The sequence below is a fragment of the Paraburkholderia sp. BL6669N2 genome (genome assembly GCF_003387275.1).
Classification (GTDB): domain Bacteria; phylum Pseudomonadota; class Gammaproteobacteria; order Burkholderiales; family Burkholderiaceae; genus Paraburkholderia.
Genome location: NZ_QUNA01000001.1, coordinates 4,588,832 through 4,646,502, shown reverse-complemented (window position 1 = coordinate 4,646,502; position 57,671 = coordinate 4,588,832). Strand labels below are relative to the sequence as shown.

The following is a 57,671-nucleotide window of genomic DNA, read 5'->3' as shown; positions in this document are numbered from 1 at the left end:
CAGATGCCCCACCTGGATCCGCTCGAGCAAGGACAGAAACAGACGGCCTGACGCGGGGGCGGTTTGGTGCCCGCTCAGGGTTCTTGAAAGCGCCATGACTGAATCTCCTCAATCGGACGAAACGGGGCGCGCGGCGGCGGATGGTTTGGCGGCTGCGGCGTGGTCGCTGGACGCGTCGTCGGTGCGGGCCAGCGCGGAATTTTTGCCGTGGAACGGCGTTTTCTTGAGAGCAAGGCGCGCGGCCTGCCAGTGGATTCTGGCGACGACGCCCACGGTGAGGAGCGGCTGACGCAGCAGCGCGGCGAACGCGGCCGCGCGCGTGAGCGGCGTCAGGCGGCCGCCGAGTGCGGTGCGGATCAGCAGACCGTCGGCGTCGTGATAGTCGATGGAGACCGACACGCTACCGGGCGCTTCAGTGACGCGAAAGGTGTAGCCGCCTTCCACACGGCAAAACGGCGACACGTGCAGCACTTTGCGGCACATGAGCCGCGTGCTTGCCGTGATCGGCGCGTTGCCGTCTGCGCTGAGCAGATAGCTGTGGCGCTCGCCGAATGTATTGCGCACTTCGGCCAGTAGGGCGCGCAACCGGCCGTCGCGGTCGTGGCAGTACCAGAAACTGATCGGGTTGAACACATAGCCGAACACGCGTGGAAAAGCCTGTAGCCAGATACGGCCGTTCGCTTCTTCAATGCCCGCGGCTGATAGTTGCTCGCGCATCCATGTGGCGAGATCGCTGCCGTCGCGCGGACCGTGGTCGCGTCGATACAGACTGAGCGGCCGCCAGCGGTCGATGCCGAACCAGCCGCTATCGAGCGAGGCCAGCCGATCCAGATCGCATCGCACGTAAAACACGGGATACGTGAAGCGATGATGGTTCGGGCGCAGACGTTCGTGCATCACCTTGCCGGTCAGCAGCCAGCCTGCTGGATCAGCGCCGGCATTGTCGCTCGACGGATTCATAGCCTGGCCCATGCCGGCGATGCATTGAAATCGGCGGCGACCCGTAGCGCCGATTTCAGACCATCTTCATGAAAACCGTAGCCTGTCCACGCGCCCGCGAACCATGTGCGGCGCTTGCCTTGCAGTGAAGGCAGACGGTGCTGCGCGTCGATGGCGGCCAGATCGAACAGCGGATGGTCGTAGACGAAGCGGCGCAGTTCGGTGCCCGGCGCCGGCTGGGTGACCGGGTTGAGCGTGACGACGAGCGGCGTCCTGAACGGCAACGGCTGCAACTGATTGACCAGATAACTGACGCACACTGGATGCGTGCCGTCGACACTGCGGCTGCCCAGATAATTCCACGCCGACCACACGCGCTGACGACGCGGCAGCAGATTCGTATCCGTGTGCAGCACCGCGACGTTCGGTTGATAGCGCACGGCGGCCAGCACGCCGCGTTCGTCATGATCGGCGTCTTCCAGCAGGCGCAGCGTGGTCGGCGCGTGAGTGGCGAGCACCAGCGCGTCGAAGCGCTCGGTGCCGTGGTCGGTGAACACGTCGACACCGTCGGCGTCGCGCCGCACGCCGCACACTGCCGTGCCGATGCGGACATCGTCGAGCGTGCTGGTTAGACGCTTCACATACTCGCGGCCGCCGCCGACCACGGTCCGCCACTGCGGCCGGCGATTCACTTGCAGCAGTGCGTGGTTCAGGCAGAAGCGCAGGAAAGTCGTGGCCGGGAACGCGAGGATGTCGGCGGTAGCGCTCGACCAGATCGCGGCGGCCATCGGCAGCAAATATTGTCGCTGGAACGCGCCGCCGTAGCCGCCTTCCGTCAGCAGTTCGCCCATCGACGCGCGCGTTTCAATCGCCAGTTCGAGGTTGCGTTGCGCGCTGCCGTTAAACCGCATGATGTCGCGCAGCATGCCGATGAAGGTCGGTGAAAACAGGTTGCGGCGCTGCGCGAACACCGTGTTCAGACTGGTGCCGGCCCATTCGAGACGGCCTTCGTCGAGCGAGACCGAGAAGGTCATGTCGCTCGGATGCGACTGCACGCCGAGTTCGGCGAACAGCGCGATCAGGTTCGGATAGGTGCGGTCGTTGAACACCAGGAAGCCGGTGTCGACGGGATGCGTGTGGCCGTCGAGCGTGACATCCACTGTGTTGGTGTGGCCGCCCAGATAGCCGGCCGATTCGAACAGCGTGACCCGATGATTGCGCGCCAGCAGATACGCGCTGGCCAAACCCGAAATGCCGGCGCCGATGACCGCGACCCGCGAGCCGCGCGGTAGTGGTGAGGTCGGTGCGGAATGGGGCATGGGCGCGTCTCCTCGAGCTGGGGACACGCGGTGAATTCAAGAGGTGTGCGGGGGTTGCGGTCCTTGAGGGGATTTACGCAGCGCGGATCTCTTTGGATGCAGCAAGCGGGAATTGTGCTGAGGCTGGCAGGTGACTGCTTTGAGGTGACTGCTTTGTTCGACGACGAGTCCGAAGTCGCGTTGCTTCAAAGCAAAAACCCCACAGAACGTTCGCTCTGCGGGGTTTTTAAATTTGGCGGAAAGGGTGGGATTCGAACCCACGGTACGGGAAAACCGTACGCCTGATTTCGAGTCAGGTACATTCGACCACTCTGCCACCTTTCCGGGTCTACTGAATCACGTTGACTACCGCCTCATCAGTACCAAGCGGGTCGATTGCTTGGGAGAAAAAGATTATAAAACAGCCTATTTCGGTTTGCCAAGCCCCTTGACCCAAAAAAACTTCAGAAGCGCCCGGCACGCCGTACATGTCTCGATGCAACATCAGCACAGTATCGACGCGATTACGATCCCGTCGCTCAGGGAGCCGCTCAACCAGCCGCCACTTCCAGTCGTTCAATGCCGCCCAGATACGGACGCAACGCAACCGGCACGGTGACCGACCCATCGGCGTTCTGGAAGTTCTCGAGCACCGCCACGAGCGTGCGGCCGACGGCCAGGCCCGAGCCGTTCAGCGTGTGCACCAGCTCCGGCTTGCCCTGCGCATTGCGATAACGCGCGTGCATGCGACGCGCCTGGAACGACTCCGTGTTCGAGCAACTCGAGATTTCGCGATAGGTATTCTGCGCCGGCACCCACACTTCCAGGTCGTACGTCTTGGCCGCCGAGAAGCCCATGTCGCCCGTGCACAGCGTGATCACGCGATATGGCAATTCCAGCTTCTGCAGGATCGTCTCAGCGTGGCCGACCATCTCCTCCAGCGCGGCGTACGACGTTTCCGGCGCGACGATCTGCACCATCTCGACCTTGTCGAACTGATGCTGGCGAATCAGACCGCGCGTGTCGCGGCCATATGAGCCCGCTTCCGAGCGGAAGCACGGCGAATGCGCGGTCAGCTTGACCGGCAGCGCATCCGCTTCGAGGATGCTGTCGCGCACCGTGTTCGTCAGCGAAATCTCCGACGTGGAGATCAGATACTGCGTGACCGTGTTTTCGTCGCCGCCCTTTTCGACGCGGAACATGTCGTCGGCAAATTTGGGCAACTGGCCGGTGCCGTACAGGATTTCCGGATTCACGATGTAGGGCGTGTAAACCTCCGTATAGCCGTGCTGCTGCGTGTGCGTGTCGATCATGAACTGCGCGAGCGCGCGATGCAGCCGCGCAATCTGGCCGCGCAACATCGTAAAGCGAGCGCCCGAGAGCTTCGCGCCGGTCTCGAAGTCGAGCCCGAGCGGTGTGCCGACATCGACGTGATCCTTCACCTCGAAATCGAACTGGCGCGGCGTGCCCCAGCGCCGCACTTCGACGTTGCCGGTTTCGTCCTCGCCCACCGGCACGCTTTCATGCGGCAGATTCGGCACGCCCTGGAGCAGTTCCGACAGACGCTTCTGGATGTCGTCGAGCTTCGCCGCCGATGCCTTCATCTCGTCGCCGATACCGCCCACTTCGGCCATCACCGCCGAGGTGTCCTCGCCCTTGCCTTTCATCGCGCCGATCTGCTTCGACAGGCTGTTGCGGCGCGCCTGCATCTCTTCGGTACGGGTCTGGGTATCGCGGCGTTCCGCTTCGAGCGCGGCGAAGGCCGCCACGTCGAGGGTATAGCCGCGGTCGGCGAGGCGCTTGGCGACGCCGTCGAGGTCTTTGCGCAGCAGCTGAGTGTCGAGCATGGGATGGGGCGGGTATTCGTTGTATGAAGGTGGGATTTTAGCGCACCGGCGCGGGCGGCCGGTGCGTTAGATCGTCGGCGTGTGCGGAATGCCGACACGGCGCGCGCTACGGCACAGAACGAGGCGAACGGCGAGGCATGAAACAACGCGTACATCGAAGCACAAAGCGAGGCGCGAAACCGCGCGCAAAGCGAGCCGGAGCGCAAGAGGCGCTCGAAAACATCAGCCCTTCTTCGGCTTGTTCTCGCTTCGCCACTGCGCATCGAGTTCGGCCAGACGAGCCATCTTGTCGCCGATTTTGCCTTCGAGACCGCGCGGCGTCGGCTCGTACCAGTGTGGATCGCGCATGTTGTCCGGCAGGTAGGTTTCACCGGCCGCGTAGGCATCGGGTTCGTCGTGCGCGTAGCGGTACTCGTGACCGTAGCCGAGTTCCTTCATCAGCTTGGTCGGCGCGTTGCGCAGATGCACCGGCACGCCGCGCGACTGGTCCTTGCTCACGAAACGCCGCGCCTCGTTATACGCGTTGTATCCGGCATTCGACTTCGGCGCGACCGCCAGATAGATGATTGCCTGCGCCAACGCCAGTTCACCCTCGGGTGTGCCCAGGCGCTCATAGGTTTCGGCGGCGTCGAGCGCGATGCGCGCGGCGCGCGGATCGGCGAGGCCGATGTCTTCCCACGCCATGCGCACGATGCGGCGCGCCAGATAACGCGGGTCCGCGCCGCCGTCGAGCATGCGGCAGAACCAGTACAACGCGCCGTCCGGGCTGCTGCCGCGCACCGATTTATGCAGCGCGCTGATCTGGTCGTAAAATGCGTCGCCGCCTTTGTCGAAGCGGCGCAGATTTTCGGCGAGCGCGCTGCCCAGCAGCGCACCGTCGATTTCGGTGGTCTTTTGCTGCGCCGCCGCCCGCGCGACGATTTCGAGGTTGTTCAAGAGCTTGCGGCCGTCGCCGTCGGCGGAGCCGATCAGCGCGTCGCGGGCTTCGTCGGTGAACGTGAGGCCGCCGAGTTCCTGCTGCGCGCGTTCGAGCAACTCGCGCTGCTCATCGTCGGTCAGGCTTTTCAGCACGTAGACGGCGGCACGCGAGAGCAATGCGCTATTCACCTCGAACGACGGATTCTCGGTCGTCGCGCCGACGAACACGAACAACCCAGACTCGACGTGCGGCAAGAACGCGTCTTGCTGGCTCTTGTTGAAGCGATGCACTTCGTCGACGAACACGAGCGTCTGATGCCCGTTCGCGCGATGAATCTGCGCGGTCTCGACCGCCTCGCGGATATCCTTCACACCCGAGAGCACGGCGGACAGCGCGATAAACTCCGCGTGAAACGCATCGGCCATGAGCCGGGCGAGCGTGGTTTTGCCGACGCCGGGCGGGCCCCAGAGGATCATCGAATGGGCTTCGCCGGATTCGAACGCGACCCGCAGCGGCTTGTTCGGGCCGAGCAGATGCTTCTGGCCGATCACTTCGTCGATATTGCGGGGCCGCAGGCGTTCGGCGAGCGGAACATTGGCACGGGTTTCTTCAAACATGACGTTTTGGGGATAATCTCGGCTTTTCCGGACGCGGTCCGTGTGAAGGCGGCGTACTGCCGGTGAGCCACGCCAGCACGCGAAAGTGCGGGCAACGTCCTGCATTATGACAGTGACGGCGCCCGGGCAAGAATCGCCCGGCTCCCGAACGAACACACGCGGCGCGCCGGGAACGACTCGCGCGGTCGCAATCCGGCAACGGTTGAAGCAATTGGAAGATCGAGCGGACAGGGCAGGCAACGCATGACCTGACCGCGGACATAACAGCAGACACAAGCGTCGACACAACTTCGCAGCTAGATTGGCAACTGAGTCGGCAAAAAGGTTGCAAATAAGTCGGCAAGCACTATCAACAGGGACAAGACCAGATGGCACAAGATCCACTCACCGGCGACGCCGGTTCCACCTACGCACCGCTCACGCCGGTGCCCGACGCGCGCCGCGCGTTCCGCACCGGCGACGCCTTCGCGCTCTGGTTCTCGCTCGGCATCGGCCTGCTGGTCGCGCAGGCGGGCGCGCTGCTGGTGCCGGGACTGTCGCTGCCGCATGCGTTGCTGGCTATCGTGATCGGCAGCGTAATCGGCGTGGTGCTGCTGGCGCTGGCCGGCGTGATCGGCACGGATACGGGGCTCGCGGCCATGTCGTCGCTGCGGCCGACGCTCGGCGTGCGCGGCGCGTCGGTGCCGGCCGTGCTGAACGCGGTGCAACTGGTCGGCTGGGGCTCGTTCGAGGTGATCGTGATGCGCGATTCCGCCGACGCGCTCGCCAGGCAGGCCTTCGGCCTTTCCATGCCGCTCATCTGGACGGTGATCTTCGGCTTGCTCGCGACGCTGCTGGCGATCAGCGGCCCGCTCTCGTTCGTACGGCGCTTTCTGCGCACGTGGGGCATCTGGCTGCTGCTCGCGGGCGCGGCGTGGCTCACGTGGAATCTGCTCGCCAAGCACGATCTGGCCGCGCTGATGCGCCGCCCCGGCACCGGTGAGATGTCGTTCGGCGGCGCGATCGATCTGGTGGTGGCCATGCCGCTCTCATGGCTGCCGCTGATCGCCGACTACACGCGTTTCGGCCGGAAGCCCGGCGAAACCTTCCGCGGCACGCTGATTGGTTACGGCATCGCCAACATCTGGTTTTACGCACTCGGTGCGATCTACGGCCTCGCGGCGGGCGGCGGCGACACGCTGTTGACCGGCGCGCTGGCGCAAGCGGGCGGCGGCCTCGCGCTGCTGCTGATCCTGATCGATGAAGTCGACAACGCTTTCGCTGACATCCACTCGGCGGCGGTGTCGACCGGCACGTTCTGGACGCGCGGCAGCGTACCCATGTTGTCGGCGGCGTTCGGCGCGCTGTGCACGCTGATCGCCCTTGCCGTGCCAATGGCGAAGTATCAGAACTTCCTGCTGCTGATCGGCTCGGTGTTCGCGCCGCTGTTCGGCGTGGTGCTGGTGGATCACTTCATCGTGCGCAAGCGCCGTATCGAAGTTGCCGCGCTCGCCGACGTGCGCGGCCGCTATGGCTTCTCGGGCGGCTGGCATCTGAGCGCGTTCCTCGCGTGGGCGATCGGCATCGTCGCGTATCAGGTGATCAATCAATGGCTGCCAAATCTTGGCGCGACCTTGCCGGCGCTGGTGATCGGCGCGGTGTGCTATCTGGTGTTCGTGTCGGCGCGCAAGACGGCGTATGCGTGAGGCTCATATGAGCTAGCGTCTGCGTCAGATAAAACGCAAAAAGGCCTGCAAATGCAGGCCTTTTCTTATCGCTCGAATCGTTTTAGCGTGTGGACGCCCGATACTCGACGCCCGGCAGCACGCACAGCAACTCGAACGCGAGGTTCGCGCCGAGCAGCGCGGTCGTGCCGAACGGATCGTAAGGCGGCGCGACCTCGACCAGATCGCAGCCGACGATATTCAGCCCACGCGAGCCGCGAATGATTTCCAGCGCCTGCGGCACCGTCAAACCGGCGATTTCCGGCGTGCCCGTGCCCGGCGCGAAAGCCGGATCGATCCCGTCGATGTCGAACGTGATGTACACCGGACCGTCGCCCATGCGCTCGCGAATGCGCGCCATCAACGGCACGAGCGACTGGTTCCAGCACGCCTCGGCCTGCACCACTTCAAAACCCTGATCGCGGCACCAGTCGAAGTCTTCCGCCGCGTAACCCGTGCCGCGCAAGCCGATCTGCACGACACGGTCGCAATCGAGCAAGCCCTCTTCCACCGCGCGGCGGAACGGCGTGCCGTGCGCGATCTTCTCGCCCATCATGGTGTCGTTGACGTCGGCGTGCGCGTCGACGTGAATCAGGCCGACCTTGCCGTGCTTGCGATGAATCGCGCGCAGGATCGGCAACGCGATGGTGTGATCGCCGCCCAGCGTGATCGGCTTGCAATCGTGCTGAAGAATTTCGTCGTAGGCGGTTTCGATGCGCTTGATCGAATCGTGCAGGTTATACGGATTGATCGCGACGTCGCCGAGGTCGGCCACGCGCAGCGAATCGAACGGCGCGGCGCGCGTCGCCATGTTGTACGGACGCAGCAGCACGGATTCGCTGCGGATCTGGCGCGGCCCGAAGCGCGCGCCGGTGCGGTTCGAGGTGCCGAGATCGAACGGCACGCCGACGAAGCAGGCGTCGAAGCCTTCGGCCGAGCCGACGTTTGGCAGCCGCATCATCGTCGCGATGCCGCCGCAGCGGGGCATCGCGTTGCCGGACAGCGGCTGCGGCCGTTCGCCGGCTTCTGGGGAAATGAAGGAAGAGGGATTCATCGTGTCTCGGCAATGAAAAGGGGGCAGCAAGCAAAAACATGCGGACCGGCCGGGGAGAAGCAACAGAACCGCACCTTGCCGGGCGAATCTCGATTCTTGAGCAGTTTTCCAGAAGTTAAAATACCGACGGAATAAACTTCACATTGATCTTCAGCGATGTATCCTGACGTATGTTCTCCCAACTCACCGATCTCGACCTGCGGCTGATCCGCGTTTTTCTTGCCATTGTCGATGCGGGCGGCGTTTCCCCGGCCCAGGCGACGCTCAACGTCGGCCAGTCGACCATCAGCACGCAACTCGCCACGCTGGAAACCCGCCTTGGCTACCGGCTGTGCGAGCGCGGTCGCGGCGGCTTCAGCCTGACCGCGCGCGGCGAGCAGTTCATCGACGCGGCGCGCGCCCTGCTGTCAGCCGTCGATACCTTCGGCATGCAGGCGCGCAACGTCGGCCGCAAGCTGGTCGGCACGCTCGATATAGGCATGATAGGCCACACGCCGGTGTCGGCGAGCGCGCGCATCAGCGACGCGATCGGCCGGTTCCGGGCGCGCGATCAGTCCGTGCGATTTTCGATTCTGGTGCGCTCGCCGGGCGAACTCGAAGAACTGCTGCTCAATGGGCGGATTCAGATCGGCATCGGCTATTTCTGGCATCGCGTGCCGTCGCTCGAATACACCGAGGTGTTCGCGGAAGATCAGTTCGCCTACTGCGCGAAAGGGCATCCGTTGTTCGCTCAGGCCGGTGACGTGCCGCCCGCGGAGGCCGCGCAGCATGAATGGGCGTGGCGCAGCTATCCGCTGCCCGAAGCCGAGAGTTCGACCACGCCACAGAACGTCACCGCAGTCGCGGACAACATGGAAGCGGTCGCGATGCTGGTGCTCTCCGGGCATCATCTCGGCTATCTGCCGGGGCATTTCGCCGCGTCGTTCGTCAAGCAAGGGTTGCTCGCCGCGCTGAACCCGGCGCAGATGCGTTATCGCGTCGCGTTTCACATGGTCACACGTGCGCGGCAGCATCGCACGGATATCGTCGAAGCGTTTATCGACGATATGAAGGCCGCGCATCCGGCGCAGGTTCTGGAAGTGGACGAATAACCCGCGCGATAAAAAAGCCACGGCATGCCATGGCTTTTTAACGATCGCACGCCAACTGCGTATCGGCTTATCCGTTGATCACGTCCGCGCCCTTCGGCACCGTGAACTTGAACGCGTCGGCCGGCAGCGGCGGATTCTTCTGAATGTTCGAGAAAGTCAGCAGCGTCACGTTGCCGAACACGTCGTGCAATTCCATCGCTTCGAGATTGCCGTCCTTGAAGCCGATACCGACGCGCTGAAACTGCGTGTCTTTCGCTTTCGGCGTGAGTTCGAGCCAGTCGATGCCGGCCTTCACGCCCGCATCGCGCAGCGTGAAGTTCTTGTCGAGATCATTGCTGCCGAACAGGATCGCCGCCGGGCTCGCGCCGAGCGCACCGCCGAGGCTGCGCACCGTCACCTGATTCAGATCCTTGTCGTAGACGTAGAGCTTGTCGCCGTCTGCCTGCAACAGTTGCGCATAGGGCTTCTCGTATTGCCAGATGAACTTGCCCGGGCGCGCGAACGTGAAGGTGCCGCTCGACGTGCCGGTTTTGCCCGCGCCTTGGGTCGACAATGTGCCGCTTGCGCTTTGCGCTTTGCTCGGCGCCCGCACTTCCTGCTGGACAAAAGTGCCGCGCGCCGAATGCACTTGCGCGACGAACGCCTTCAGTTGCTCGGTCCCGCTCGCGAACGCCTGCGACGCGAACAGCACCGACGCGCCGATCGCCACGCTGCCGACGCCGCGCACCAAGCTGCGGGCGAACTGGCCAAATCGGTTGGATTGAGCATTCTCTCGTGCGTGCTGCTGCGCGAATAGCTGCATGTGGTTTTCTCCCTTGATTGAATTCGTTGAGCGGTCGTGACCGCTTGCTTGCGCATTGGGCAATGCCTTGCGTGCCCATATTGGCCAGGGGCTGCCGCGATGCCGGCGAGCCTGTTTCCCATCGGCGCCGTACTCAGACGTGTCATGGCAGCTTAGCCACCCCGCCTTAAACGAGCCTTAGGGTAACGACCGGCGCTTTGATGCCGCAAAGCTCGGCTCGCCAAACGAGCCGTCGAAGTGGTGGCGACGCCTCGACGCGGCAAAGCATGGCTTGCCTTGCTTTCGGTTGCGATAAAGAGGCGCCCGCGTCTCGCAGCCGACGGCGCATTCGCCGCCTCACTGCGAACTCGCTGCCCGCGGTTTATTCCGCTTCCCGCGCCGGCGCGAGAATCTCGCGATTGCCGTTCGACGACATCGCCGACACCACGCCCGAGTTTTCCATCTGCTCAAGCAGCCGGGCCGCACGGTTATAGCCGATGCGCAAATGCCGCTGCACCAGCGAGATCGACGCACGGCGGTTCTTCAGCACGACGTCGACCGCCTGGTCGTATAACGGGTCCGACTCGCCGTCGCCCGATCCGGTTCCTCCGGCGCCCGCGGAGCCTTCGTCGCCCTCGCCCGTCACGCCGCCTTCGAGAATGCCCTCGATGTAGTTCGGCTCGCCCTGCTCCTTGAGTTTGTCGACCACGCGATGCACTTCCTCGTCCGACACGAACGCGCCGTGCACGCGCACCGGCAAGCCGCTGCCCGGCGGCAGATACAGCATGTCGCCCATGCCGAGCAGCGATTCCGCGCCCTGCTGGTCGAGAATGGTGCGCGAGTCGATCTTCGACGACACCTGGAAAGCCATCCGCGTCGGCACGTTAGCCTTGATGAGGCCGGTGATCACATCCACCGACGGACGCTGAGTAGCCAGAATCAGGTGAATGCCGGCCGCGCGCGCCTTCTGCGCGATCCGCGCGATCAGTTCTTCGACCTTTTTGCCGACCACCATCATCAGGTCGGCCAGTTCGTCGATCACCACGACGATGTTCGGCAGACGCGTGAGCGGCTCCGGATCGTCCGGCGTGAGGCTGAACGGATTCGGCAGTTTTTCTTCGCGTTTGGCGGCCTCGTCGATCTTGTTGTTGTAGCCGGCGAGGTTACGCACGCCGAGCTTGCTCATCAACTTGTAGCGGCGCTCCATCTCAGCCACGGCCCAGTTGAGCGCGTGACCGGCCTGACGCATGTCCGTCACCACCGGACACAGCAGATGCGGAATGCCTTCATACACGCTCATTTCGAGCATCTTCGGATCGATCAGGATCATGCGGACCTGATCGGCGCTCGCCTTGTAGAGCAGCGACAGGATCATCGCGTTGATACCGACCGACTTGCCCGAACCCGTCGTACCCGCCACCAGCAAGTGCGGCATCTTCGCGAGGTCGGCGCACACCGGCTTGCCGCCGATGTCTTTGCCGAGCCCCATGGTCAGCGGCGACGCGGCATCCGCATAAACCGCCGAGCCGAGAATCTCCGAGAGGCTCACGGTCTGACGACGCTGGTTCGGCAACTCCAACGCCATGAAATTCTTGCCAGGAATGGTTTCAACCACGCGAATCGACACGAGCGACAGCGAACGCGCGAGATCCTTGGCAAGACCGACGATCTGGCTGCCCTTCACGCCCGTTGCCGGTTCGATTTCATAGCGCGTGACCACCGGGCCGGGATACGCCGCGACCACGCTTACTTCGACACCGAAGTCCTTAAGCTTTTTCTCGATCAGGCGCGAGGTGAATTCCAGCGTATCCGCGGAAATGGTTTCCTGCGCGACGGGCGCGGCATCGAGCAGCGAAATGGGTGGCAAGGTGGAATCGCCCGGCAGGTCGGTGAAGAGCGGCACTTGCCGTTCTTTCTCGACACGCTCCGACTTGGCCGGCGTGACGACCGGCGGCACGATCATGACCGGCTCGTGCTCCTCGATCCGCACGCGGCCCTTCTCGACCTTGCCTTCGCGCTTGACCGCAGCCGCTTCACCGAGCTTGCGGTCGCGGCCGGCCTCGCGGCGCAGCTTGGCGAAAGTCACCGCGGATATGATCGATTCGCCGACCTTCTCCGACACGGACAGCCACGAAAAACGGAAATACAGCGACAAACCGATGCCGAGCACGATCAGGAGCGCCAGCGTGCCGCCTGTGAAGCCGAGCGCATGCGACACGCCACGCGCGACGGCCTCGCCGATCACGCCACCCGGCGCGCGCGGCAACTGCACCTTCAGCGACCACATGCGCAGCGCCTCGATGCCGTCGCAGGCCAGCAGGACCAGCATGAAAGCGAACGCGTCGGCAAGCCAGCTCTCGCGCGGCACGTCTTCCTGCTCTTCCTCGTGATGGGTGATGCGCTTGTAGTTCGCGGAGATATGGCGGCCGAGCAGCACGATCCACCAGTAGGCGGACAGACCGAACAGCAGCAGCAGGATGTCCGACGTCCACGCGCCGACGCGGCCCGCCCAGTTGGCGATATGGTCGACCTGCGCGGCATGGGTCCAGCTCGGATCGCGCCGGCTATAGCTGACGAGCGCCATGAGCAGGAAAACGCCGAGCGCCACCTGCAGGATCCAGCGGATTTCGGTGAAAAGGCGCGACATGCGGTGCGGCAATGCCTGCGCGCTCGCGGAATAGGGAGCTTTTGCCATTGATCCTGTTGCGTGTGTGCCCGGTGTGTGCCCGGCTCCGGCCTGAGTCGTGGTTAAGCCTCGCCCAGCGCGGCTTCGGGCCCGATCCCGGCTTCCGGGAACTTCGATCCGGCCTATTGTAAACGCAGTGTCGCGCGCGAGGCTGTAAATGACGGTAACTTGGCCGTTTGGCCACAGAAAGGCGTGGCGAGGCCCGCCGCCGACGCTATCGGCGTGATCGGAAAGCTTCATGGAGCAGGCCGGCGCCCCGCCCTTTATAATGTCGCGCTGATACCCATCTATAGTTTCAGCTCAAGTCGCGCGGCCTCGCATGGGCGAGCCGGGCGCCGTAAAAGGATTCGATCATGCCTGCAACTTCCACGAAACACGCCAAGGTTCTGATTCTCGGTTCCGGTCCCGCCGGCTACACGGCGGCGGTCTACGCGGCGCGCGCCAACCTCGCGCCGGTGCTTGTCACGGGCCTGGCTCAAGGCGGCCAGCTCATGACCACGACCGACGTCGAAAACTGGCCTGCGGACCCCAACGGCGTGCAAGGCCCGGAACTGATGGGGCGCTTCCTGGAGCACGCCGAGCGCTTCAACACCGAAATCATTTTCGACCACATTCATACGGCCAAGCTGGATGAAAAGCCGATCCGCCTGATCGGCGACTCGGGCGAATACACCTGCGACTCGCTGATCATCTCGACCGGCGCATCGGCGCAGTATCTCGGCCTGCCGTCGGAAGAAGCGTTCATGGGCAAAGGCGTGTCGGCTTGCGCCACCTGCGACGGCTTCTTCTACAAGCAACAACATGTGGCGGTGATCGGCGGCGGCAATACCGCGGTCGAGGAAGCGCTCTATCTGTCCGGGATCGCCAGGAAGGTGACCGTGATTCATCGCCGCGACAAGTTCCGCGCCGAGCCGATTCTGATCGACCGTTTGCTGGCAAAGGAAAAGGAAGGCCTGGTCGAGATCAAGTGGGACAGCACGCTCGACGAAGTCACCGGCGACCAGTCCGGCGTGACCGGCCTGCGCATCAAGAACACAAAAACGGGTGCCACCGAAGACATCGCGCTGCAAGGTCTGTTCGTCGCGATTGGCCACAAGCCGAACACGGACATTTTCGCCGGCCAACTGGAGATGAAGAACGGCTACATCATCACCAAAGGCGGCCTGAACGGTTTTGCGACCGCCACCAGCGTGCCGGGCGTGTTCGCCGCGGGCGACGTGCAGGACCACGTGTACCGTCAGGCTATCACCAGCGCCGGCACGGGTTGTATGGCTGCACTCGACGCGCAACGCTACCTGGAAACCATCGACGAGATGGTCGGCGAGCACGCGATGAGCCAGGAAGCCGAGCGTTAATCGACGGCGGCGGCCGCGCCAGTCTGCGAACCGCGTCGGCAGACTGAGCGCAACGGTAAAATGGCGGCTGGGCATCGCCCGGCCGCCCGCTTGAAAGAAGGCCGCGGCTGCAAAGCCGGCGGCCTTTTCGCATTCAGGTCTTCCGGTCGTCGGTAAACGTCGCGCGACCGATCTACTTTCTCTGCCTGTTACTAGCGATATGCCGAAGAATCAGCCTCACCCGAGCGAACCGAAGCGCGCGCGAGCCGTCGCGCGGCCCGCGCCCGCACCGGCTGCGCCTGCCGTCAAACCGAAGCTCGATCCGACGGCCGGTCTTGCCGGCCTCGGCGCATTGCGCGACGCGCTCAAAGTCGACACGCAACGGCGCGAGCGCGAAAGGGTAGCCGCTGCTGCCGCGCAGCGTGAAGCCTCGGCGGACGCCGATCTGTTCCGCCGCGAGATCGGCTCCGTCGCGCCGCTCGCCGTGCCGCCGCGCGCCACGCTGCCGCGTAATCCCCCGCCGCCGCTGCCGGTACAGACCAAACTCGACGAAGAAGCCGTGCTGCACGAAGCAATCTCGGACGAGTTCGATCCCGAGATTCTGCTCGAAACGGATGAGACGCTGTACTACTGCCGTCCCGGCGTGAGCCAGGAAGTCGTGCGCAAACTGCGGCGCGGCGACTGGATCGTGCAAGCGCAAATCGATCTGCATGGCATGCGGCGCGAGGAAGCGCGCGAGGCGCTGGCCGAGTTCATCCGCGAATCGGTGAAGCGCGGCTTGCGGTGTTTGCGCGTGATTCACGGTAAGGGCTTGGGGTCGATCGGCAAGGAGCCGGTGTTGAAAGGCAAAGTGCGCGCGTGGCTCGTGCAGAAGTCCGAAGTGATCGCATTCTGCCAGGCGCGTCCGCATGACGGCGGCGCCGGCGCGGTGGTCGTGCTGTTGCAGCCGGGCGCTGCGCCTGCTCACGCCAAAGCCTGACGGAGCCACGGTGATCCATCCAAGGCTGACGCTCGCGCTGACCATCATGGAGGCGCTGGCGATTTTCGCGTACGCCATTTCCGGTTTCATCGAAGCCAAAACCCGCCGGCTCGATGCCGTCGGGACATTTCTGGTGGCGATCGCCACCGCTTTCGGCGGCGGTACGTTGCGCGATGTGCTGCTGGAGAGGCGGCCTTTTTACTGGGTCGAACATCAAGGCTATCTGATCGCGATCTTCGTTATGTCGCTGTTCGCGCCGACGCTGTTGAAGATGACCTCGCGGCTGTTTTCAGAGCGGGTTCTGCTGGTAGCCGATGCGATCGGGCTGGGACTGTTCAGCATAGGCGGCACGTCGATCGCGCACGACGCGCAGATGCCGTGGTTCACCTCGGTGATGATGGGCGTGCTGACGGGCGTTTTCGGCGGCGTGATACGCGACGTGCTGTGCAACGAAGTGCCGCTGATTCTGCGCGACTCGCGGCCGTACGCCACGTGTGCGTTCGTGGGCTGCTGGCTGTACGTGCTGCTGGATTACATCGATTTCGACACGGTGTATAGCGTGTTGATTGCCACCGCTTTTATCCTGCTTGCGAGGTTGGTGACGTTCAGGTTCAATGTGCGTTTGCCGCATTGACTGACGCGGCGTGGCTCGCAAGGACGCACGGCGCATTGCCCGCAAACTGCAACGCGCCGCGCTTCAAACTCACTTGTTGGTCGCCAACGCCCCCGCGCTCTTCGAGCCGCCGAACAGCGCCGTCAGATAGGCCGAATTGTTGTTCATGGTCGCCATCAAGGTGTTCAACGCGGTGAACTGACTCTGATACTGCTTCGTCAATTGCGTGGAGTAATCGCTGAGCCTGGTCTGTTGCGCGTTGACACTCTTCAGGTCGGCATTCAACGCGGTATTGCGCGTGTCGATGATGCCGCCCGTCCGCGTGAACTCGTTGACGCTCTTGTTCAACTTCGCGCCGAGACCATCGGTCGAGTTGAATAACGCGGCAACCTGCGCCGGGCTGGTATTGAGCGCAGTAGTGAGTTTCGCGTTGTCGACCACCAGCGTGCCGTCCGCCGGATCGCCCTTCAACGTGATGCCGATGTGCCCAAGGCTCACCACCGACGTGCCCGTACCCACCCCGCCGCTCACGATCGACGCCAGCGCGTTCTTGACCGTCAACAGCGTGGAATCGCCGAGCAACGCGCCGGCCTGCTTCGACGATTTGTCGTACGAGGACAGCTTGCTGATCGTGGTGACGACGGTGTTGTACAGGTTGGCGAAATTCGTGATGGCCGTGTTCTGCGCGGTGGTGTCCGGCGCGATGGTCAGCGTCTGCGGATTGTTGACCGAAGCGCTCGACAGATTCAGCGTGACGCCGGCGATGGCATCGGTGACGGCGTTGTTGGCGCTGCGCGCCGCGATTCCGCCGATGGTGAGCAGCGCGTCCTGCGCCACTTCGCTCTGATGCCACGCATTGCCGGCATCCGACGACACGATCGTGGACGCCCCGCCGTTCGCGCCGGGCGTCGACGTCACGCCGAGGCTCGACAGGCCCGCGTCGTTCTGAACGTTGCTAGTGGTCACATTGATCGTATTGCCTGAACCGGTGGCCGCCGAGCGCAGCACGAGGTGAGCGCCGCCGGTGCCGGTCACGATCGTAGCCGTGACGCCGGGATTGCTGGACGCTTTGTTGATCGCGGCGGCGATGCCGCTCAGCGTGTTGTTGGTGTTGTCGATCCAGACATCCATCGACTTGCCGCCGACCGAGATGCTCAACGTGCCTGTGCCGAGTTGCGTGGTCGCGCCGAACGCCGCCGAAGACAGGCTTTGCGACGAAGCGATCTGCGTCACGTCGATCGTATAGCTGCCGGCCACCGCGCCGGGGCCCGCTTTCGGATCGAGGCCCTTGGCGCTCGCGGTGGCCGCGAAGGTGGACAACGTCGTTCCGTCCGACAGGTTCTTGATCGCCGCCTGCAAGGCGGACAACGCCGAACTGAGCGCGCCGTAGGCGGATAAGGTGGTGTTGTCGCTGGTCTGCCTGGCTTGCAACGCCGCCGCCTGCCCCGCCGTTTTGGCGTTGACGAGTGCCGAGACCAGGGTCGAGACATCCATCGACGAATTGCCAGTCGAACCGCTGATGATGGATTGCGCTGCCTGCTGAACCTGGCTCTGCGCGTTGGCCGTCGCGCTGTTCACCGAGGACGTGATGCTGGACATGTGAAGCTCCCCGTGCGTCGAATTATTCGTTTTTGATTGAGTGACGCCCCGGGCTCGTCGCTGCTGCGCCGTCTAGCCGGTCACGTCGCGGTCTCTTACAAAGTTTTCAAATGTTACACCATCTTTCTTGATGGCTTTGTGACGTTTTAACGTAGCGAATGTTGATGCCAAGGGTCGTGGCTGTCGATTTGCGTGGCTCCCACTCGTCGTGAGATAAAACGGTCGCTCCGGCCGTTTTCGTGCCACAGCAACTCACCAACCGTCCAAGGTGACCACGATGACCCTGAAGCTCTACGCCCATCCCTTCTCCTCGTACTGCCAGAAGGTCCTGACCGCGCTCTACGAAAACGGCACGCCGTTCGAACTGCGCCTGCTGGCGCACGACGACCCGCAAGTCATGGCCGAATTCGCCGCGCTCTGGCCGATCAAGCGCTTTCCGGTGCTGGTGGACGGCAGCCGGACGGTGATGGAGGCGAGCATCATCATCGAGTATCTGGGCCTTTATCACGCCGGGCCGGTTCAACTCCTGCCGGCCGATCCTCGCGCGGCGCTGGAAGTGCGCAGCATGGATCGCTTCTTCGACAACTACATCTCGACGCCGCAGCAAAAGATCGTCTACGACAGCATGCGCCCCGAGCCGGAGCGCGACCCGCAAGCCGTCGCCGATGCGCGCGCCATGCTCGATACCGCGTACGGCTGGCTGAACAAGGTGATGGCGGAGCGCGAATGGGCGGCCGGCGACACCTTCAGCCTCGCCGATTGCGGCGCCGCGCCGTTCCTGTTTTACGCCGACTGGACGCACGCGATCGGCCCGGCGTTTCCGCACGTGCTGGCCTACCGCAAGCGCCTGCTGGCGCGGCCGTCGTTCGCTCGCGCGGTGGACGAAGCGCGGCCCTACCGTTCGTATTTCCCGCTCGGCGCGCCGGACCGGGATTGAGGGCTACGGCATGGCCGTGTCGCGCAAAAGACGAGCGTCTGCGCCACGTCGACCCTAACGGTTTGCGACAACAAATTTCCCAACCTATACACTTCACTTCGAAACCTACTTCCGCCAATCAACCTTAAGGCAAAACATGGACCGTTTCGAAGCGATGGAGATATTTACGCGTGTGGTCGAGGCGAACAGCTTCACCAAAGTATCCGAGTCGCTCGACCTGCCCCGCGCCAAAGTCAGCCGCACCATCCAGGCGCTGGAGGAACACGTCGGCGTGCGTCTGTTGAATCGTTCGACGCGCCAGGTCAGCGTCACCGAAGACGGCGCGCTGTTCTACGAGCGCTGCGTGCGCATCCTCGCCGAAGTCACCGACGCCGAGTCGTCGCTGTCGAACAAGCGCGAAAATCCGGCCGGCACGATCCGCGTGGATACGTCCGGCACGCTGGCGCGCGCACTGCTGCTGCCCGCGCTCGACGATTTCTACCGGCAATACCCCGAGATCGACGTGCGGCTCGGCCTCGCCGACCGCAACATCGATCTGATTCAGGACGGCGTGGATTGCGTGATCCGTATGGGCACGCCGGAAGAGTCGAGTCTCGTCGCGCGGCGCATCGGCCAGGCGCGCATTGTCACGTGCGCGTCGCCGGCATATCTGGAGAAACACGGCGAGCCGACCACGCTCGAAGAATTGAGCGAGCACCGCGCGGTCAACTACGTGTCCGCGCGCACCGGCAGGACGTTTCCATTCGAATACGAGGTGGACGGCGATATTGCCAAGGTGTCGTTAAAGAGCGTGCTCGCTGTCAACGACGGCAGCGTCTATATCGGCGCGGCGGCGCTCGGTCACGGCATCATCCAGCCGTCACGCTTCATGGTCGCCGATCTGATTGCGCAAGGCGCGCTGAAGGAAATCCTCACCGGCTATACGAGCCCCGGCACGCCGCTTTCGGTGCTGTATGCGCATCGCCGCAATCTGAGTTCGCGGCTGCGTGCTTTCATCGAGTGGGTGACGGAACTGGCGCGCAACAATCCGGATCTGCGTATTCCGGAGCAGTAAGCCAAGGTCGCCGCAATGAAAAGCCCCATGCGTCTTGCAACGCATGGGGCTTTTCTCTTCTCATGCAATCGGACTTTCGCGATCAGGCAATCCGCTCTTCGTTCGACGGATCGAACAGCACCGCCTTAGACGTATCGAACAGCAGCGTCGTATTCGCCAGCGGCTGCGGGTTCGACGCCGGGTGCACGCGGCTCACGATACGCTTGCCGTTGACCTGTGCGAACACCAGCGTGTCCGGACCGGTCGGCTCGATCACGTCGACCTTCACTTCGATCGGCTGTAGCTTCGCGTTGTCGCCGTGCGCGCCGCGCGCGTCGGTGATGCGCTCCGGACGCAGGCCGAGAATCACCTCACGGCCCACGTGCGACTTCACCTTCGCCGAGTCGAACGGCAGGTTCAGCGCCGTGCGCGCAACACCCGTATCCAGCTCGACCGCCACGCCCGCGCCCTGCTCCACCAGCTTGCCCTGAATGAAGTTCATCGGCGGCGCACCGATGAAGCCGGCCACGAACAGGTTCGACGGCGAGTCGTAGATGTCCTGCGGTGCGCCGAACTGTTGCACAACGCCGTCTTTCATCACCGCGATGCGGTCGCCGAGCGTCATCGCTTCGATCTGATCGTGCGTCACGTAGACGATCGTCGTGCCGAGGCGTTGATGCAGCAGCTTGATTTCCGAGCGCATCTCGATACGCAGCTTCGCGTCGAGGTTCGACAGCGGCTCGTCGAACAGGAACATGACCGGATCGCGCGCCAAGGCACGGCCCATGGCCACGCGCTGACGCTGGCCGCCGGACAGTTGACCCGGCTTGCGGTCCAGCAGGTGGGTGATCTGCAGCGTATTCGACACGCGGTCGACAATCTGCGTCTGCTCGTTCTTCGGCACCTTGCGGATGTTCAGACCGAACGAGATGTTCTCGCGCACCGTCATGGACGGATACAGAGCGTACGACTGGAACACCATCGCAATGTCGCGATCTTTCGGCGACAGGTTGTTCACCGTCTTGCCGTCGATCTGGATCTCGCCCTTGGTCACCGTCTCGAGGCCGGCAATCATGTTGAGCAGCGTCGACTTCCCGCAGCCCGAACCGCCGACCAGAATCAGGAACTGGCCGTCTTCGATGTCGATATTGACACCCTTCAGAACCGGCACCCCGTTCGGGTAAGTCTTGTACACGTCACGGATGGAAAGGCTTGCCATGCTGTGAATCCTCTTGTCTCTGGTACTGCTTGAAAACTTTATCGGGTGACGACGGCTTCGAATCGAACAGAAGCCGCCGCGCTCGGATGATTTAGCCCGGCCTTTAGCCCTTCACCGCGCCGGCCGTCAGGCCGCGCACGAAATAGCGTCCGGCGATGATATAGACCAGCAGCGTGGGCAACGCGGCGATGATCGCGCCGGCCATGTCCACGTTGTATTCCTTCACGCCGGTCGAGGTGTTCACGAGGTTGTTCAGCGCCACCGTGATCGGCATGGAATCGACGCCGGAGAACACGATACCGAACAGGAAGTCGTTCCAGATCTGCGTGAATTGCCAGATCAGGCACACCATGAAAATCGGCAGCGAAACCGGCAGCAGAATCTTCGTGAAGATCGTGAAGAAACCCGCGCCGTCGATACGCGCCGCTTTCACGAGTTCAGCCGGAATGCTGACGTAGAAGTTGCGGAAGAACATCGTGGTAAAGGCGATACCGTAGATCACGTGCACCACCACCAGACCGGTGGTCGTGTTCGACAGGCCGAGAAAGCCTTCGAAACGCGCCATCGGCAGCAGGATCGCCTGGAACGGAATGAAGCAGCCGACCAGGATCATCGTGAAGATCGGATCCGCGCCACGAAAACGCCAGTGCGTGAGCACATAGCCGTTGAACGCGCCGATGATCGACGAGATCAGCACGGCAGGAATCACCATGCGCACCGAGTTCATGAAGAACGGCTGCATGCCATCGCAACGCACACCCGTGCAGGCGCCGCTCCAGGCCTTGATCCACGGATCGACGGTCCAGTGCGTGGGCGGCGTGAGCAGATTGCCGGTGCGCAGTTGGTCGATGTCCTTGAACGACGTGGACAGCATCACGTACAGCGGGAACAGGAAATACAGGGCGAACAGGAACAAGGCCGCATAAATGACGGCACGGCTGATCGTCATCTTAGGCTGCATTGCGGGTGCTCCTCGATTCCAGATACATGAGCGGCACGAGCACGGCCACGACAGTGGCGAGCATCATCATCGACGATGCCGCGCCGACGCCCAGCTGCCCGCGATTGAACGAAAACGTGTACATGAAAATAGCCGGCAGCGACGAAGACGTGCCCGGACCGCCCGCGGTCAACGCAACCACCAGGTCGAAGGTCTTGATCGTGATGTGGCAGAGAATCAGCAGCACGGAGAAGAACACCGGGCGCATGCTCGGAATCACGATCTTGCGGTAGATGGTGGGCAAGCCCGCGCCGTCCATCTGCGCGGCTTTGAAGATTTCACCGTCGACACCACGCAAGCCCGCAAGGAACAGCGCCATCACGAAGCCGGTGGACTGCCACACGGCCGCGATCACGACGCAGAAAATCGCCTTGTCCGGATCGCCCAGCCAGCTGAACGAAAAGCTCGTCCAGCCCCAGTCGTGGAACACTTTTTCGAGGCCGATGCTCGGCGTCATGATCCATTGCCACGCCGTACCCGTCACGATGAACGACAGCGCCATTGGGTACAGGAACACGGCGCGCAGCGCGCCTTCGTTGCGGATCTGCTGATCGAGCAGGATCGCGAGAAACAGACCGAGACCGATACAGATACCGATGAACGGGATGCCGAACCAGCCGAGGTTCGCAGCCGACGTCCAGAACACATCGTTATCGAACAGTTCGCGATAACGATCGAGACCGACAAATTCATAACGGGGCATCAATCGCGAATTGGACAGCGACAGATAGCCGGTAATTGCAATGAAGCCATAGACGAAGATCAGGCTGATCACGACGCTGGGTGCGAGCACCAGCTTCGGAATCCAGCGATCGGCAAGGGCCGCCATGGGCGACGCGCGGCGGGCGGCGCTAGCCGTTTTCCCGTTTCCGCTGATAGAAGCAGTCACTACTCGACTCCTGCTGAAACTGTACCGCCGGGAGATTCACGCCTGACAGACGCGAGGCCGCAACGGCATAGGTGTGACTCTATGAAACCAGGGGTGAAGCCGCTTGTGACCAGTGCAACCAGTGCAATCAGCGACGTGAAGGGCGCGCCCGTCGCCCGTTGCTGAACCGCCGGGCGCGCCGCTTCGCTTACTTCACTTACTTGGTCTTCGCTGCCTTCGCGAGCGCGGCAACTGCGCTCTTCGAATCCTGCTGCGAGTTCATGAACTTCGTGACCACGTCCGAGATCGCGCCGGCTGCTGCATCCGGTTGCGCCATGCCGTGCGCCAGCGAAGGCACATAGCCGCCCGACTTGATCGCCACTTGTTCATCCGCGTACGACTTCTTCGCGCAGTCGTCGAACTTGGCCATCGACACGCCCAGACGAACCGGGATGGAACCCTTGTTCAGGCTGAACTGTTCCTGGAAGTCCGGCGACATGATCGTCTTGGCCAGCGCGAGCTGACCCGGCGTGGCCGCCTTCGCGCCCTTCTGCTGGAAGAACACGAACGAGTCGACGTTGAACGTGTACGACTTTTCCGTGCCCGGCACCGCGGCGCAGATGTAGTCCGAGCCCGACTTCTTGCCGGCGTTGGCGAATTCGCCCTTCGCCCAGTCGCCCATGAACTGCATGCCGGCCTTGCCGTTGATGACCATGGCCGTTGCCAGGTTCCAGTCACGGCCCGTGCGGCCCGCGTCGAAGTAACCCTGGATCTTGCGGACCGTATCGAACACGCCGACCATCTGATCCGACGTCAGCGTCTTCTCGTCGAGGTCGACCAGCGCCTTCTTGTAGAAGCCCGCGCCTTGCGACAGCACGACGTCTTCCCACAGCGTCAGGTCTTGCCACGGCTGGCCGCCCATCGCGATCGGCTGGATGCCCGCGGCTTTCATCTTGTCGGCCACCGCGAAGAACTCAGGCCACGTGGTCGGCGCCTTGCCGCCTGCCTTGTCCAGCGCTGCCTTGTTGATGTACAGCCAGTTCACGCGGTGCACCGAGAACGGCGCTGCCACGTAGTGACCGTCCGCGTGCATGATCTTGTCGATTTCCGGCGGCAGATTCTTCTTCCAGTCGCCCGCGACGGAGTCGATCGGCACCAGCACGCCTTGCGACGCCCAGTCCTGGATCAGCGGACCCTTGATCTGCGCAGCGCTCGGTGCGTTGCCCGAGATCACCTGCGTCTTGAGTGCCGTCATGGCAGCCGCGCCGGCGCCACCCGCAACCGCGAAGTCCTTCCACGTGTAACCCTGCTTCGTCATGTCGTCCTTGAGGACGCCGACGGCTTTCGATTCACCGCCCGAAGTCCACCAGTGCAACACTTCGACCGACTCGGCGGCTTGCACGGCCGAGACGCCACACATCAGACCTGCGGCGCACAAAGCGCCCATGATCGCGCGAAATTTCATTGCTTATCTCCTCCAGACACCTGAACAAAAAACAAATGGCCCCTGATGTCGCCAGGGTGCTGTGGTTGGTTCAAACAGGCAAAACACTGGGCGATCGAGCACGGTCGGGCGCATGCGCGAGGCATGTGCCGGCGGACCAATGTCCGGCCGCTGGAAGCTCAAGAGATGAGTGGTTCGGGATGCAACTGACTGTCTCCTCTTTTGATTTTTGCCTGCCCGCGTTTCGCGCGGCAGACTCGAGGTGCCTTGCATGTCAACCTGGTGCCGACCATTACGGAAAGCCGCTCAACTCCCCGGCTTTCCGTAAGGCCGCCGGGGCATGCTGGCGCGTGCCGACACGCAATGTCCGTTAACATGCAGGGGACGCCTGCCGATTCGGGAAAACGCGCATCTTGACTCACAGCGCACGCTTTTTTCATCGAATTAGCGCTACCTCTTGATTTGGATTGTAGTTAAACTACAATTCAGTGTCAAAAAATATTTTATCGGACTACGGTCGCGCTTTCGCTCATCTTCCGCGGCCCCAGGACATCGACGGAGACTCATGCAAACCGATTCAAGCTTCACCTTCGTTCTCTTCGGCGGAACCGGCGATCTGTCGATGCGCAAGATCCTCCCCGCACTGTTTGAAGCGCACCGTGCAGGCGGCATGTTGGCCGACAGCGGCAAGATCGTTGCGGTGGCGCGGCATGCAACGGATCGCGGCGAGTACATCCACTGGGTGAACGAGCACGTCAAGCCGCATGTGTCGAAGAACGGTGTGGACGAAGCGGCATGGTCGAGCTTTCTGGAGCGCATCGAGTTCGTGAACATCGACCTCGGCAAAGCGGAAGACTTCGTGCACTTGCGCGACGCCATCCAGAACCTGCCTGGCATTCGCGTGTTCTATCTGGCTACGGGGCCGTCGCTGTTCGTGCCGATCTGCCATGCGCTGGCATCGGTTGGGCTGAACGAGAATTCGCGCATCGTGCTGGAAAAGCCGCTCGGCTACGACCTCAAGTCGTCGAATGCCATCAATGATGCGGTCGGCGAAATCTTCGCTGAAGAACAGATCTACCGGATCGACCACTACCTCGGTAAAGAACCGGTGCAGAACCTGTTGGCGCTGCGCTTCGGGAATGCGCTGTTCGAACCGCTGTGGCGTCGCGAGTGGGTCGAGAGCATTCAGATCACGATTGCCGAAGAACTCGGCGTGGAAGCGCGCGGCGACTTCTACGACAACACCGGCGCGTTGCGCGACATGGTGCAGAACCATTTGCTGCAACTGCTTTCCATCGTCGCGATGGAACCGCCGCACTCCATGGATTCGGATTCGGTACGCGACGAAAAGCTGCGCGTGCTGCGCGCTTTGAAGCCTATCGATCCGCGCGATATCGGCAAGGTCGCCGTGCGCGGCCAATATCATTCCGGCGTGATCCGCGGCACCGCGGTGCCCGCGTACGCAACCGAGCCCGGCGTGCGGCCGGACAGCACGACCGAGACTTTCGTTGCGCTGAAGGTCGAGATCGAGAACTGGCGTTGGGCCGGCGTGCCGTTTTTCCTGCGCACCGGCAAGCGCCTGGCGGATCGCGTCGCCGAGATCGTCGTGAACTTTCGTGCGGTGCCGCATTCGGCGCTCGGCGCTTCCGCTTTGCGCGCCGGCGCGAACCGCCTGGTGATCCGACTGCAGCCGAACGAAACCATTCGCCTGTACTGTCTCGCGAAGCAGCCCGGCGAGGGCATGAACCTGGCCAGCGTTCACCTCGACCTCGCGTTCGACCAGTTCTTCCGCGAAGGACAGATGGAGGCGTATCAGCGCCTTCTGCTCGACGTGATCAACGGCCGTCTCGCGCTGTTTGTGCGGCGCGACGAGCAGGAAGCCGCGTGGCGTTGGGTCGAACCGATCCTGAACGAATGGAAGGCGTCGAACAAGCCGCCCAAGCCGTACGCGTCGGGCACGTGGGGACCGGCCGCTTCGAGCGCGATGCTGGCGCAGCACGGCACCTGCTGGCTCGAAGAAGAGAATTGAATCATGGCGGCACGTCGTATTGAATGGAATATGGCGCGCCGCCCGTAAGACCCACCGACGAACTGAACGGAATGGCGCCGGTATCACGAGGGCGCCTGCAAGTCATCCACTGTGCAGGCATCGCGTGAGAGCAGTACGGCACATTCCGCAGATCACACAAAAAAGCAGCACGGAGGAGAAGTGATCCAGCTTCACACTTTCGACGACCAACGCGCCCAATCCGACGCGTTGGCGAAAGCGGTCGGCGACGCGTTACATGCGTCGCTCGCCGCGCAGGCCGCCGGTTCCACCACTGGCGCGCGCCCCGCAATGCTTGCAGTGTCCGGCGGCAGCAGTCCGCGCCCGTTCCTGCAGACGTTGTCGACGCAAAGCTTCGATTGGGCGCGCATTGCCGTGACGCTGGTCGACGACCGCTGGGTGCCGGAAACGGACAGCGCGAGCAACTCGCAGCTGGTGCACGCCACGCTGTTGCAGAACGCCGCGAAGGACACCACATTCTGGCCGCTCGTGGATACCACGCAGGATCTCAACGCGCATGTCGCCGCACTGAACGCCGACGCGCGTTTTAGCAGCGCGCCCGACGTCGCGATTCTCGGCATGGGTGAAGACGGCCACACCGCGTCGATCTTCGCCGACTCGCCCGAGTGGGATCATGCGATCACCACGACCGACCGCTTCGTTGCCGTGCATCCTGGCAGCGCGCCGCACGCGCGCGTGAGCTGGTCGATGTCCGCGTTGAAGGAAGTGAAGCATCTGTTTTTGCTGATTGCAGGACCGCGCAAGATGGACGTGCTGAATGCCGCGTCCGCTTCGCTACAAAAAAATGCCATCTCGCAGTTGGCAAACGACAAGGGAGTGAGACTCGATGTCTACTGGTGTGCAAACTAAGGCTGTTCCGGGCGCGGGCCAGCACGCCGATGGACCGAGGCTGCTGGCCGACATCGGCGGCACGAATGCGCGCTTCGCGCTGGAGACGAGCCCGGGCGAAATCGGCTCGGTGAAGGTCTATCCGTGCGCGGACTATCCGGGCGTTGCCGAAGTCATCAAAAAGTATCTGAAGGACACCAAGATCGGCCGCGTGAATCATGCGGCGATTGCGATTGCGAACCCGGTCGATGGCGATCAGGTGAGCATGACGAATCACGACTGGAGCTTTTCGATCGAGGCGACGCGGCGCGCGCTTGGTTTCGATACGCTGCTGGTGGTGAACGACTTTACCGCGCTGGCGATGGCGCTGCCTGGCCTCACTGACGCGCAGCGCGTGCAGGTGGGCGGTGGTGCGCGTCGGCCGAATAGCGTGATTGGTTTGCTTGGGCCTGGGACCGGCATGGGTGTGTCCGGTTTGATTCCCGCTGATGATCGCTGGATCGCGCTTGGCAGTGAAGGTGGTCATGCGACTTTTGCGCCGGCTGACGAGCGCGAAGATATCGTGTTGCAGTACGCGCGCAAGAAGTGGTCGCATGTGTCGTTCGAGCGTGTGGCGGCGGGGCCCGGTATCGAAGTGATTTATCGCGCGCTCGCGGGTCGCGACAAGAAACGCGTGGCGGCGAATGTCGACACGATCGAGATCGTCAAGCGTGCGCTGGAAGGCGAGCCGCTGGCAGCGGAATCCGTCGATGTGTTCTGCGGCATTCTCGGCACCTTCGCGAGCAATATTGCGGTGACGCTTGGGGCGTTGGGCGGGATTTATATTGGCGGCGGTGTCGTGCCGCGGCTTGGCGAGTTCTTTTCGCGGTCGTCGTTTCGCAAGCGCTTCGAGGCTAAAGGCCGGTTCGAGGCTTATCTGCAGAACGTGCCGACTTATGTGATTACCGCTGAATATCCGGCGTTTCTGGGTGTTTCCGCGATTCTTGCCGAGCAGTTGTCGAATCGTGCGGGGGGCAGTTCATCGGCCGTGTTCGAGCGGATCCGGCAGATGCGCGATGCGTTGACGCCGGCCGAGCGACGTGTGGCTGATCTTGCGCTGAATCATCCGCGCTCGATTATCAATGATCCGATTGTGGATATCGCGCGGAAGGCGGATGTGAGTCAGCCGACTGTGATCCGGTTTTGCCGGTCGTTGGGTTGCCAGGGGCTGTCGGATTTCAAGCTGAAGCTGGCGACTGGGTTGACGGGCACTATTCCTGTTAGCCATAGTCAGGTGCATCTCGGCGATACGGCGACGGACTTCGGTGCGAAGGTGCTCGATAACACCGTGTCGGCGATTTTGCAGTTGCGCGAGCATTTGAACTTCGATCAGGTCGAGCGGGCTATTGATCTGCTGAACGGCGCGCGGCGCATCGAGTTCTATGGGCTCGGGAATTCGAATATCGTCGCTCAGGATGCGCATTACAAGTTCTTCCGGTTTGGCATTCCTACTATTGCCTACGGCGATTTGTATATGCAGGCGGCGTCGGCTGCTTTGCTTGGGAAGGGGGATGTGATCGTTGCTGTGTCTAAGTCAGGGCGCGCGCCTGAACTGTTGCGCGTTCTGGATGTGGCTATGCAGGCCGGCGCTAAGGTGATTGCTATTACTTCGAGTAATACGCCTTTGGCTAAGCGGGCTACTGTCGCGCTTGAGACTGATCATATTGAAATTCGTGAGTCGCAGTTGTCGATGATTTCGCGGATTTTGCATCTGGTTATGATTGATATTCTTGCTGTGGGGGTGGCTATTCGGCGGGCCGTGCCTAGCGCTGATGTGGCTGAGACTGTGGCTAAGGCCAGGCAAGGGGCTGATGATGATGCTAGTGCTGTGCTCGATTGGTTGAGTCATGGGGCGGCTTCTTCGGCTAGGGATTGAGGATTGAGGTTTCAGGTTTTGGTCTGCGCCGCGGGTTTGGGTGTTTTTTTGTGGTGTTGGCCTTTCCTTGATTTGTTAGTGGTCCATTAGTGTTGCCCCTGTGCGGGGCGGCACCTACTTTTCTTTGCCAGCCGCAAAGAAAAGTAGGCAAAAGAAAGCGGCTCACACCGCTAGTTCTTAAGCGGGTCCCCCGCGCAGTCGCGGTAGTGGTTCATCTGGAATCTGTGCTCTCGCACATTCCGCGTGAGTGACAAAGCGCTCATTCTTCCCGCCTCGCGCAACGCGCTCGCCGGAAGGGGCTGCTTGAAGTCCGTGGGTTTCGCCGTGCGCGGTGCGGGCCGTCGGCTTCGCCTCGGCGATGTGCTGTTGGAGGCTTTCGGATCTTTAAGCTGGGTTGCTCGGGAAAATGTCAGTGTTGAGCCACCACATTTGCGATCACCTCAGCACGCGTATCCCGTCGCACCGCAGTACCCTCGGAATGCGAAAGACGCATGCCTCTTTCTTCATGGCCGCAGTGCGACGCCGCAGGTCGTCGCGTGACTCGTGACTCGTAGCTCGTGGCTCGTGGCTCGTGGCTCGTGGCTCGCGGCTCGCGGCTCGCGGCTCGCGGCTCGTAGCTCGTGGCTCGTGGCTCGTGGCTCGTGGCTCGTGGCTCGTGGCTCGTGGCTCGTAGCTCGTGGCTCGTGGCTCGTGGCTCGTGGCTCGTGGCTCGTGGCTCGTGGCTCGTGGCTCGTGGCTCGTGGCTCGTGGCTCGTGGCTCGTGGCTCGTGGCTCGTGGCTCGTGGCTCGTGGCTCGTGGCTCGTGGCTCGTGGCTCGTGGCTCGTGGCTCGTGGCTCGTGGCTCGTGGCTCGTGGCTCGTGGCTCGTGGCTCGTGGCTCGTGGCTCGTGGCTCGTGGCTCGTGGCTCGTGGCTCGTGGCTCGTGGCTCGTGGCTCGTGGCTCGTGGCTCGTGGCTCGTGGCTCGTGGCTCGTGGCTCGTGGCTCGTGGCTCGTGGCTCGTGGCTCGTGGCTCGTGGCTCGTGGCTCGTGGCTCGTGGCTCGTGGCTCGTGGCTCGTGGCTCGTGGCTCGTGGCTCGTGGCTCGTGGCTCGTGGCTCGTGGCTCTTGGCTCTTGGCTCTTGGCTCTTGGCTCTTGGCTCTTGGCTCTTGGCTCTTGGCTCTTGGCTCTTGGCTCTTGGCTCTTGGCTCTTGGCTCTTGGCTCTTGGCTCTTGGCTCTTGGCTCTTGGCTCTTGGCTCTTGGCTCTTGGCTCTTGGCTCTTGGCTCTTGGCTCTTGGCTCTTGGCTCTTGGCTCTTGGCTCTTGGCTCTTGGCTCTTGGCTCTTGGCTCTTGGCTCTTGGCTCTTGGCTCTTGGCTCTTGGCTCTTGGCTCTTGGCTCTTGGCTCTTGGCTCTTGGCTCTTGGCTCTTGGCTCTTGGCTCTTGGCTCTTGGCTCTTGGCTCTTGGCTCTTGGCTCTTGGCTCTTGGCTCTTGGCTCTTGGCTCTTGGCTCTTGGCTCTTGGCTCTTGGCTCTTGGCTCACCGGTCACGGGTCACGGGTCACGGGTACGGCTCACGGCTCACGGCTCATGGCTCGTGGCCCACGGCTTGTGGCTTGTGGCTTGTGGCTTGTGGCTTGTGGCTTGTGGCTTGTGGCTTGTGGCTTGTGGCTCGCCGTCAGTGTGCTGTCGCCGTGCGACGCGAGACCGTTTTGAATTGCATCTGTTTGTTCTCCGTCCGCCTCGTTGCGCCGATACGCTCACGGCTACCCGCCGCTGTCCGCGTAGCCTTTGCCAGGAGGTCCGCTGCGCGGCGCGCCGTGATCCGCCTTTCCGGAATGCCCTTCGCGTCGAGTGCCATGACCTGGTATAACTCGCGGTCAATTTCGACTTCGCGGTGGTAGTCCTCGACGGTGTCCAACAGCAGTTCCAGCAGTTTCCGCTGGCGGTGCCTTTCTTCTCGTGTCACCGCCGGACTCCTAACTATCGAAGCCACAAACGTGACCAGCTTGTCCAGTTGACCTAGCTGCCGTTCAGCGAGTCCGAATGCGGACAAGGCCAGTTTTTCGTATTGAAGTGCATCAACGGGTGGGCGCGACGTAGTGCGTGAATTCTTGACGGATTTACTCATGGCGCGATCTCCCTGAAACTTACCTGGATCGCCCGACACGCGCTTGCAAGGTGGTGAGCGGGCACAGTGACAAGGTTGGCGGCCGTTACCAAACCGGCAGGCCCGGAGGCCTCCCCATCAAGGCCCGCCCATAAGACGTGCTGAGACAGACACACGCCCTGCCAACGCAGGCGCGTGTTTGGTAGCAGGCCGCCAAGCCTGGCCGTCGTTGAGAGGTGGCTCCGGAAATTCGGACAGTTCATTGAGTGGAAAAGCTGGGGCGTGAGTCGGTCATAATGGCCGGCGACAAGGAACCAGAAGATGACGAAACGAAACCGACGGACACACTCACCGGCATTCAAGGCAAAGGTGGCACTAGCGGCGCTCAAGGGCGACAAGACGCTGGCAGAGTTGGCCCAGCAATTTGATGTCCATCCGAACCAGATCACGGACTGGAAGAAGCAGTTGCAGGAGCGGGTTGCCGATGTGTTCGACGCGGGCAACGCGCCCCCAGCTGCACCGCCAATCGACGTGAGGGTGTTGCACGCGAAGATCGGACAGTTGACGTTGGAGAATGATTTTTTAGAAAGCGCGCTCAGCAAGGCGGGACTGCTGGGCGTAAAGCGATGATCGATCGTGATCACGCCCTGCCGGTGACGCAGCAGGCCCGGCTGTTAGGCATAAGCCGCTCGAGTGCCTATTATCAGCCGCGTGAGGTCAGCGAAGCGGATCTGAAATTGATGCGCCGGATTGACGAGCTTCACCTCGACCATCCATTTGCCGGGGCGCGAATGTTGGCACGTCTACTGCGTCGCGAAAGTATCACAGTCGGACGCAGGCACGTTGGCACCTTGATGAAGCGCATGGGCGTCGAGGCGTTGTATCGCAAGCCAAACACGAGCCGCAAGCATGCAGCCCACAGGATCTGGCCGTACCTGCTGCGCAACCGGAAAATCGATCGGGCCAATCAGGTCTGGGCGCTCGATACGAGCTATATCCCGATGGCGCGGGGCTTCGTCTATCTGACGGCCGTCGTGGACTGGGCGAGCCGCCGGGTGTTGGCGCACCGGGTGGCGATCACACTAGAGAGCTGCCATGCTGTCGAGGCGCTGGAGGAAGCGTTTGCGAAATACGGGCCGCCTGAGATCGTCAACACGGATCAAGGAAGCCAGTTCACCGCAACCGAATTCACCGACGCGGTTCTCGGCCGGAAGGTTCTCCTGTCGATGGACGGAAAAGGCGCCTGGCGTGACAACGTGTTCGTCGAACGGGTGTGGCGCAGCGTCAAATATGAAGAGGTTTATTTGAAAGCGTACGACTCGGTAGGCCACGCGCGTCGCTCAATCGGCAATTACCTGAACTGGTATAACCAGAATCGGCCTCATTCGAGGCTGGCCGATCAGACGCCGGATGAAGCATACTTCGCCACGCTGCCAGCGATAAAATCGGCAGCTTGATTGCCCCAACAATTCCACTTAAAAATCTCGGGACCCTGTCCGAACAAGCGGCGCCACCTCTTTGTTTTGACGGCGAATTGAGTTTAAACGTCTTGTTTCACGAGTGATCACCTGCACGAGCTAAAAGCCGCCCCCCAGCAAGATTTCTGAAATTTCCCAAGCACGCTCACGAACGAAGTACTACAACGCAGCAGAAACGCCAGAAAAAAACGAAGCGACTGGTTGAAGAACGACCGCGACGGCGCGCGCAGCGCCGCCGGAAGAATGAGCGCCTTGTCACTCACGCGGAATGTGCGAGAGCACAGATTCCAGATGAACCACCACCGCGACTGCGCGGGGGACCCGCTTAAGAACTAGCGGTGTGAGCCGCTTTCTTTTGCCTACTTTTCTTTGCGGCCGGCAAAGAAAAGTAGGTGCCGCCCCGCACAGCAATGCTCTCAACTTAAGCTCCGCTGGATCATGCGAGTTTGTACGCGAGATGGAAGTGGGGCTTGGCTTTTCTGGGTGGTCTTGTATAGGAGCGTGAGGGCTGTATCCGGCATCGGGTCTGGCGGATCAGTTCCAGCACACCGGCGAGGCCGTCCAGACATCGCTGGATGCGCAGAAGACACGCGCCGAGGATGGGCTTGAGTGCGCCCAGTGCATACACCCGGTTAGGACGGCTGGCATGTCTGTCGTCGTGCGGCGCATCGAGATCGCTGAGCAGGGTGAACAGGTTGTCGGCGAGGATTTTTGCGCCGAAGTCCTGCTGTAACGCCAGGTAATCGAGGCCTGTGACGGCTTCCAGCCGCAGCCGGTGCTTGAGTCGTTTGAACGCTTCCTCGACCCGCCAGCGCTGGTGATAGAGCGCGCCGAACGATGCCGCCGGATAACGCCCGCCATCGAGCAGCGAGGTCATCAGCACCCGCACGCGACCGCCCGGCGTGACGTCGCGGATCAGGCGAACAGTGGTGGGCGTACACGCCAGTTCATAGTCGCGGGCATCCAGTTCGCTGGGCGCGTCCAGTGTCACCACACGCTCGGCTTTACCGCTGCGGGCAAAGGCGCTGACGCATTTCCAGTTACGCGCATCGACGCGCATGCAGAACGGGATTTCGCGCTGTGCGAGCGCCGCCACCATCGCGTTGCCGATATAGCCGCGATCGAGCAGCAGCAGGTCGGTATGCGGTTGCAGCACATCGAGGGCTTCGAACAGCATCTGCCGCTCGCCGCCGTCGGCGGGATGAAGTGCAGCGTGCAGGGTCAGTTCGGAACCCGGCAGGAATAGCGCAAACGCGTAGTGATCGGCGCGCAGTTCATGGCCGCGACGCGTGCCCACACGCAGGCGGCTGCCATCAGCGGCGACCAGCCTCAGGCCGTGCCAGCGCATCGAATCGATATGGGGTTGGGCCAGCGAGATCAGGCGGGCGCGGGCCAGCTCGAACAGTTCGGCAGACACTCCCCGTCGCGCCTTGCTGAAGGCCTGTGCGCTCACAGCGCGGGTGCGCCCGCCGCGGCTTCCCAGTGCGCCGAATAGCGCGTCAAGTTCGGCCTGCACACTGGCGCACATGCCCGACATCATCAGCGCGGCCATGCGCGGCAAGGTCAGTGTGCGATTGCGGGTAAAGGCGGTGGGAGAACGACGCACGCGATCGGCGAGCGCCGGATCGAACAGGAATTCGGAGAACTCAGCCAGAAGCCTTGAGGACGCTGGTATTTGAGTTCATATCGTTGATTTATCAGTGAGTTATGCGATGAAGCTTACAGGGCTAACGCCCTGTATACAAGCCCTTCGAGGCTTAAGTTGAGAGCATTGCCCCGCACAGGGGCAACACTAATGGACCACTAACAAATCAAGGAAAGGCCAAAGCCCAACCATCCCCCAACACCCAAAAAAGCGATAATAGAAACCCCGAAGCGCCGCAGGCAAAAAACCAGATGATCATCCGCCCCCACGTCCATTGGTTCCGCATGCTGCTAGCCTGGCGAGGCTCCGTCCTCCCGCAATTGCTACCGCGCCTCGCGCTGATCTTCTGCATTTCGATAGTCGCAGTAGCAGCCCACGACCACCTGCTCCCGATCTCGCTAAACCTCAACACCACAGCGCCCTTCTCGCTAATAGGCATAGCGTTAGCGGTATTTCTAGGCTTCAGAAACAACGCCAGCTACGACCGCTGGTGGGAAGCCCGCAAACTGTGGGGTCAACTGCTGAACGAATCGCGCTCACTCATCCGCCAGGCGCTCACCCTGCCGACAAAACAGCTGCAAAAAGAAGACCTCAAAGAATTTACAGCAGCACTCAGCGCCCTCCCGCACGCGCTGCGTCACCAACTCCGCAAAAGCGACCCAACCGAAGACCTCGCCGAACGCCTGCCGCCGGCCCTTTTCACCCGCGTCCTAGCATCGCGCTACAAACCGGCCGCCTTGATGCTTTCCCTCGGCGAATGGGTGCAACGCAAGGCCCAAACAGGCGCGATCGACCCGATGGCCGTCATCGCCTTCGATCGAAATCTGAATGGAATCTCGGATGTAATCGGCGGATGCGAGCGCATCGCTTCAACGCCGCTGCCGTTCGCCTATTCGGTGATGATTCACCGCACGGTGTATTTCTTCTGCGCGTCCCTGCCGTTCGGACTGGTGGACAGTATCGGCATCTTCACGCCCGTCTTCGCGGTCTTCGTGGCGTACACGTTCATGGCGCACGAAGCCATTGCATCGCAAATCGAAGAGCCTTTCGGCACCGACGACAACGACCTCGCGCTCAACATGATGTCCGTAGTGATCGAGGACTCAATGCGCGACCTGCTCGGCGAACCAGCCATCAAGTTGCCAAGCCCAGAAGCAGAAGGCTATATGCTCGATTGAGCATCGCTTCTGCCAAAGCAGATCGTCGGGCGCTCAACGCTCAGCTATTGCCGACCGTCTCCGACAAGCGCTTGAGCGTCGCCACCCGCGCGCCGATGATATCGATACGGCCACGCTCATCGACCACCGGCGTCGTAGCATTCAGATATGCGGTCCACGCCTTCTGCGCGCGTGTCAGCGTCGGACGCGTACGCACCGGCATCTTCGACTGCAAACGCCGGTAATAACGGTTCAGATCGAACATCGCATGCTCGCACTGTGCGTCCGCGCTGCACGCGCGCACACGGCGCGGCGGATCGCCACCGGCGCTCGCCTTCGCCAGCGCGCTGCGCAGCGCGAGCGCGCGGTCACGCACCGGCTGCAATTGCATGTCAGCTTCGGCAAGCACGTACATCGAACCGTGCGTCGTGGCAAACACGGCTGCGAGCAACTGCTTCTCGGCATCGCGCGAAGCTTGCCAGCTCGCCTGGCTCTTTTCCCACTGCTTGCGCCGCGCGGGCGGCAACTTCTGTTGAAGCTGCTGCCACGCGTTATCGAGCGCGGTCTTCCAGCCGATCCGCGCGTTGTCCATGCACTGCACTTGCCCTGTTGTCGACGACATGTCGCCGCGCGCAAGGCACGTACGCATCGACGCATCGATCGGATCGGCCGCGGCGACTTCGGCATGCGCCGGCAACGACGCCGCGCCGAACAGCGCCGCCGAAGCCAGCGCCAACGCACCGAACGCGCGCCGCGCGCCGCGAACGCCGGCGCCAGCCGCCAACAGGGACGTCACCCGCAACATCATCAACCGCGAACGCAATCGACGAAGTATTCGATGCGCCCATTGATCGTTTCGCCGACAAGTCCATGGATATCCGTATGGAACCCCGGGAAGCGCTCGTTGAATTCCCGCGCGAAACGCAAATAGTTGACGATGGTCTTGTTGAAGCGCTCGCCCGGAATCAGCAGCGGAATACCCGGCGGATACGGCGTCAACAGGATCGACGTGACACGGCCTTCGAGCTCGTCGATAGGCACGCGGTCGATCTCGCGGTGCGCGAGCTTGGCGAAGGCATCCGACGGCTTCATGGCCGGCTCCATGCTCGACAGGTACATCTCCGTCGTCAATCGGGCGATGTCGTTCGCGCGGTAGACGCTATGAATCTGCTGGCACAGATCGCGCAGGCCGATGCGCTCGTACATCGGATGATGCGAGACGAACTCGGGCAGCACGCGCCACAACGGCTGGTTGTTGTCGTAGTCGTCCTTGAATTGCTGGAGTTCGGTGACCATCGAATTCCAGCGGCCCTTCGTAATGCCGATCGTGAACATGATGAAGAACGAATACAGCCCGGTCTTCTCGACGATGATGCCGTGTTCCGCCAGATACTTCGTGACGATCGCAGCCGGAATGCCCGTCTCGCCGAAGCCACCGCCCATGTCCAGACCCGGCGTGACAATGGTCGCCTTGATCGGGTCGAGCATGTTGAAGTTTTCGGCGAGCGGCCCGAAGCCGTGCCACGCGTCGTTCGGGCGCAGCATCCAGTCTTCGCGCGAACCGATGCCTTCTTCGGCGAACTGGTCCGGGCCCCACACCTTGAAGAACCAGTCGTCGCCGTATTCGGCGTCGACCTTGATCATGGCACGGCGGAAATCGAGCGCTTCGGCAATCGATTCCTCCACGAGCGCGGGGCCGCCCGGCGCTTCCATCATGGCCGCGGCCACATCGCACGAGGCGATGATCGCGTACTGCGGGCTGGTCGACGTGTGCATCAGATACGCTTCATTGAAGCGATGCTTGTCGAAGCGGCTGTTCTTCGAATCCTGCACGACGATCTGTGAAGCCTGCGAAATGCCGGCCAGCAGCTTGTGCGTGGAGTGCGTGGCGAACACCATCGCGCTGATCCGCGGACGGCCCGCGCCGATCGCGTGCATATCCTGATAGAACTCGTGGAATTCCGCGTGCGGCAGCCAGGCTTCGTCGAAGTGCAACGTGTCGAGCCAGTCGCCGAGCATCTCCTTGATCATCTCGACGTTGTAGATCACGCCGTCGTACGTGCTTTGCGTGATCGTCAGAATGCGCGGCTTGAGATCCGGATTCTTCGCGAGCGCTTCGCGGGCGAACGGATTCGCGAGGATCTTCTTCTTGATGTTTTCCGGCTCGAACTCGCTGCGCGGAATCGGCCCGATGATGCCGAAGTTGTTGCGCGTAGGCGTGAGGAACACCGGAATCGCACCGGTCATCGTGATCGCGTGCAGGATCGACTTGTGGCAGTTGCGGTCCACCAGCACGATATCGCCCGGCGCGACCGTGCCGTGCCAGACGATCTTGTTCGAGGTCGACGTGCCATTGGTCACGAAGAACACGTGATCCGCGCTGAAGATGCGCGCCGCGTTGCGTTCGGAGGCCGCCACCGGTCCGGTGTGGTCGAGCAACTGGCCGAGTTCATCCACGGCATTGCACACGTCCGCGCGAAGCATGTTCTCACCGAAGAACTGGTGGAACATCTGGCCGAGCGGGCTCTTCAGGAATGCGACGCCGCCCGAGTGTCCCGGGCAGTGCCACGAATACGAACCTTCGTCCGCGTACTGCACCAGTTCCTTGAAGAACGGCGGCGCGAGCGAATCCAGATACACCTTGGTCTCGCGGATGATATGGCGCGCCACGAACTCCGGCGTGTCTTCGAACATGTGGATGAAGCCGTGCAGTTCGCGCAGGATGTCATTAGGCAAGTGGCGCGAGGTGCGCGTTTCGCCGTACAGGAAGATCGGAATGTCGGCGTTGCGGCGGCGCACTTCGGTCACGAACGCCCGCAGCGCGACGATCGCCGCGGCCAGCTCCGGCGTCTCGCCTTCCACCACCACGTTATCGACGTACGGCAGCAACTCGTCGTCGTCGATCGAGAGGATGAAGCACGAGGCGCGGCTCGACTGCTGCGCGAACGAGGTCAGATCGCCGTAGCTCGTCAACCCGAGCACTTCCGCGCCTTCTTTCTCGATGGCTTCGGCCAGAGCGCGGATGCCGGAACCCGAGATGTTCTCGGAGCGGAAATCTTCGTCGATGATGACGACGGGAAAACGAAACTTCATGGGCGATTCTCCAAAAAGAACGACCGCTGCATTCTGTAAATGGCAGCGGTCACCCGGTATAGCTGGTGGGTCAGTGCGCTGCAGACGTCACGTCTTAGGCAACGTGACGCCGTGCTGACCTTGATATTTGCCGCCGCGATCCGCGTACGACGTTTCACAAATTTCGTCGCTTTCGAAAAACAGCACTTGAGCGACGCCTTCGTTCGCGTAGATTTTCGCAGGCAAAGGTGTCGTATTCGAGAATTCGAGCGTAACGTGCCCTTCCCATTCCGGCTCGAACGGCGTCACGTTGACGATGATCCCGCAACGCGCATACGTGGACTTGCCCAGACACACGGTCAGGACGCTGCGCGGAATGCGGAAGTACTCCACCGTGCGCGCGAGCGCGAACGAATTCGGCGGGATGATGCAGACGTCGCCCTTGAAGTCGACAAACGACTTTTCGTCGAAATTCTTCGGATCGACGATAGTCGAGTTGATGTTCGTGAAGATCTTGAATTCGTCGGCGCAGCGAATGTCGTAGCCGTAGCTCGACGTGCCGTAGCTGACAATCTTCCGGCCGTCTTCGGAGACGCGAACCTGATCGGGCGCGAACGGCTCGATCATGTTGTGCGACGCGGCCATGCGCCGGATCCACTTGTCGGATTTGATAGTCATAGGTGAACGCTGCTCGACGTGAATGACAGAGATGTGACGGATAACAACCCGGTAACTGCCGGGTCACTTTCGGCTTGCTGCGCGCCTGCTTTGCGCTGACTCCGCGGAAGCGGCCCGGGCGGCGTGCGGTTCAGGCGCCCTACGCTTGCCCTTCGGCGCGTCCCGCCCATGCGGCAGAACAGGCCTTCCGGCGAGCCCGCCGAACGAAAGGCGCTCATTTTACGCGATCGTGAGAATGGTGCCGCAGGTTGGCTTCAGGAGCGGTCCGATGCCTGTTCCAAGACCGCCTGACCGGACGCTGGCAGCCCGCACCTGGACCGTGATCACGCAGCTTGCCCAACTCACTGACGAATCAATCCGCAGGCGAGCGCGGGACCCGCGCCATGTTGCGGGTAGGCGTAGGGATCGGTCGCGTCGTGGTGCAGCAGAACCGCGCGCTGCAACACCGAGCGGATGCCGTCGAGCGAGACGTCCGGCGCAACGATGAAGCCGGTGGCCACGCCGTTCGCGTCCGCGTGAATATTGCCGAGGTCGCCCTCGACGCGCGCGCCCGATTTCAGACGCTCCGCGGCCGGCGAAAACACCTGGCCGGCGCTGGAACCGTCAGCGGCATTGCAGTCGCCGCGCTCGTGCACTTGCAACGCGTGGTCGCTGTTGGGCTGCATGCCCGCGAGATTGTAGGTAACCTGCACGCCGTCCGAGCGCTCGATGAACGTGACGAGACCGCGCGCCTGATTGCCCACGGTGGGCAGCAACTGCGCGTCCGCACGTTTTTCCTGTGGTCTCAGGAATGCGCTACAGCCGCATAACAGCACACTGCTGGCAGCCAGGACGATGAACGCATGCACCGCCTGCCCGTCGATTCGTTTTCCCATGCGATCCTCTTGCCGGCCTGGTGGCCGCCCCTGCGGCCGCCGAGCCGAACTTGTGAAGTCGACATGATACCGCGAGACCAGGCCAAAACAGACGCCTTGGCCCCTTGTCCGAACGGCTGATCAAGCGCGGCCTCTCGAACCCGGCGCGTCACGCCAGCCCGCCCGAGGGCGTGATCCTCGAGGAGCCTTCCCGCGCGGCAAAAAACCTGGCGCAGCGCGCGTTTTCTCAGGTGTTCTGGACCACGATGTTGGGAAACTTCGACGTCATGTCGCGAGCGCGTTCGGCGATATGGATCGCCACCTTGCGCGCGATCGACCGATAGATCTCCGCGATACGTCCCTGCGGGTCGGCCACCACGGTCGGTTTGCCCGAGTCGGCCTGCTCGCGGATCGCGATGTCGAGCGGCAGGCTGCCGAGCACGTCGACGCCGTACTCCTTGCCCATGCGCTCGCCGCCGCCGGCGCCGAAAATATGCTCTTCGTGCCCGCAATTCGAGCAGATATGCATACCCATGTTCTCCACGATGCCGAGAATCGGAATGCCCACCTTCTCGAACATCTTGAGGCCCTTCTTCGCGTCGAGCAGCGCGATGTCTTGCGGCGTGGTGACGATCACCGCGCCCGTCACCGGCACGCGCTGCGAGAGCGTGAGCTGAATGTCGCCGGTGCCCGGCGGCATGTCGACGATCAGGTAGTCCAGATCGTTCCAGTTCGTCTGCCGGAGCAGCTGTTCCAACGCGGAAGTGGCCATCGGACCGCGCCACACCATCGGGTTGTCCTGCTCGATCAGAAAGCCGATCGAATTGGCCTGCAAGCCGTGGCCGGTCATCGGGTTCATCGACTTCTCGTCCGGCGACTCGGGCCGGCCGACGATGCCGAGCATCATCGGCAGCGACGGGCCGTAGATGTCCGCGTCGAGAATACCGACCGACGCGCCTTCGCTCGCCAGCGCCAGCGCAAGATTCACAGCGGTCGTGCTTTTGCCGACACCGCCCTTGCCCGACGCCACCGCGACGATATTCTTAACGTTCGGCAACAGTTTCACGCCACGCTGCACGGTGTGCGCCGCGATCTGCTGCGACAGCTGGACACGCACGTCCACCACGCCTGGCACGGCGCGCAGCGCATCGGAAAATTGCGCGCGGATCGCGTCGAATTGGCGCATGGCCGGATAGCCGAGTACCACCTCGACGCTGACCGTGTCACCCTGCACGGCGACGTTCCTGATGTTCTTGGCGGCTGCGTACGGCCGGCCGGTGTTGGGGTCAGCGACGGCTGCGAGGGCAGCGTCGACCAATGCCCGATCGATACTCATTGACACTCCGTGGGGAACACCTGCGGCGCAGCGGAATCGAAGTCTCGGCCACGCGCCGGAATTTGAAAGAAATTGTTAGACAGCATTGCGAAAACCAAGCGTGCCGGGCACCCTTCGGGCAGGCGGAACGCCATGGGGGCCGCATCGCTGCGTGCTTCAGTCATTATTGTAGTGGCTGACGCCACGGCGTGCCGGAAGACCCTTTTTTACTGTCGGACCGAGGCTGAACAGGGCGTAAGACTTTTCGTATTGGTGAACCTTCGTATTGGTGAACCGACGGCTTCATGGCCGTCATCTTCGCCAGATAAATTTGTTTGGTCGCGCCTTGCTCGCCTGACTCGCTTCACTCAAGAGGAATCAAAAATGAATGCAAAAATCATGACTCGCCTGGCAGTCTTCGCAGTTGCCGGTTCATTGCTGGCCGGCTGCGCCAGCCAACAGGGCACGAACACGGCTGTCGGTACTGGTGTGGGCGCCGGCACTGGCGCGGCGCTGGGCGCGATCTTCGGCGGCGGCAAGGGCGCGGCGATCGGCGCGGGCGTCGGCGCAGCGGTGGGCGGCATCACCGGCTACAACTGGCAAGCCATTCACAACAAGCTGTCGGGCGCCACCAAGGGCACCGGCACGCAAATCACCGAACAGCCGGACGGTTCGCTCAAGCTGAACATTCCGAGCTCGGTCACGTTCGACACCAACAGCTACGCAGTCAAGCCGTCGTTCGCGCCGGTGCTGGATCAACTGACGCAAACCATGCAGCAGAATCCGGAACTGATCGCACAAGTGATCGGCTATACGGACAGCACGGGCCAGCCGGCCTACAACCAGACGCTGTCGGTGAACCGTGCGGAAAGCGTGACGGGTTACCTGGGCCAACGTGGCGTCGCGCCGCAACGCCTGTCGGCACAAGGCATGGGCCAGAACCAGCCGATCGCCGACAACAACACCGAAGCCGGCCGTGCCGCGAACCGCCGCGTGGAAATCTATCTGCGCGCTACGGCTCAGCACGCCACGCAATAAGGACGAGACCGAGGGAGATTGAGAAAGCCGGTCGCCGGGGTTGGATCATCGGCGACCGTTATGCTTTGGAAAGCCGTGAAAGGCGGCGGAAAAGAAACTCGCAGGGGAACGAAAAAAATTTCGAACTCTGCCGAAAATCCGCTGTCTGTCTTTACGGTACGTGGTTGGCGAAGCCGCCGCGTCACCATTCTCCTCTTGTCGTTGTTGCTCCGGGGTTAATAGCCCCGGTTTTTTTTGGGCGCTCGGTTTACACACCGTCCGGCCCGCAGCGACTCACGCCGCGCCCAGGCGGCCCGCCCCGCGCCGGGCGCCTGCCCTGCTAGAATCAACCTTTCGTCCCACCGCAGGCTCCCACCATCCTTATGTCAGCACCCGTAACCGATCTCTCCGCAGGCGCGCCGTCAGGCCGTCGCCAGATTCTTGTCACGTCGGCCCTTCCCTATGCGAACGGGCAAATCCATATTGGCCATCTGGTCGAATATATCCAGACGGACATCTGGGTCCGGACGTTGCGAATGCACGGACACGAGGTCTATTACGTGGGCGCCGACGACACGCACGGCACGCCTATCATGTTGCGCGCGGAGAAGGAAGGTCTCACGCCGAAGCAGTTGATCGACCGCGTCTGGCAGGAACACAAGCGCGACTTCGACAGCTTCGGAATTTCGTTCGACAATTACTACTCGACCGACTCTGAAGAGAACCGCGTTCTCAGCGAAAACGTCTATCTGGCTCTGAAGGAAGCGGGCCTGATCGACGCGCGCGATATCGAACAGGCGTATGACCCGGTCAAGGAAATGTTCCTGCCGGATCGCTTCATCAAGGGCGAATGCCCGAAATGCGGCGCCAAAGACCAGTATGGCGACAGCTGCGAAGTATGCGGCTCGACTTACCTGCCCACCGAGCTGATCAATCCCTACTCGGTCGTCTCCGGCGCCACGCCGATTCGCAAGACGTCGACGCACTATTTCTTCCGCCTCTCCGATCCGCGTTGCGAGAATTTCCTGCGCGCATGGGTGGGCGGCCTGGCGCAGCCGGAAGCCACCAACAAGATGCGCGAATGGCTCGGCGACGCCGGCGAAGCCAAGCTCGCCGACTGGGACATCTCGCGCGACGCGCCGTATTTCGGCTTCGAAATTCCGGGCGCGCCGGGCAAGTATTTCTACGTGTGGCTGGACGCACCGGTCGGCTATTACGCGAGCTTCAAGAATCTCGCCGAAAAACGCGGCCTCGACTTCGACGCGTGGGTTCGCAAGGGTTCGACTGCCGAGCAGTATCACTTTATCGGCAAGGACATTCTGTATTTCCACACGCTGTTCTGGCCGGCCATGCTCGAGTTTTCGGGCCACCGCACGCCGACCAACGTGTTCGCGCACGGTTTCCTGACCGTGGACGGCGCGAAGATGTCGAAGTCGCGCGGCACCTTCATCACCGCGCAGAGCGTGATCGACACGGGCCTGAATCCGGAATGGCTGCGCTACTACTTCGCGGCCAAGCTGAACAGCACGATGGAAGACCTCGACCTGAACCTCGACGACTTCCAGGCGCGCGTGAACAGCGATCTGGTCGGCAAGTATGTGAACATCGCGAGCCGCGCCGCCGGCTTCCTGATCAAGCGCTTCGACGGCCGCGTGCAGGACAGCGCAATGCAGCATCCGCTGCTCGCCTCGCTGCGCGCCGCCGTGCCGCAAATCGCCGCGAACTACGAAGCGCGCGAGTACAACCGCGCCCTGCGTCAGACCATGGAACTGGCCGACGCCGTGAATGCATACGTGGATACCGCCAAGCCGTGGGATCAGGCCAAAGATCCGGCGAACGGCGTCGCGCTGCATGAAACGTGCAGCGTGAGCATCGAAGCGTTCCGTCTGCTGTCGCTGGCGCTCAAGCCGGTGCTGCCAAAGCTCGCCGAAGCGGTCGAAGGCTTCCTCGGCATCGAACCGCTGGTATGGGCCGACGCCAACGTGCCGCTTAGCTCCACGCGCCCGATCAACGCGTACAAGCATCTGATGACGCGCGTCGATTCGAAGCAGATCGACGCGCTGATCGCCGCCAATAGCGACTCGCTGCAAGCCACGCCGGAAGCAACCGCGCCGGCCGATGCCAAAGGCAAGTCGAAGGCAGCGAAAGCAGCCGCCGCCGACAAGGACGAAACGTCCGGCATCATCTCGATCGACGACTTCGCGAAAATCGATTTGCGCATTGCGAAGATCGTCGAGTGCAAGGCGGTGGAGGGATCGGACAAGCTGCTGCAGCTTACGCTCGACATCGGCGAAGAGAAAACCCGCAACGTGTTTTCGGGCATCAAGTCGGCGTATCAGCCGGAGCAACTGGTCGGCAAGCTGACGGTGATGGTCGCCAACCTCGCGCCGCGCAAGATGAAGTTCGGCCTGTCCGAAGGCATGGTGCTGGCCGCCTCCGCCACCGACGAAAAAGCGGAACCGGGCCTGTACATTCTGGAGCCGCACAGCGGCGCGAAGCCGGGCATGCGCGTGAAGTAAGAAGCGCGCGGCGTCTCACGCAGCAAGCAAGCATAAAAAAACGGCACGCCCTAAAAAGGCGTGCCGTTTTTTTTGACCCCGGGCGCGAAGATTCAAGCGCAGCCGATCAACCCATCACCACCGAATCCGGTCGAAGCGGCGCGTGTAAAACAGTTCGACGCCGGTGAACGTGCCGCCGTAAGCCCCGACCGACCAGTACCGCGTCAGGTTGACCGTCGCCTTGATCGCATTGCTCGCCGACTGCAGCCCCTGTTCGTAGCCGATCACGAGCCGCTCGTTGATCGCCTTCGACACCATCACCACTTGCGGATCGGTCAAGCCGACTTCGCTCTGCCCGACCGAAAATTCGTCAAGCCCGAACGTCTGCGCGATCCGCTTGCCGCTCGCGCTGCCGAGCAGCGCGAGCGCCGTCGTCATGGTGCTTTGCTGACCGAGGTTGTTGCCCTGATCCGTGCCGTGGCCGAACAGCAGCCACGAGAGCTTTTCGTTGTCCGGCACGTTCGGCTCGGACACCAGCTTCGCCGTCGGGAATTGAACCGTGCCCGTGACCTGCACGCCCGCCTCGACCTGCTGGTTGCGGCGCATGGCCAGGATATTGATGCCTGGATTGGCCACCGGCCCGTTGAACGTGAAGAAACCGTTCTCGATGTTGAGCTTGCGGCCGAACGCCGTGTAGGTCGAGCCTTGCGTGACGCGCACGTTCCCCACCGCGCGCAGCGGAAGATCCGGCGCGCTCATCGCCGTGATCGTGCCGGTCAGGCCCAGGTCGGCGCCCTGGCCGCGAAAACGGAAGTTGTTGCCAAGGCTGATGTCGATATTGGCGCGCGGCGCAAACGGACCGATCGGCTTGTTGGTGCCGGGCACGGGCCGCGGCCGCTCGCCCGCCACCGAACCGTCCGGGCGCACCACCACGACGTCGTCGCCGAGCTTCGGCGCGGACTGCTCCGGCATGTCGAACAACGCATGATCGACCACGAATTTGCCGTTGATCGCCATGCCGCCCTGCGCGCCGGCGTTCGCGACGCTCGCGCTGCCCGACAGCGACAAGTTACGATCCGGCGCGGCAAACAGTTCGAGCTTGTCCGCGACGATGCTCGCGGTCAGATCAGGCTCCGCGCCGTCCAGACGCACACGCCCGGTGGCACGCAGGGTGCCGCTTGCGCCGTGAAATTCAACCTGCTGAAAGTCGACCAGATTGTGCGAAAGCGCGATGCGCACCACGCCGTCCTTCAACTGCACGCCCTGATCGACCATGGTCGCGGACAGGCCGTCGCCGAGCAGCGAGCCGGTCAGGTTCGGTTTGGCGACGGTGCCGCCGAGCGCGAGCTTGAGCGCGAGGTGGCCGTCGAGCAGATAGCTCGGGCCGAACAGGCCGCCGGTCGTTTTCAGCGACGGCACGTTGGCGTTCACATTGCCGGTGAGCGCGCCGTCTTCGTTGAGGGTCAGGAAGCCGTCGCGCATCACCAGCGTGGTGTGCGCGTCGGCGTCGATCACGCCGATGCGGCTCGCCTGCGCGTGCACGGTGGCGTTGAGCCGGTTGCCGCCGCTGAACTCGGCGCGCGCGGCGATGCTCGAAATACCGAGAGACGCGAGCCCCCGGCCGATTTCAACCGTGACGTCGCCGCTGCGGCGCTGCAACTGGATGTGGCCGGTCGCCGTGCTGCCGAGCGCGAAGTCCCAGTCGCCGTCGAACACCAGATCCGTTTTGACGTGCGGCGGCTCGCCCGTGATCTCGCGCCGCAGGTCCTGCAAACGCGCGACCGAGATGCCGGTCAGACTGCCTGCCGACTGAACCTTGCCGTGGTCGAAGGCAAAGGTTTTCAGGCTCAACACAGCGCCTTCGAGCGTCAGCCGGGTCGTGCCGAGCGTCAGGCGGTCCGGCCCGGCGCTGACGGCGAGCGGCGACTCGAGATTCAACGCCGGCGTGCCGCGGTTCTGCAAGCGCGTGACGGTGCCGTCCCAGCGCGTGCCGTCGCGCGCTTCGGTCAGCTTGCCGTTGGCGGCGAGCGTGAGATCGAGCGGACGCTCCTGCAACTTGCCGGTGGCCGCGGCCTCGAGCGTGTGATTGGCGCGCGTGCCGGACAGACGTGCCGTGAGCGTGCTCAGATCGACGCCGCCCGCGCTGACATTGCGCGCGTCGGTGGTGAAGACGAGCGCGCCGTTCGCGCCGTCGCGCAATTCGGCGTGCCCTTCCGCATGGCCGATGTGGTTGCTGCTGAACACCACGCTGTCCGCCTTGTAGTTCAGCACGACGTTCGGATGCGCGAACGAGCCGGTCACGTCACCGTCGGCCGCGATAAGTCCCGCGAGACCGAAGCCGAGGCGTTCCAGCGCCGGGGCGTCGACGTGGAACTTCAGCCGGTCGCCGCGTGCGCCGAAGCTGCCCTGCAGATCCACCTGATTGCCCGCCACCGAGAGGTTCGCGCGGCTCGGCAAAATCCGCGAGCCCGCCAGCTGGATGGTTCCGCCGCCGGTCAGCGGCAGGCCGTCGTAGACGCTCGGACCGAGCTTGAATTCGGCCTTGGTCGTGAAGACTGGACCGAGCACGCCGGCGGCGGTGAGCGTGCCGGTCACGCGCGCTTCGATCTTGCGGGCGGGCGGAGCGCCGCGTTTCTTTGGCGGCGGCGTTTTGCGCTCGACTACTTCGGTTTTGACCGCAGCTTTGGCGGTGTTTTTCACGGCGGCGGCGGCTTTATCGGCGGGCGCCGCGGATTTTGCGCCGGCCGTGCTGCCCGCTTGCGCGGCCGCGGCCTGTGCGGTTTTGCTGTTTCTGGCCTGGTTCGCTGCCGGCGCCGCTTCGGCTACCGGCTTGCGCGACGGCATCTGCGAAGTCAGCGTCAACGGATCGAAATCGGTCAGTTGCGCTTTCAGGTTGTAGGTGGAATTCGCGTCGTGCTTGAGCGCCCCGGACAGGTCGATGCGGCCTTTGCCCGACGTGATGCGCACGTCGTTGAAGCTCATGCGGGCGGGATCGAACGTCACCTTGCCCTGGGCGCGCAACGCCGCTTTCGGGTCGGCGAGATCGAGCGTGAGGCTCTGCACATCGTCGTTCAGGCGCACACCGATGGGGCCGGACAGCTGCGTGGGCCGCACCGTCGCCTGCAGCGCGTTCAGGTCGAGATTGGCGACGCGCAGATCGAACTGTCCGCGCTTGCCGGATAGCGTACCGCCGCCGGTGAGCGTAGCGTTCTTCACGATCCGCACGGCGAGGTTCGAGATGCGCTGCGCCTGGGCGTCGAGCCGCACGTCCGCGTTGGCGTCGATCAGCGGCAGCAGGTTCTGGTCGATCGCGCCGGGTTTGGCGTTGACGATCGACACATGGCCGGCGACGGCGAAAGTCGCGGCGGATTGGAGGTTGCTTTTTCCGTTTTGCGCCACGGGCGGTTGCGCTGCGCTCGCGGCTTGGCTTGCGCTTGTGAGGGCACTTTGGCGGGCGGCGCGGCTGCGGGTGTCGGCTGCGCTAGCGGTGTTCGCGGTGTTACTAGCAGTCGCCGAACGACCAGCACTCGCCGAACGCGCGGGCTTTCTCACTGCCTTCGCCCCACTTGCCGCACCTGTCCCGGACGCAGCGCCTATTGCACTCGCGGCACTCGCGACACTCGCCCCCGCCGCCCCACTCGCCCCCAGCACGACCTCCCCCGCCGCACCCTGCCCCACCGGCTGCAACTCCGCCCGCACGGCCAGATCGGCCAGCGGTGCACCAGGTGCGAAAGCCTGTGGGTTGATGTGATCGAAAGTCAGCGTGGCGCGCTGCAGCGGTACGTCGCCGAAGGGCGTAGCCTCGACCCGCGCATGACCGGCGAGCTTCATGCCGCTAGCGTCGAGTTCCGCGATGAGATTCTCCAACGAGCCGCTCAGATGGCCGCCCACCTGCACCGCTTCGTCGTTCACCTTCCCCGAATAGCCGATCTCCCCGCTCAACGGAAACGGCCGCACACCGTCGAGTTTGGCGGCCGCCGTCACCGCCCCGAACGGCGTATCCAGCCGCTCGATCGCGGCTTCGTGATGGCGCCCGTCGCTGCGACCATGAAAGACGAAGCGCGAGAATTCGGTTGTCGACGCGCCCTGATGCAGCAGCAGCTTGTCGACCTGGACGTCGCGGACGTCGAGCTGCATCGGCAAGCGCAAATCCTGCGGCAGCTTCACCGGCCCGCTGCTGCTCGACGACGAAGAGCCGATGCGCGCGTCCACCGTGCCGATATGCAGATAGTCGATCGTGAATCGCCACGGCTCACGCGCGAGCGCCCAGCGGCCCGCCACGCGGTCGATCTGAATATCGGTGCCGCTGCCGTCGAGGCTGCGCCAGCGTACTTGCCGCAATTGCAGGCCATTGGCGAGCGTCCCTCGCTCCAGCGTGCCGCTCAGTTTGCCGCCCAGCAGCTTCACTGCCGCCTGCCAGGCATAGGCGGTGCCGCGCTCGGTCGTCAGCGCGCCGTACAGCAACCCCACTCCCAACGCGAGCAACAACACCAGCACGGCCACCATCCACGCGAACGTTTTCAGCAGCAACCGGCCGAGGCGGCGCCTGGGCGGCGGCGCCCCGGGCGGCGGCTGCTGTCCCGGCGGCTCTCCTGGCGGATTAGCGCCGGGAGGCTGCACCGGAGGTTGTGTGGAAACGTCCGTGGTCATGCGTGGATCATGTGGAAGCAGGTTGTCATCAGAAGGCAATGCCCAGCGTCAGATACGGCCGCACGCTTTTGTTGCGAATGCCGTAGGCGAGATCGACGTTGACCGGGCCAACCGGGCTGCGCCAGCGCGCCCCGACGCCGACGCCGGGATAAAAGACTTTTTCGCCCCATGTGTCCGTGGCGGTGCCGACGTCGAAGAACGCAGCTGCGCCCCAGTCGTGATTGAACCAGTGCTGGTACTCGGCCGAGCCCGTGACGAGATACTTGGTGGGCAGCACCGAACCATCGACGCTGTTACCGATGCTCTGATAGCCATAGCCGCGCACCGAATTCGATCCGCCCGCGCGAAACAGCAGCGACGCCGGAATGCCGCTCGAAGGTCCGCTCGTGAACACGCCGCCGAGTTCGGCGCGAATCAGCACGAGGTCTTGCTTGCCGATCGGCAGATACTGCTGACCGCGCGCGTAGCCGCGAATGAAGGTCTGGTCGGTCAGCACGCCTTTGACCGCGAAACCCGCCTCGACGTGAATCAGGTTGCCGCTGCGCGGAAACAACGGGTCGTCGGTATGGCGCCGGGTCCACGACCAGGACGGCACCAGCGCGCGGCTCGTGGTCGGCTCCGCCGCATTCTGATCGAGCCGGTCCTGGTAGTACAGGAGCGAGTAGTTGTAGTCGATGAATTGCGAGGTCCGGGCCCGCTGCACGCCGCCGCGGATACTGTAAATACGCGTGTCGGATACGTCGGTGGTGGTGTAGGACGCCAGCATGCTATTGGTCCACGCACGCGGCCCCGGCGGCATGGCGAGCTGGATTTGCCCGTATTGCTGGATCTGGTCGACGCGACCCTGAATGGTGAACGGCCACGCCTTGCCGAACGTGTCGAGATACGAATAGGAACCCTGGACCAGCGGACCGTTGTCCGTCGAATAGCCGACGCCGCCTCGAATGCTGTTGTACGGATATTCGGACACCTTCACGTGCACCGGCGTCTCGACCGGCTTGGCCGGGTCGCTGTTCACGTCGATCGCGACGCTCGCGTAGTAAGGCGTGTTCTGCAACTGCCGCTGCAATTCGGTGATGCGCTGAACGTCGTAGATATCGCCCACCGAAATCGGATTCACGTTCTCGACGATCTGTTCCGGATAGCGGCGCGTGCCCGATACGTCGAGCTTGCCCATCGTGAAGGTCGGCCCGCTGTCGTACGTGACCGTCAGTTTGGCCTCGTGCGTGCGCGGATCGACTCGTGCCTCCGAGTGGTAGACCTTCGCGCCCAGATAGCGACGCGCCTGCAAGGCCTTGAGCGACGCGTTTTTCGCATCGTCCCAATCGCCCTGCGAGAACGGATCGCCTTCGTGCAGCGAAAATGCGAAGCGCGCGGTGTTTTCCTGCTCAGGATCTTCGGTCAGCACCGGCCCGCGAAACGACAGCGAAACCGATGAGACGACGGTCTGCGGACCGGGATCGACGCTCACCGTGACGCGCTTCGCGTCGTCGACGGTACGCACATCCGTGCGCACGACCGGCGTGAAATAGCCCTGTGTGGAAGCCAGATCTCGCACTTGCTGGGGCGTGGCAGTGATCAGAAACTCGAACTGGTCGTCGCTGATGTCGGGGCGTTTGGCGAAACGCGCGATATCCAGATGCGCTTCCAGCAGCTTGCGCAGCGAGCGCGGCGTGGCTTCGATGTCGACCTTGTAGCTGGCCGCCGCTTTCGCTGCATGAGCGTTGCCGGTTGCCAGCGTCAGCATGACGAGGCCAAATGCCAGCCACGTGCGCAGCCAGTGCCGCATGGGCGTGCGATGCCCAGACCCGGAACCGGCCTTGCCGCGCCGCAGCCGCGGCTTGTCGATCGCGCACCCCGCCAAACAGGACCTCCGGCCGTGGTTGATGAATTTTGTCGCTCAGGCGCGCCGCGGCGGCCGAAGCACGCTATTTGACCACATCGGCGCGACGCCGCCAGATCTCTAAAACAACGTCCGCGGCACGCCAGCCGCCAACGCGCCCGCCTTGGACGCGCGCCGCGCCACGCGGGTTCCAGCTATTTTCATGCGCCGCCCGCCCGGCTATGCCGCCGTTTTTCGCCCCCGCGCCGCGCATGCGGTAAAATTATGGAATAGCAGCGGCACCGTGCGACGAAACAACCCAGATGCGAGCTACGCAAATGCGCGCCGGGCAGCCGCCAATTCCCATATCACGGACGTCGAGCCATGTATCAATCGGACATCACCCAGTTCTTGAACCAGCTCAAGCAACAGAAGCCCAATCTGGAAGCCGAACAACGCCGCGGCCGCGCGCTGCTGTGGGACAAACAGCCGATCGACCTGGAAGAACGCGCCGAGCAGAAAGCCTCGCGCGTAGAACAGACGCCTTACTCGTACTATCAAAACTTCTAAGCGCGTGAGTCACGCCGACGAGGCCCACGGCGCACCGCCGGCCCCCGCCGACGCCGCGCTCGCCGCGCCCGCCACCGATTCGACACCGGACACCGTCGACGGCATTGCGTTCGCACGCCTGTACGGCGAGCCGCTCTTCAAGCTGCCGACGGACCTGTACATTCCGCCGGACGCGCTCGAAGTCTTTCTCGAAACGTTCGAAGGACCGCTGGATCTGTTGCTGTACCTGATCCGCAAGCAGAACTTCAACGTGCTCGACATCCCGATGGCGGACGTCACGGTGCAATACCTCGGCTATGTCGACCAGTTGCGCCAGACCAATCTCGAACTCGCGTCCGAGTATCTGCTCATGGCCGCGATGCTGATCGAGATCAAGTCGCGCATGCTGCTGCCGGTCAAGAAAGCCGACAGCGGCGAGGAAGCCGAAGATCCGCGCGCCGAACTCGTGCGGCGCCTGCTCGAATACGAGCAGATGAAACTCGCCGCGCAGCGTATCGACCAGTTGCCGCAACTCGGGCGCGATTTCCTGCGCGCCGAGGTCTACATCGAGCAAAGCATCACGCCGCGTTTTCCCGACGTGAACAGCGAAGACCTGCGCGCCGCGTGGGCCGACGTGATCAAGCGCGCCAAGCTGGTCCAGCATCACAAGATTTCGCGCGAAGAGCTGTCGGTGCGCGAGCATATGAGCTCGATCCTGCGGCAGCTGCAGAACGCGCGCTTCATCGAATTCTCCGACCTGTTCGACACGAGCAAGGGCGTGCCGGTGGTGGTGGTGAATTTCATCGCCGTGCTCGAGCTGTGCCGCGAAACGCTCGTCGAAATCACCCAGGCGGAACCCTTCGCGCCGATTTATGTGCGCCTCGCCTATCTGCCCGCCTGACGGCCTTGAACGGGGCGAAATCCCGCATATCAGGATTTAACCCGATGGGAAAAGCCGCCTCTTTTCGGTGCGGCGGCCACGCAAATCCACTACAATCCCGCGCTCCGAACCTGTCATTGCCAGTGAGGCGGCGGCCCGCGCGATTCCGTAGGGTTTTGCGTCCAGCCAGTCTCGCGCCGCGCGAGGAAATCCCTGTCCGATCATGAAAGTCATCAGCTCGATCCATGAATTGCGCGACCAGTTGCGCGGCCAGAATCGCACGGCCTTTGTGCCGACCATGGGCAATCTGCACGAGGGCCATCTGTCGCTGATGCGTCTCGCCCGCCAGCACGGCGATCCGGTGGTGGCAAGCATTTTCGTCAATCGGCTGCAGTTCGGTCCGAACGAGGATTTCGACAAATACCCGCGCACCATGGAAGCGGATATCGAAAAGCTCCAGAAGGAAAACGTCTACGTGCTGTTCGCGCCCACGGAAAAGGACCTGTATCCGGAGCCGCAGGAGTACCGCGTGCATCCGCCGCACGATCTGGGCGATATCCTCGAAGGCGAATTCCGGCCTGGCTTCTTCCAGGGCGTGTGCACGGTGGTGATGAAGCTGATGTCGTGCGTGCAGCCGCGCGTCGCCGTATTCGGCAAGAAGGATTACCAGCAGTTGATGATCGTGCGCCGCATGTGCAACCAGTTCGCGCTGCCCACGGACATCATCGCCGCCGAAACCGTGCGTGACACCGACGGGCTCGCGCTCAGCTCGCGCAATCGCTATCTGCAGGCCGCCGAGCGCGCCGAAGCGCCGAAGCTGGCCGCTGAATTGAATCGCGTGCGCGACGCCGTGCTTTCCGGCGAGCGCGACTTCGCGAAGGTCGAACAGGCGGCGATGGCGGCCCTGGCCGCGCGCGGCTGGCAGCCGGATTACATCGCGGTGCGCAAGCGCTCGAATCTGCTGCCGCCGGGTCCGCAAGACGCGAACGCGGAACTGGTCGTGCTGGCGGCCGCCAAGCTCGGCGCCACTCGTCTTATCGACAACCTCGAAATCTGAAGCCGTCTCAGATAGCGTAGACACGCATAAGAAATCACACAGGATTGGTCATGCAACGCAACATGCTGAAGTCGAAGATTCATCGCGTCGCGGTCACGCACTGCGAGCTGCACTACGAAGGCTCGTGCGCGATCGACGAAGACTTGCTGGAAGCGGCGAATATCGTCGAGAACGAGCGGATCGACATCTGGAATATCAACAACGGCGAGCGTTTCTCGACCTACGCGATCAAGGGCGAGCGCGGCAGCGGCATGATTTCGCTGAACGGTTCCGCCGCACGGCGCGCGCAGCTGGGCGATCTGGTGATCATCGCGGCGTTCGCGGTAGTGGATGAAGCGGAACTGAAGGCCGGCTGGAAGCCGGACCTGGTATTCGTGGACGACAACAACAAGATCAAGGGCAGCCGCGATCACGTGCCGACGCAGAACTGGACCTGAACGCCCTGTAGTTCGCTTGAGCCCTCGTCTGGTCGCCGCGCTGAACGCTTCTTTTTGGCCGGGTTAAGGCGTGGGCGTCAAACTTCAGTCTGGACTTGAGCCCCTTGTAAGACCACTGGCGCGCGCCCTTCGCGAAGCGACCAAATACTTATAACGTGGGCTGCATCACGGTGTAGCGGGCGCCGCGGCCCGTCTGCCCGCTTCATCCTTTCTTGCCGCTCCCGTTAGTCCATTCGAGGATCGGCTGCCACTGCTCCAGATCCTTCTCCACACGGCTTTTCGCGACGTCCCACAGGGTCAGCCCGTGGGCCGCCAGTTGCACGTAATTCTGCGTGTCGCGCAAAAAGCCCAGCACCGGCAGTTTCAAACCCTCGACGAAACGATGCAGTTGTTCCGCCGAGCGCGTGCGCGCATCCACGCGCATGCCCACCACGCCGATTTCGATCGCGCCTTTCCTGACGGCCTTCTCCTTGGCCAGCCGTTCGAGAAATTCCTGGGTGGCGAGAATATCGAACATGGACGGCTGCAGCGGCACGATCACCTTATCGGCCAGATCCAGCGCGATACCCAGACGATTGCCGTGGAGCCCGGCCGGCGTGTCGATCACCGCGTGCTCCAGCCCTTTGGGCGGTTTGGCCGGCGCGTCCTGATTGACTTCCCAGGTTTCGATGGCCGGCAGCGTGTCGGGCCGCAACGACAGCCACGCGTGCGCGGACTGCTGTTTGTCCAGGTCCGCCAGTGCGACCCATTCGCCGGCTGCGGCGAAATAGCCGGCCAGATTGGTCGACAGCGTGCTTTTGCCCACGCCGCCCTTCGGATTCGCCACCACGATCACCGTCATGAATTCTCCCGGAAAGAAGGCTGGGCGCCGCCAGCCGGTTTGCCGCGTAGTTGCTTTGACATGCGCAAGTGTGCCCGGATTCGTGCCGGGTTCAGTGCCACCTGCTGATCCAGCCGTTGATAATATCGACAAATGCACGTTGGCCGAAGCCCCCAAACGGCTATTCGGCCGCCGTGCCCGCCGATTTTTCCATCGAGGACCCGAATCTCATGAGCAAACTGCGCCCGGAATACACCGTCGAACGTCTCCACGAACGCCAGAAAGGCTCGCTGCCCGGCTTGCTGGGCGTGCATGTGCTGTCGCTGGAAGAAGGCGTCCTGACCGCGGAATTGGCCGTGCGCACGGAATTGCTCGCGCCGAATGGCTTTTTGCACGCCGCCACCGTGATCGGTCTCGCCGATACCGCCTGCGGTTACGCCTGCCTCGCCCACTTGCCGGAGACGGCGCGCAATTTCACGACCATCGAGCTGAAAAGCAATTTTCTCGGCACGGCGACGGAGGGAACGATCCGCGCGGTCGCGACGGGCGTGCATCTTGGGCGCAGCACGCAGGTGTGGGACGCCACGGTCACCGATCCGAACGGCAAGACGATGGCGCTGTTTCGCTGTACGCAGATGGTGTTGTATTGATTGCGTGAAGCCGGCGCCACGGGCGCCGCGCCATGAAAAAAGCACGCGGCCTTCCGGACGCGTGCTTTTTTTGACTGGGTTTGGCCTTACTGGGCCAGGCCGATCAGGCAGCCACCGCCCGCGGCGCCCTCGCCCCACCGAACGCCAGCGCCCCGCCGCCGAGCAGCGACTGCACCGCCAACGTCACCGCCCAGAACGCCGGATACTCCCAGCCGCCATGCGGCGACGCGAAGCCCCAGCCGTTATGCAGATGCTGCGACATCGCGCCGAGCATGAACGGCAGCAGCACCAGCGCGACCCAGCGGACCTGCACGCCGAGCAGTAGCGCGATGCCGCCGAACAGCTCGACGAACGCCGTCACATAGCCGAGCCAACCCGGCAAGCCGAGCGAAACGAAGAACTGTGCCGTGCCGGGCAGCGTGAAGACGAAAATCTTCTGCAGACTGTGAGCAAGATACAGCACGCCCAAGGCGACGCGAAGAAGCAGAGCGGCCAGATCGGCGGAGCGATTCGAGTTCATGACGAGATCCTTGAGAGAGGGACAGCCTGGAACCGGCCGTCGATGTCGGAACTCTATTCGAACCATATGCGGCAAAAAACCTTCTTGCGGGCTTTGATTATTTCTCGATAGGATTTAATCGACCCACAACCCCGCCGCGCCGGATGCTAGGTCACCCAATCGCCGCAAACAATTTCGGCAGATCGAGATGCTTCGCAAGCGTATCCGCAAGACGTTCCAGCGACGCCTCGCGCAACGCCGGATAGTCGATTTCCTCGGCATCGCGCAATCCCGCCCATGCGAGCAACGCGGTGCAGGCGGCCGGCGTGTCGAACAACCCGTGGACGTATGTCGCGAGAATCTGGCCATCGGCGGAAATCGCGCCGTCGGGATGCGCCGCCTGCGCATCGCCCAAGCGCAGCGCGGGCATGTCGAGCGCCGGGCCGCGCGTTTCGCCCATATGGATCTCGTAGCCGGCCACTTCGGGCGAGCCCGGCAACGCGAGGTGCCCGGTGACGTTCTTGAGCGTCTTGTCGCGCGTGAGCACTGTCGAGTACTCGAGCCAGCCGAGTCCGGCCGACGTCCCCGGCGCGCTCTCGACACCATGCGGATCGGCCACTTCACGCCCAAGCATCTGCATGCCGCCGCAAATGCCGATCACGCGGCCGCCGTAACGCAAATGCTTTTGCAGCACCGCGTCCCAGCCTTGCGCGCGCAAAAACGCCAGATCGCCAGGCACGTTTTTCGAGCCCGGCAGAATGATCAGATCAGCCGGCGGAGGTGGCGTGCCGCTACGCACGTAATGAAAATCGACCTGCGGATGTGCGCGCAGCGCGTCGAAATCCGTGTGATTGCTGATGTGCGGCAGCACCGGCACAACCACTCTCAGCATGCGTGCCGCGCCGCCGCTGTGCGCCGCGCGCAACTCGGGCGGCAGCATGTCTTCGGCGTCGAGCGTGAGGCCGTGCAGGTACGGCACGACGCCGAGCACCGGCTTGCCGGTCTTCGCTTCGAGCCAATCCAGGCCGGGCTTTAGCAAACTGACGTCGCCGCGAAAACGGTTGATGATGAACCCGCGCACTCGCGCCTGCTCGCTCTCCGACAGGCACGCGAGCGTGCCCGTGAGATGGGCGAACACACCGCCGCGGTCGATATCGGCGACCAGCACGACCGGACAATCGACCGCTTCCGCGAAACCCATGTTGGCGATATCGCGATCACGCAAATTGATTTCCGCGGGACTGCCCGCGCCTTCGACGAATATCGTCTCGTACGCCGCCTGCAGACGCGCATACGATTGCAGCACCGCTTCGAACGCGACGGGTTTGTAGTCGTGATACGCCCGCGCGTCGAGATTCATGCGCGCCTTGCCATGGATGATCACTTGCGCGCCGCGGTCGCTGGTCGGCTTGAGCAGCACCGGGTTCAGATCCGTGTGCGCGGCAATGCCCGCGGCGATCGCCTGCAAAGCCTGGGCGCGGCCGATCTCGCCGCCGTCCACCGTCACCGCGCTGTTGAGCGCCATGTTCTGCGGCTTGAACGGCGCGACCCGCACTCCGGCGCGGCGCGCGAGGCGGCACAGACCGGCGACCAGCGTGCTCTTGCCGGCATCGGACGTGGTGCCCTGAATCATCAGCGTGCCGCGGGGCACGGGTACGGCGACAGGCGGGGTCGAAGTGGTGGTCACGGAATCTCGGGCTTGGCGGTGAACAGTGAGTCGATTGGGTTAAGCAGTGA

General features: G+C 62.9%; 44 protein-coding genes and 1 tRNA gene (1 of these 45 cut by a window edge). 19 read left to right on the top strand and 26 right to left on the bottom strand.

All coding sequences use genetic code 11. From position 1 onward, the window contains the following. The 6 genes from B0G80_RS20975 to B0G80_RS20950 all read right to left on the bottom strand — a co-directional run. A protein-coding gene (locus tag B0G80_RS20975) for a cyclopropane-fatty-acyl-phospholipid synthase family protein (protein ID WP_116119260.1) crosses the window boundary here: on the bottom strand, positions 1–96 show its beginning. Its footprint begins 1,116 nt before the window's first position; 96 of the gene's 1,212 nt are visible here — the first part of the coding sequence; its start codon is at positions 94–96; its stop codon lies off the left edge, out of view. A 12-nt stretch (positions 97–108) separates the two neighbouring features. Then, entirely contained in the window at positions 109–972 is an 864-nt protein-coding gene (locus B0G80_RS20970) for a DUF1365 domain-containing protein (protein WP_258878935.1), read from the bottom strand. Next, a complete protein-coding gene (locus B0G80_RS20965) occupies positions 957–2,258 on the bottom strand; it encodes an NAD(P)/FAD-dependent oxidoreductase (protein WP_116119259.1) in 1,302 nt (433 codons plus the stop codon). Before B0G80_RS20965 ends, B0G80_RS20970 begins: the two co-directional genes overlap by 16 nt. A gap of 233 nt (positions 2,259–2,491) precedes the next feature. Then, positions 2,492–2,582, bottom strand: a tRNA-Ser gene (locus B0G80_RS20960). 206 nt (positions 2,583–2,788) lie between these two features. Then, on the bottom strand, positions 2,789–4,084 hold the full coding sequence (gene serS / locus B0G80_RS20955; protein WP_106279962.1) for a serine--tRNA ligase: 1,296 nt from the start codon (positions 4,082–4,084) through the stop codon (positions 2,789–2,791). 222 nt (positions 4,085–4,306) lie between these two features. Further along, positions 4,307–5,620 carry a replication-associated recombination protein A gene (locus tag B0G80_RS20950; protein ID WP_106279960.1) on the bottom strand — a complete coding sequence of 438 codons (1,314 nt, stop codon included), beginning with the start codon at positions 5,618–5,620 and terminating at the stop codon, positions 4,307–4,309. Positions 5,621–5,988: 368 nt separating this feature from the next. On the opposite strand from B0G80_RS20950, the gene cytX reads away from it, so the two are divergent. Beyond that, positions 5,989–7,305 carry a putative hydroxymethylpyrimidine transporter CytX gene (gene cytX / locus B0G80_RS20945; protein WP_106279958.1) on the top strand — a complete coding sequence of 439 codons (1,317 nt, stop codon included), beginning with the start codon at positions 5,989–5,991 and terminating at the stop codon, positions 7,303–7,305. 82 nt (positions 7,306–7,387) lie between these two features. On the opposite strand, the gene speB is transcribed toward cytX, so the two are convergent. Next, the gene (gene speB, locus B0G80_RS20940) at positions 7,388–8,377 is read right to left on the bottom strand and encodes an agmatinase (RefSeq protein WP_106279956.1); all 990 of its coding nucleotides are present in this window, start codon (positions 8,375–8,377) and stop codon (positions 7,388–7,390) included. A 170-nt stretch (positions 8,378–8,547) separates the two neighbouring features. Here speB and B0G80_RS20935 point away from each other — a divergent pair, with 170 nt between their 5' ends. Then, positions 8,548–9,468: a LysR family transcriptional regulator gene (locus B0G80_RS20935; RefSeq protein WP_116119258.1), complete on the top strand. Its 921-nt coding sequence runs from the start codon at positions 8,548–8,550 to the stop codon at positions 9,466–9,468. A gap of 67 nt (positions 9,469–9,535) precedes the next feature. On the opposite strand, the gene lolA is transcribed toward B0G80_RS20935, so the two are convergent. Both lolA and B0G80_RS20925 read right to left on the bottom strand, forming a co-directional pair. Beyond that, complete coding sequence (gene lolA, locus B0G80_RS20930; protein ID WP_116119257.1) at positions 9,536–10,270, bottom strand: outer membrane lipoprotein chaperone LolA; 735 nt, start codon at positions 10,268–10,270, stop codon at positions 9,536–9,538. A 361-nt stretch (positions 10,271–10,631) separates the two neighbouring features. Beyond that, the gene (locus B0G80_RS20925; protein WP_181919994.1) at positions 10,632–12,944 is read right to left on the bottom strand and encodes a DNA translocase FtsK; all 2,313 of its coding nucleotides are present in this window, start codon (positions 12,942–12,944) and stop codon (positions 10,632–10,634) included. A 344-nt stretch (positions 12,945–13,288) separates the two neighbouring features. Between B0G80_RS20925 and trxB the strand changes: the two genes are divergently transcribed. The 3 genes from trxB to B0G80_RS20910 all read left to right on the top strand — a co-directional run bounded on the left by trxB (position 13,289) and on the right by B0G80_RS20910 (position 15,882). Then, the gene (gene trxB, locus B0G80_RS20920; protein WP_106279950.1) at positions 13,289–14,290 is read left to right on the top strand and encodes a thioredoxin-disulfide reductase; all 1,002 of its coding nucleotides are present in this window, start codon (positions 13,289–13,291) and stop codon (positions 14,288–14,290) included. A gap of 199 nt (positions 14,291–14,489) precedes the next feature. Next, positions 14,490–15,248 (top strand): Smr/MutS family protein, encoded by a 759-nt coding sequence (locus tag B0G80_RS20915; RefSeq protein WP_116119256.1) that lies wholly within the window; start codon positions 14,490–14,492, stop codon positions 15,246–15,248. A 13-nt stretch (positions 15,249–15,261) separates the two neighbouring features. Beyond that, positions 15,262–15,882: a trimeric intracellular cation channel family protein gene (locus B0G80_RS20910; RefSeq protein ID WP_106280433.1), complete on the top strand. Its 621-nt coding sequence runs from the start codon at positions 15,262–15,264 to the stop codon at positions 15,880–15,882. Between the two features lie 69 nt (positions 15,883–15,951). On the opposite strand, the gene fliD is transcribed toward B0G80_RS20910, so the two are convergent. Then, positions 15,952–17,460 (bottom strand): flagellar filament capping protein FliD, encoded by a 1,509-nt coding sequence (gene fliD / locus B0G80_RS20905; RefSeq protein WP_116119255.1) that lies wholly within the window; start codon positions 17,458–17,460, stop codon positions 15,952–15,954. 277 nt (positions 17,461–17,737) lie between these two features. Between fliD and B0G80_RS20900 the strand changes: the two genes are divergently transcribed. Together B0G80_RS20900 and B0G80_RS20895 are read left to right on the top strand one after the other, a co-directional pair. Next, positions 17,738–18,397 carry a glutathione S-transferase family protein gene (locus B0G80_RS20900; protein ID WP_116119254.1) on the top strand — a complete coding sequence of 220 codons (660 nt, stop codon included), beginning with the start codon at positions 17,738–17,740 and terminating at the stop codon, positions 18,395–18,397. A 136-nt stretch (positions 18,398–18,533) separates the two neighbouring features. After that, positions 18,534–19,451 carry a LysR family transcriptional regulator gene (locus B0G80_RS20895; protein ID WP_106279942.1) on the top strand — a complete coding sequence of 306 codons (918 nt, stop codon included), beginning with the start codon at positions 18,534–18,536 and terminating at the stop codon, positions 19,449–19,451. A gap of 82 nt (positions 19,452–19,533) precedes the next feature. Here the strand turns inward: B0G80_RS20895 and B0G80_RS20890 are convergent, their stop codons facing one another. The 4 genes from B0G80_RS20890 to B0G80_RS20875 all read right to left on the bottom strand — a co-directional run bounded on the left by B0G80_RS20890 (position 19,534) and on the right by B0G80_RS20875 (position 23,982). Then, the gene (locus B0G80_RS20890; RefSeq protein WP_116119253.1) at positions 19,534–20,649 is read right to left on the bottom strand and encodes an ABC transporter ATP-binding protein; all 1,116 of its coding nucleotides are present in this window, start codon (positions 20,647–20,649) and stop codon (positions 19,534–19,536) included. 103 nt (positions 20,650–20,752) lie between these two features. Further along, positions 20,753–21,610, bottom strand: a complete 858-nt coding sequence (locus tag B0G80_RS20885) for a carbohydrate ABC transporter permease (RefSeq protein WP_106279938.1) — start codon at positions 21,608–21,610, stop codon at positions 20,753–20,755. Beyond that, positions 21,600–22,538 (bottom strand): carbohydrate ABC transporter permease, encoded by a 939-nt coding sequence (locus B0G80_RS20880; RefSeq protein WP_106279936.1) that lies wholly within the window; start codon positions 22,536–22,538, stop codon positions 21,600–21,602. Before B0G80_RS20880 ends, B0G80_RS20885 begins: the two co-directional genes overlap by 11 nt. A gap of 196 nt (positions 22,539–22,734) precedes the next feature. After that, positions 22,735–23,982, bottom strand: a complete 1,248-nt coding sequence (locus B0G80_RS20875; RefSeq protein ID WP_106279934.1) for an ABC transporter substrate-binding protein — start codon at positions 23,980–23,982, stop codon at positions 22,735–22,737. A 544-nt stretch (positions 23,983–24,526) separates the two neighbouring features. Between B0G80_RS20875 and zwf the strand changes: the two genes are divergently transcribed. The 3 genes from zwf to B0G80_RS20860 all read left to right on the top strand — a co-directional run bounded on the left by zwf (position 24,527) and on the right by B0G80_RS20860 (position 28,772). After that, positions 24,527–25,990 (top strand): glucose-6-phosphate dehydrogenase, encoded by a 1,464-nt coding sequence (zwf, locus tag B0G80_RS20870; protein ID WP_106279932.1) that lies wholly within the window; start codon positions 24,527–24,529, stop codon positions 25,988–25,990. A gap of 180 nt (positions 25,991–26,170) precedes the next feature. Continuing rightward, a complete protein-coding gene (gene pgl / locus B0G80_RS20865; RefSeq protein ID WP_116119252.1) occupies positions 26,171–26,878 on the top strand; it encodes a 6-phosphogluconolactonase in 708 nt (235 codons plus the stop codon). After that, positions 26,856–28,772 carry a bifunctional transcriptional regulator/glucokinase gene (locus tag B0G80_RS20860; protein ID WP_116119251.1) on the top strand — a complete coding sequence of 639 codons (1,917 nt, stop codon included), beginning with the start codon at positions 26,856–26,858 and terminating at the stop codon, positions 28,770–28,772. The genes pgl and B0G80_RS20860 overlap by 23 nt, the downstream gene beginning before the upstream one ends. A gap of 1,652 nt (positions 28,773–30,424) precedes the next feature. Here B0G80_RS20860 and B0G80_RS20845 read toward each other — a convergent pair. Then, a complete protein-coding gene (locus tag B0G80_RS20845) occupies positions 30,425–30,877 on the bottom strand; it encodes a hypothetical protein (protein WP_116119250.1) in 453 nt (150 codons plus the stop codon). A gap of 300 nt (positions 30,878–31,177) precedes the next feature. Here B0G80_RS20845 and B0G80_RS20840 point away from each other — a divergent pair. Next, positions 31,178–32,313 (top strand): IS3 family transposase gene (locus B0G80_RS20840; protein WP_408967691.1). Its coding sequence is split into 2 segments (ribosomal slippage): positions 31,178–31,442 and positions 31,442–32,313, totalling 1,137 coding nucleotides; the frame shifts between segments, so codons are not numbered across the junction. A 457-nt stretch (positions 32,314–32,770) separates the two neighbouring features. On the opposite strand, the gene B0G80_RS20835 is transcribed toward B0G80_RS20840, so the two are convergent. Further along, positions 32,771–33,967: an IS4 family transposase gene (locus B0G80_RS20835; protein WP_116119249.1), complete on the bottom strand. Its 1,197-nt coding sequence runs from the start codon at positions 33,965–33,967 to the stop codon at positions 32,771–32,773. A gap of 263 nt (positions 33,968–34,230) precedes the next feature. Between B0G80_RS20835 and B0G80_RS20830 the strand changes: the two genes are divergently transcribed. Beyond that, entirely contained in the window at positions 34,231–35,157 is a 927-nt protein-coding gene (locus B0G80_RS20830; protein ID WP_116119248.1) for a bestrophin family protein, read from the top strand. A 40-nt stretch (positions 35,158–35,197) separates the two neighbouring features. On the opposite strand, the gene B0G80_RS20825 is transcribed toward B0G80_RS20830, so the two are convergent. From B0G80_RS20825 to apbC, 5 genes are all read right to left on the bottom strand, one after another. Beyond that, positions 35,198–35,941 (bottom strand): lysozyme inhibitor LprI family protein, encoded by a 744-nt coding sequence (locus B0G80_RS20825; protein ID WP_258878973.1) that lies wholly within the window; start codon positions 35,939–35,941, stop codon positions 35,198–35,200. A gap of 2 nt (positions 35,942–35,943) precedes the next feature. Continuing rightward, positions 35,944–38,229, bottom strand: a complete 2,286-nt coding sequence (locus tag B0G80_RS20820) for an arginine/lysine/ornithine decarboxylase (RefSeq protein ID WP_116119246.1) — start codon at positions 38,227–38,229, stop codon at positions 35,944–35,946. Between the two features lie 87 nt (positions 38,230–38,316). Next, on the bottom strand, positions 38,317–38,886 hold the full coding sequence (dcd, locus tag B0G80_RS20815) for a dCTP deaminase (RefSeq protein WP_012432068.1): 570 nt from the start codon (positions 38,884–38,886) through the stop codon (positions 38,317–38,319). A 341-nt stretch (positions 38,887–39,227) separates the two neighbouring features. Continuing rightward, a complete protein-coding gene (locus B0G80_RS20810; protein ID WP_106279920.1) occupies positions 39,228–39,761 on the bottom strand; it encodes a superoxide dismutase family protein in 534 nt (177 codons plus the stop codon). Between the two features lie 226 nt (positions 39,762–39,987). Continuing rightward, a complete protein-coding gene (gene apbC / locus B0G80_RS20805; RefSeq protein WP_116119245.1) occupies positions 39,988–41,076 on the bottom strand; it encodes an iron-sulfur cluster carrier protein ApbC in 1,089 nt (362 codons plus the stop codon). A 363-nt stretch (positions 41,077–41,439) separates the two neighbouring features. Here apbC and B0G80_RS20800 point away from each other — a divergent pair, with 363 nt between their 5' ends. Further along, positions 41,440–42,093 (top strand): OmpA family protein, encoded by a 654-nt coding sequence (locus B0G80_RS20800; RefSeq protein ID WP_116119244.1) that lies wholly within the window; start codon positions 41,440–41,442, stop codon positions 42,091–42,093. Between the two features lie 362 nt (positions 42,094–42,455). Further along, complete coding sequence (gene metG, locus B0G80_RS20790) at positions 42,456–44,591, top strand: methionine--tRNA ligase (RefSeq protein WP_116119242.1); 2,136 nt, start codon at positions 42,456–42,458, stop codon at positions 44,589–44,591. Between the two features lie 114 nt (positions 44,592–44,705). Here the strand turns inward: metG and B0G80_RS20785 are convergent, their stop codons facing one another. Both B0G80_RS20785 and B0G80_RS20780 read right to left on the bottom strand, forming a co-directional pair. Then, positions 44,706–49,220, bottom strand: coding sequence for a translocation/assembly module TamB domain-containing protein (locus tag B0G80_RS20785; RefSeq protein WP_116119241.1), 4,515 nt, complete (start codon positions 49,218–49,220; stop codon positions 44,706–44,708). Positions 49,221–49,248: 28 nt separating this feature from the next. Further along, positions 49,249–51,084, bottom strand: coding sequence for an autotransporter assembly complex family protein (locus tag B0G80_RS20780; RefSeq protein ID WP_116119240.1), 1,836 nt, complete (start codon positions 51,082–51,084; stop codon positions 49,249–49,251). Positions 51,085–51,426: 342 nt separating this feature from the next. Here B0G80_RS20780 and B0G80_RS20775 point away from each other — a divergent pair, with 342 nt between their 5' ends. The 4 genes from B0G80_RS20775 to panD all read left to right on the top strand — a co-directional run bounded on the left by B0G80_RS20775 (position 51,427) and on the right by panD (position 53,965). Next, entirely contained in the window at positions 51,427–51,612 is a 186-nt protein-coding gene (locus B0G80_RS20775; protein ID WP_007175923.1) for a DUF3460 family protein, read from the top strand. A 4-nt stretch (positions 51,613–51,616) separates the two neighbouring features. Then, positions 51,617–52,492 (top strand): ScpA family protein, encoded by an 876-nt coding sequence (locus B0G80_RS20770; protein WP_116119239.1) that lies wholly within the window; start codon positions 51,617–51,619, stop codon positions 52,490–52,492. 202 nt (positions 52,493–52,694) lie between these two features. Beyond that, positions 52,695–53,528, top strand: coding sequence for a pantoate--beta-alanine ligase (panC, locus tag B0G80_RS20765; RefSeq protein WP_116119238.1), 834 nt, complete (start codon positions 52,695–52,697; stop codon positions 53,526–53,528). Positions 53,529–53,578: 50 nt separating this feature from the next. Then, a complete protein-coding gene (gene panD / locus B0G80_RS20760; RefSeq protein WP_012432059.1) occupies positions 53,579–53,965 on the top strand; it encodes an aspartate 1-decarboxylase in 387 nt (128 codons plus the stop codon). A gap of 202 nt (positions 53,966–54,167) precedes the next feature. On the opposite strand, the gene B0G80_RS20755 is transcribed toward panD, so the two are convergent. Further along, positions 54,168–54,806, bottom strand: a complete 639-nt coding sequence (locus B0G80_RS20755; RefSeq protein WP_116119237.1) for a ParA family protein — start codon at positions 54,804–54,806, stop codon at positions 54,168–54,170. Between the two features lie 209 nt (positions 54,807–55,015). Here B0G80_RS20755 and B0G80_RS20750 point away from each other — a divergent pair, with 209 nt between their 5' ends. Continuing rightward, positions 55,016–55,435 carry a PaaI family thioesterase gene (locus B0G80_RS20750; protein ID WP_106279901.1) on the top strand — a complete coding sequence of 140 codons (420 nt, stop codon included), beginning with the start codon at positions 55,016–55,018 and terminating at the stop codon, positions 55,433–55,435. 103 nt (positions 55,436–55,538) lie between these two features. Here B0G80_RS20750 and B0G80_RS20745 read toward each other — a convergent pair whose 3' ends face one another. Both B0G80_RS20745 and B0G80_RS20740 read right to left on the bottom strand, forming a co-directional pair. After that, on the bottom strand, positions 55,539–55,955 hold the full coding sequence (locus B0G80_RS20745; RefSeq protein WP_116119236.1) for a DoxX family protein: 417 nt from the start codon (positions 55,953–55,955) through the stop codon (positions 55,539–55,541). 151 nt (positions 55,956–56,106) lie between these two features. Then, positions 56,107–57,567: a cobyric acid synthase gene (locus B0G80_RS20740; protein WP_181920024.1), complete on the bottom strand. Its 1,461-nt coding sequence runs from the start codon at positions 57,565–57,567 to the stop codon at positions 56,107–56,109. Between the last annotated feature and the right edge of the window lie 104 nt (positions 57,568–57,671).

Excerpts from the sequence above, each read along its gene's own strand:
- B0G80_RS20885 (WP_106279938.1), bottom strand. The coding sequence starts at position 21,610 with ATGCAGCCTAAGATGACGATCAGCCGTGCCGTCATTTATGCGGCCTTG.
- B0G80_RS20890 (WP_116119253.1), bottom strand. The coding sequence starts at position 20,649 with ATGGCAAGCCTTTCCATCCGTGACGTGTACAAGACTTACCCGAACGGG.
- B0G80_RS20845 (WP_116119250.1), bottom strand. The coding sequence starts at position 30,877 with ATGAGTAAATCCGTCAAGAATTCACGCACTACGTCGCGCCCACCCGTT.
- B0G80_RS20895 (WP_106279942.1), top strand. The coding sequence starts at position 18,534 with ATGGACCGTTTCGAAGCGATGGAGATATTTACGCGTGTGGTCGAGGCG.
- B0G80_RS20830 (WP_116119248.1), top strand. The coding sequence starts at position 34,231 with ATGATCATCCGCCCCCACGTCCATTGGTTCCGCATGCTGCTAGCCTGG.
- serS (WP_106279962.1), bottom strand. The coding sequence starts at position 4,084 with ATGCTCGACACTCAGCTGCTGCGCAAAGACCTCGACGGCGTCGCCAAG.
- panD (WP_012432059.1), top strand. The coding sequence starts at position 53,579 with ATGCAACGCAACATGCTGAAGTCGAAGATTCATCGCGTCGCGGTCACG.
- speB (WP_106279956.1), bottom strand. The coding sequence starts at position 8,377 with ATGAATCCCTCTTCCTTCATTTCCCCAGAAGCCGGCGAACGGCCGCAG.
- B0G80_RS20925 (WP_181919994.1), bottom strand. The coding sequence starts at position 12,944 with ATGGCAAAAGCTCCCTATTCCGCGAGCGCGCAGGCATTGCCGCACCGC.
- B0G80_RS20745 (WP_116119236.1), bottom strand. The coding sequence starts at position 55,955 with ATGAACTCGAATCGCTCCGCCGATCTGGCCGCTCTGCTTCTTCGCGTC.
- trxB (WP_106279950.1), top strand. The coding sequence starts at position 13,289 with ATGCCTGCAACTTCCACGAAACACGCCAAGGTTCTGATTCTCGGTTCC.
- B0G80_RS20935 (WP_116119258.1), top strand. The coding sequence starts at position 8,548 with ATGTTCTCCCAACTCACCGATCTCGACCTGCGGCTGATCCGCGTTTTT.
- B0G80_RS20755 (WP_116119237.1), bottom strand. The coding sequence starts at position 54,806 with ATGACGGTGATCGTGGTGGCGAATCCGAAGGGCGGCGTGGGCAAAAGC.
- fliD (WP_116119255.1), bottom strand. The coding sequence starts at position 17,460 with ATGTCCAGCATCACGTCCTCGGTGAACAGCGCGACGGCCAACGCGCAG.
- B0G80_RS20970 (WP_258878935.1), bottom strand. The coding sequence starts at position 972 with ATGGGCCAGGCTATGAATCCGTCGAGCGACAATGCCGGCGCTGATCCA.
- B0G80_RS20820 (WP_116119246.1), bottom strand. The coding sequence starts at position 38,229 with ATGAAGTTTCGTTTTCCCGTCGTCATCATCGACGAAGATTTCCGCTCC.
- apbC (WP_116119245.1), bottom strand. The coding sequence starts at position 41,076 with ATGAGTATCGATCGGGCATTGGTCGACGCTGCCCTCGCAGCCGTCGCT.
- B0G80_RS20740 (WP_181920024.1), bottom strand. The coding sequence starts at position 57,567 with ATGATTCAGGGCACCACGTCCGATGCCGGCAAGAGCACGCTGGTCGCC.
- B0G80_RS20750 (WP_106279901.1), top strand. The coding sequence starts at position 55,016 with ATGAGCAAACTGCGCCCGGAATACACCGTCGAACGTCTCCACGAACGC.
- dcd (WP_012432068.1), bottom strand. The coding sequence starts at position 38,886 with ATGACTATCAAATCCGACAAGTGGATCCGGCGCATGGCCGCGTCGCAC.
- lolA (WP_116119257.1), bottom strand. The coding sequence starts at position 10,270 with ATGCAGCTATTCGCGCAGCAGCACGCACGAGAGAATGCTCAATCCAAC.
- B0G80_RS20965 (WP_116119259.1), bottom strand. The coding sequence starts at position 2,258 with ATGCCCCATTCCGCACCGACCTCACCACTACCGCGCGGCTCGCGGGTC.
- B0G80_RS20950 (WP_106279960.1), bottom strand. The coding sequence starts at position 5,620 with ATGTTTGAAGAAACCCGTGCCAATGTTCCGCTCGCCGAACGCCTGCGG.
- B0G80_RS20900 (WP_116119254.1), top strand. The coding sequence starts at position 17,738 with ATGACCCTGAAGCTCTACGCCCATCCCTTCTCCTCGTACTGCCAGAAG.
- B0G80_RS20860 (WP_116119251.1), top strand. The coding sequence starts at position 26,856 with ATGTCTACTGGTGTGCAAACTAAGGCTGTTCCGGGCGCGGGCCAGCAC.
- B0G80_RS20825 (WP_258878973.1), bottom strand. The coding sequence starts at position 35,941 with ATGTTGCGGGTGACGTCCCTGTTGGCGGCTGGCGCCGGCGTTCGCGGC.
- panC (WP_116119238.1), top strand. The coding sequence starts at position 52,695 with ATGAAAGTCATCAGCTCGATCCATGAATTGCGCGACCAGTTGCGCGGC.
- B0G80_RS20915 (WP_116119256.1), top strand. The coding sequence starts at position 14,490 with ATGCCGAAGAATCAGCCTCACCCGAGCGAACCGAAGCGCGCGCGAGCC.
- zwf (WP_106279932.1), top strand. The coding sequence starts at position 24,527 with ATGCAAACCGATTCAAGCTTCACCTTCGTTCTCTTCGGCGGAACCGGC.
- B0G80_RS20810 (WP_106279920.1), bottom strand. The coding sequence starts at position 39,761 with ATGGGAAAACGAATCGACGGGCAGGCGGTGCATGCGTTCATCGTCCTG.
- B0G80_RS20800 (WP_116119244.1), top strand. The coding sequence starts at position 41,440 with ATGAATGCAAAAATCATGACTCGCCTGGCAGTCTTCGCAGTTGCCGGT.
- metG (WP_116119242.1), top strand. The coding sequence starts at position 42,456 with ATGTCAGCACCCGTAACCGATCTCTCCGCAGGCGCGCCGTCAGGCCGT.
- B0G80_RS20785 (WP_116119241.1), bottom strand. The coding sequence starts at position 49,220 with ATGACCACGGACGTTTCCACACAACCTCCGGTGCAGCCTCCCGGCGCT.
- B0G80_RS20775 (WP_007175923.1), top strand. The coding sequence starts at position 51,427 with ATGTATCAATCGGACATCACCCAGTTCTTGAACCAGCTCAAGCAACAG.
- cytX (WP_106279958.1), top strand. The coding sequence starts at position 5,989 with ATGGCACAAGATCCACTCACCGGCGACGCCGGTTCCACCTACGCACCG.
- B0G80_RS20875 (WP_106279934.1), bottom strand. The coding sequence starts at position 23,982 with ATGAAATTTCGCGCGATCATGGGCGCTTTGTGCGCCGCAGGTCTGATG.